Source organism: Kosakonia radicincitans DSM 16656 (genome assembly GCF_000280495.2).
Lineage (GTDB): Bacteria > Pseudomonadota > Gammaproteobacteria > Enterobacterales > Enterobacteriaceae > Kosakonia > Kosakonia radicincitans.
The window spans coordinates 2,009,521-2,065,667 of the sequence record NZ_CP018016.1 but is presented as its reverse complement, the minus strand read 5'-3'; the positions used below and the strand labels follow the sequence as shown (position 1 = coordinate 2,065,667).

Genomic DNA, 56,147 nt, shown 5'->3' with positions numbered 1-56,147 from the left:
ACGGTCAGAGACGACCAGATCGTAAAAAATCCAGGCCGGATTATCAGTCCATGCCCATTTAAAGGTACCGGACCACGTACCAGTATAGGCGCGCGTTTCCGGGTTGTAATTGTCCGGCACGCGGATCACGCGGCCGCGGGGCTCGCAGGAAATCTGCGGAATAGAGCCGTTGAACTGGCTCGAGTCAAATTCGATATAGAGCAGCGCAGTGTTGGGATAGCGCAGTTTGGCGTCGATAACTTCCGTGTAGCTCTGGAGCGTCATCGTGTCGCCGATTTTGGCGCTGTTGGCATCAGCGGTAATTTTCCTTACCCGCACCGTCCAGGATGCGGCACCGGAAGGCAGATCGATACGGTGACTGCGCTCGTAGCCTGATGTGGTTTTCCCGCTGACGGCGGTGTTTATTTTCGTGACAAAGGCCCCTCCATCCACCTGCAGATCAATCGCGTACTGAACCTGGTTACCCACCAGATCGCCGTCATCTTCTTGTTTAAAGAGCGACGCCCATTTCAGGCGCAGGCGTACCGCAGAAAGCTGAGAGTTGGTAAAGGTGTGTGTCCAGGCCACTGAGCTTTTAATCTCGATACCGGCGCTAATCTCGTTCTCCGTACCCGGAATGCCCTGGATATAACTTTGCGCCTGGTCGCCCGGGCGAAACTCCCAGGTCACCCCACTGAAATTCGACGAGCCGTTGGCATTCAGCAGCGGCGTGCCGTCGAGAAAAATACTCTGCCCGGTAAGTTGCCCGGAAAACTCGCCCTCACCCAGCGCGACAAGGATCTTCGCCTTCGCGACAGACTGGAGATCGTCAGGCTGTTCTGTGGGCGTGCGGGAACTGGAGCTGCCGCCTTTGCGCCCCTGAATTTTCTTGTTTGCCATATTACGCCCATAAAAAAACCGCCATATGACGGTCATTGAATCGGTAGACTTAATCCCAGGATTCGTTACTTGCACATTCATCAAGAGTTGAAGCGATTATCTTCTTTTGCTCCGGTGTGAACGTTTTCCAAATTAGCTGCAATGCCTCTGATGCGTAGTTGTGCCAGTTGTGAACTTTCCCTCCGGAAGCCCATTCTGGGTTTTCCCAGTCAAGGCAAGAGGCATCATTCATGGCAAAATCAATAGCTGTCTGTGCCACCTGTTCAGCATCGTCCTTGCCACTAGATTTGGTGGTGACCGAGTCACATATGACATAACCATTTAGTAATTTCATTGCAATACATCCTCGCTGACGCGGTTTAAGCAAAGGCTTACCATCTCATTTCCACAATAAAAAAACCGCCCGGCAGCGGTGATTAAGCGGAGAGGATTTTATTGCTGGTCTTCGACGTAAATACCGGCGGAGATAATCGCACCGCCGATACGGCGTTTACCGTAAAGAAGCGGTACCGGGTAACCCTGGGCAGAGGTATTTGTCACACCGCCGAATGCGTAAGACGCCCTATTATCGGCATCCTGTTTGCTGGCCAGTCCGGCGGTCTGCGGAGAAAGCATCTGTACAACCCCGCCCAACATCATTACCGCACCCATTTTGGCCATACCGTAACCTACGGCTGACAGCGTGCCACCAGAAAAATAACCAATGACAACGCCAACAACCACCAGCACTGCCCCGAGAATGGTTTGCAGCGCACCGGCTTTTTTACTTCCCATTGCCACCGGAACAATGCGTATCACCTCACCAGTCACGGGAAAGCCCAGATCATCAACGCCAATATTTTTTTTGCCGCGAAAGACAGCATAAGTCAGCCCGCGCCGCTTACTGGATATCATGAACTGCTCAAAGCCTTCTACCGTTGCAGCCAGCGCGCGGGTTGCTTCATGAGTGGTTGAAATTAAGCGGTGATGAACTTTCCCAAATGTTTTTCCCAGAATTCCACCTAGTTCAATTCTGGCCATTATTTCCTGCATCACTTTCTCCTGAAATAAAAAACCCGCCGAAGCGGGTTTAGAATTATTGAACGTGAGGTGCTCGCCCGAATAGATAGTTTGCAGTTATGTCATAAAGTACACCGTTTGAAAATATAAAAGCATACTGATGATTCCCCGTGTAGCCACCATAGCTATTTTTCGCATTCACAAGAACCGGGACGACATAACCAAATCTGACTCCACCTCCAGATTCTGCAAGCGCACCATCCTGAGAATAGCCTTTATATGGGGGCATAAATGTATAACGTGCGGATTCAGGATCTTTCAATACAACATTGAAGTGATCTTTAATCAAGTCTTGATAATTTCCCGGCAGAGAACCGTAATTGGCGGTGCTTATCTCAACTGCCGAAGGAGGTTTAGGGGCGCATCCGGTTAGGAATGCAACACCAAGTGCAATGCAAAACACCAATCCCAGTTTTTTCATTTTTAGTCCTCATTGTTAGTGATAGGATTAATCCTATCAGGTATGAGACCAGCGACAAATATGTCTATTGTACTCAATAACCTTGCATCGTGGCCCCCTCTCGATAGGGCTGTAGCGGACCACTTTCATTGTCCTTTCTTTCCAGTACCCGCCCCACGGCTCACGATTACTCAGTCGTCCGTACAGATGGTGCAGCATCATGTTGCCTTCGAGCAGTATCGCGGCATGGTTCCATTTGCTGGCCTGAACCTGCATGATCAACATATCGCCGGGTTGCGGTTCGCCGATTACCTCCCTGAATCCGCATTCGTACCAGTTGTCCTGGTATAAATTATCGGGATACTGATCTTCCCACCACGGATAATCGACCCGGTAATCAGGCAGCTCAATGCCGTGCGTTTGCCGGAACCAGCTCATTACGAGCCCCCAGCAGTCATAAACGCCGAGCACAAACGGGCGCTCGAGCAGCGGCAGTTCGCCGCGCGGCAGGATGGTACGAAAGTCGCCTTCCGGCAAGCTCACTATATGCCAGGGCAGCGCACTCAGATCGCATTGCGCTTTGTCGGCCTCACTGGGCTGGGTGGTGGCGTCGGGGTGGCTGTGGACGATAGCAATTACCGTGCCCCGGTCTTCTGCCGCAGCATAGTCCTCCGGGCAGAGGACAAAATTGTCCTCCGGTTTTTCGGCAATATTGCGGCACGGAAAATAGCGCGCCACCCGGCTTTTCTGCACCACCAGACCGCAGCACTCGCGCGGATATTCGGCGGCCGCATGCGCCATAATGGCATCAATTATTTTCTGGTGCATATCAGCTCCGGATCAGCGATGTGCCAGGAAATCCACCAAACGACAGTTCATTATTTTCCCCGAAACGCAGTTTGCACCCTGTCAGCGTGCCGTTGCATTCATCCAGCGACGGGTCGCTTACCGGGTTATTGTGCTTATCGAAATAGCGCGTCCCGGCGTAATCACAGCCGTTACCGGAACGGTACTGCCCGCGAATGCACCAGGTACAAAGCGAATGCAGCTGACGCGTCGGGATCATCAGTCCCTGCAAATCCATCGGGCTGGAAAGTGTGAACTCCACAACCTCATTTGTCTCGCTGCTTTTCGCATCGATGTACCAGACCTGCAACTTTTCCTGCAACGGGTCGGCAGTCGGGTTTCCCTCCGCAAAATTCCGCGCATCAAGGTACTGCGCCAGCGTGTCGTGGATGGTGACTTTCGCCTGCAGCATGTCATCGTAGGCAAGGCACAGCGCAGTGATCGACGCATCGAGGTTAGCAACAGACAGTTTCGGTGATGCGCTGCTGCCGCTGGTTGATACTTCAATCCCGTCCAGCTCATACGGCCAGGCTCTGTACTCGTTACCCTGCCACCAGATGGACTTCGCTGGCAGCAATGATTCATCGCCACCCGCAGCGATAATTTCCGCTTCCGTGTGAGGGATGTTGTGACTGTGAAAACGAAGAATATCGCCCACACCGAACGCGGATCCGTCAACATCCAGGAGCCGGACCGCGTTGCCCGGTTCCAGTTTTTGATAGTCGCTGTGTAAACTCATGGTGCAAATGCCTGCTCGAAGGTTGCAGTGATGGACATAACGTTCTGGCTTTTGACAACCTGCTGGAGGCTGTCAGCCTCAACACGCCAGAGCGCCAGCGCCCCGAAAGGCGGTTTAAAAGAAAAGGATTTGGTCTTATGCCTGCGCAGAAATGCATAAATTTCCAGCGCAGTTTCCGTACGCCCGTTGAAGGAAAAATCAAACGTCAGCGATTCAGGATTGAGGCCATCGCCACTCACCTGGGCATAACCATCGCCGAACTGGGCTTTTCTGACGTTGTCTTTACTTTTTATTGTGGGCTGCCCGGCTGACTGAATCGGCCAGGTAAAGACCTCAATGATCATCATTACCTCCGGTTTACTGCACTCCAGATAATTCCGCCGGGACGGACTTCGCGTTGAATACCCTCGGTGACAGACTGCTCGACAACCTGCTGATAGGCTTTCCCAATCTTCTCACCGGACGACGGCTGCTGGCCGCTGTTGTCCCCTGACGATGTCACTGAAACCGGCGCGTAAACATTCACGCCCATCGGGGAAGAAGCGATCGGTGAGGCGCTCCCGACGTATCCGCCGTTCGCATATCCCCGCATCAGGCGGTAAAGGTTACCCACACCGATTCGGCTCGTGGCTTCCTGGGTAAAAACGAACTCACCACGATGGACGATACCTGCGGGATCGTATTTACCACCCGGCCCCGTAAATCCGCCGCCCGCAAAGCCCAGGAGCGAACCAAAGGCGGTTCCGCCCAGGGTGGATTTAACAGTGTTCAGCACCAACATCTGGCTGATCATCTGCGCAATCCCTTTAAGAATGGTGGTGAGAAAATCTTTGAAGTTTGATTTACCTGTCACCAGAAAATCAGCCAGCTGCGAGGACATCCCGGTAAAGGCGCCCTGTGAAATCTGCTGTACCTGCGAGTAGACATTCGTCGCCGTATCGGCAAATTCTGCAAAACCTTTTTTGGCCCCGGCCTGCCAGTCGCCACGTAACTTATCCTCCTCTGCGTAATAATTACGCAGCGCCACCAGCTCCTTCTGGTAATCGGCATCCGTCAGCCTGCCGCCGGAATTCAGCCAGCCACTTTCAAGCTGGGCGAATGAGGATTGTCTTGTCGCATCCTGATCGCTCAGCGTTGCTGAATTTCTCAGCGCTGCCTGTTTCGCGGACATCTGCGTGGCATATTTGCTCGCCGTGTCCATACGCTTATTCAGTTGCTCCTGAGCAACAATCTGATCGCCCAGCAACGCTTTCTGCTGTGCCAGTGCCAGAACCTGCTCCTTGCTGGCCAGCAGTGACTGTTCCTGCTTCGTCAACCGGCGCCTGCCTGCGGCGTCTTCCAGTACCGTAAATTGCGCCTCTGTGGCCCACAGGTCTTTACGTTGCTGGCTGATGACATCGTTAATACCCTGGTGTTGTTGCAAAACCTTAAGCTGAGCCTGAAGCGCCAGCAGCTCGGCCGTGGATTTATCCTCCGCCCGATCACCGGCAGGAACGGCAGTCTTCGGCGCTTTCGGGTCTTTGTACTTCTCGTTAACGGCGGCGGTAAGTTTGTTAAATTTATCCTGCGAGATGAGTCCCTGATCCAGCTGGCGCTGATACTTCGCCTGCAGGTCATTACGGATTTGTGCGTTGGTGCGGGCGTTTTCGAGAAACTTATCCGCCTCAGTATTCGCAGCAATCTGCTCTTTATTAAATTCCCGCGCCTCTGCCCCGATTTGCTGCACAAATCCCAGGAGAGTGTTCGCGCTTTTATTAATATTCAGCCAGTTATTTTGCGTCTGCTGCGACTGGTCATTCATCTGCTGGTTGATGGTGTCAAACACCGCAGAGCCGGTTCCGAACTGAAATGCAGGCAGTTTTGCAGTGGTTGCATTATCTGCGACATGATCGGACCAGAATTTATAATCCTTAATCTTGTTAATCAGCCCCTGCCAGTAATCCGAAAGCGTATCGATATCGCCCTTGGCATTATCAGTAAACTGCGCCTGGCTGCCGCTGAGTGAATCAATAATGAGTTTTGTTGCGCCCGCTTTATCGCCCAAATCAACCATATGCTTCACCTGCTCATACAGCGCAAGGTTGGCAAAATTATACTGGCTGTTGATGTCGATAAAGGCTTTCAGCGGATCCTGCGGAATTTTCCCGAGCTGGTTGACCAGATCCTCAACACTCTGGCCGGTGTTTTTCGACATAGTGAGCGCTGTCTGGCTCACCAGACGTATCTGCTCAATGGACAGGCCGATGCCCGTCGCCTGCGCGACCGCCGCAGCAACAGCAGATTTACTGGCGTCAGTACTTCTGGCAATCGACGACGACAGGCGGGTAAGACTGTCACTGGTCTGCCCGCTGATATTCCCGGTGCGGGCCAGCGCCTGATTATAGGCGGTGGACTGCTGGCTGCTCCGGTACAGATCCAGTGCCAGCAATCCGACGCCGGTAGCCAGCGCGCCAATACCGAGCGTGACGGGGTTGATCAGGCCGACCAGTGTGCGAAGGTAATCGCCGACGCCCGTCAGCGCCCCGCGCACGGAACCAAACTGGTCTTTGATCTGCCCGCCCTGCTGTAAAAGGATCAGAAAGGGCGACTGCCCGCCAGCGAGCTGCGTTGCAATGTCCGTAAACTGCGCCGGCAGGCTCCTCATGGCGGCATTATACTGCCCCACGGATACCCCGGCTTTCCTGGCTGAAATTTCCTGCCGACTGAATGCCTGCTGAACCTGCAACGCCGCATCATTAGCTGCATCGCCCGTCCCTTTTAGCTGACGGCGGGTGTAATTCACCTGCTCGGTAAATTTCGCATTATCAATATCAAGACTGACAACGAGATCACCCACTGGCTGGGCCATAGCGTTTTCCTCCGGATATCCCCTCCGCAAGATGCATCATTGTTTCGTCATCCTGTTCAGGGACAGATTTTAGGGGGTTAAGAAGACTGAAATCAGCAGGGGTAAGACCGTGGTCTTTGCACATCATGTCGACGACAAGATGGCTCAGGCAGGCGAAGTGGTTATCGAGCAGATCATTACTGAAAAGCTGAACGCGGTAAAAATCCCCCCACTCTGCCAGTTCAGTGGAAGACATTGCAGAAAGCATCGCGCGCCAGTCCGGCCTGCCAAACTCGCGCGCCAGCTTCATCACGAAATTCAGCTCACTGGCGTGGACTTTTCCGGTGTGGCGCTTTCTTCCCCGACGGACTTATCCTCATCCGCGGCTTCCTTTGCAGGGGGAAGCATCTGCGACATCTCCAGCACAACAAATTCTGCCTGGCTGATTGCCGGAAGCGGCCATGTGGACATCACCTGCTGCTGCAGCTCATCAACCGACGGGCCAGTGATATTGGCCTGCCAGCGTGACATGGCCACCAGCCTGGACGCGACTTTTACGCCGACAATGGAAGCCATCTGTGTGCGGAGGGCTTCATCACCATCAACCGGGATCTCTTTTGAGACGGTGGCAAGATAGCCAATATACTCAATGCGCTGAAGTGCGGAGAGCTCATAGAGAACGGTCTCCTCGCCGTTGAACTCAAATGTTACAGTTTTCAAAAACATGGATTACTCCGTGGGCGGGGCGTATGCCCCGGTGATCAGGAAACAACAATCTCGAGTTGCGCGACAAGCTGGCCGTCGTTGGTCATCACGATGATGTCCGCCGTACCGGCAGATTCGCCTTTATAAGTGAGTGTGGAGCCATCTGCGGTAACCGTCACGATGGCCGGATTACTGGAGGCGACACGGAAGGATTTATCCGTGGCGCCAGCCGGTGCGACAGTGACCGTCGCGGTGCTGCTATCCCCCACATTAATGGCATCAGTGGTTTTATCCATCGTCACGCCGGTGACGGCGACAACAGGATCACGCTGGTCTTCCGCCAGAGACGGTTTACCGTTGTTGGTAATTTTCGCCGTGCGGGTAATGACTTCGTTGGAGGGAATAGCTTTGCCAAGGCTGCTGGCCCACCCTTTGAACACATCAACAGTCCCGTTGGGATACTTAATTTTGTACGCGCGCTCTTCACCGTTGTTAAACCAGTTAACCAGATCCTGTTGTCCGGATTCTCCCGGCTTCCAGGCCAGCGTAAAACTGGTATCACCGGCTGATTTTGTTCCCTGCGCCGTGGACGACCAGTCGGCATCCTCATCATCGAGGTAACTGTCGTCGTAGGACTCTGCCGTCATATCGCCCGGCGTCAGCTCTTTAATTTTCGCCAGCCGGGTCCAGTCGATATCGGACAGCGGATTGGTGTAGGGGTCGCCGATCCCGTTATAGATCCACAGCGTTGTACCGGCACCCTTAACCGGTTCAGTAGGCGATTTCGCCATAATTCAGTCCTCACATTTGGTAGGTAATTGAATATCTGAGATCAACCGATCCCCAGGTCGTGGCTTCATCATCACGCTGATAGTCATAGCCGACCGGCGATAACGTTTCGGTAAGCGAGTCAAGCGCCGGAATATCAGCCATCACAGGATGAATGCGGCTTTCAACCCAGGTGTCCAGCGCGGTGTCGGGCTCTGTTGCCTTAAGAAATACCTCGATATGCAGCTCCGCACTCCACATCTCGCCATCCAGCTGCGACTCTGAGCACTCGGCACCGGAGATATACACAGCGATCGCAGGTAAATCAGTGGCGTCAATAAAGGCGGGCCGCCCGTCAAAAAACGTCGTGCCGGGTGGTGCCACCTCCCTGAGAGCGGTAATGACCGAGGACCTGATTTCGGTATGAATCATTTGAGAATGAGCCTCAGCTGGTTTTTGAGTGCGGCGGCCATCTCCTTCGGCAGATCCGATTCATGCAGCGCACGGACCTCCCTGCCAAAGGCATCCGTCAGTGGAGCCGCCAGGGGGATGCTGACCACCTCTATCGGGTAACGGTTTTTCGTTGTACGCCTCAGCACATGCCAGCGACCGTTAGCGAGTTGCTGGATAAAGGCACCCGGAAACAAATATTTCCCGATCCGGAGAATGCTGCTGGCCCCCCGGGCATCCTTTTTACTGCGGGACAAACGCACGCTGGCGGTACCCAGTTTGATGGCGGGCAAATTGCCACGGTTGACGCGGATGGTCGCCACGGGCTTCCGGACGGTGGCTTTTTTGACACGGGCGCGTTGTTTGATCAGCTTCTGGGGAAGCTTCTCAGCGGCGGCCACGGTCCTGACACTTCGGGATACAGCCCGTGAAGCAATACGGTTAACCGCCTGGGCAGATGCACGCGGAACGGCAGTTTTGCTGATGCTCTCCAGATTTTGTATCGCCTGCTCAAGCCCTCTGATGGACATTTGCGCCTCCTACTCAATCCAGATTTGCGGCTTGTTATTGAAGGCCTGGTGACGGGTAACGCGGTATTGCTCTCCTCTCCAGGTAACAACATCGTCGCGCCGGGGCTGATACTGGTCGCTGAACACAACCAGTGAAAGCCCCTCGCCCAGCACCGGCCCCATCTCCGCCATAAACTGGCTTTCAACCGCATCATAATCGTTGCCGTTGATGGTGACAGTCCGGCCCATTTGCCGGGTGGTCGCCGCATCCATGCGCGCCACCATCTGATCAAAGGGATTAGACATTAATGCTGACCAGTACGGTCGTGCTGCCGGTCCCGGCGGGCTCCCATGCCTTACCGGCCGGTACTGCACTGGCTTCATCCAGCTGGATCTGGCCGTCTTTCAGGTAAACCGCTGTGCCCTGGGCGATATCGTCAGCCGCCAGTTTCGGCAACGCCATCACCCCCTTTGCACAGCCATCCCCCGTGTCGCCAGGTTTGATCGTGGTGATGGCCACGGCAACCATGTCACCAACGGCAACCGGCGCGCCACTGAGAATGGCATCCGTCCCACTGTTGGTTATCGAAATGGTGTGTCCATCCTGAATATGATTTTTCATAAAGGTTCTCCACGGCTCCGGGTGGAGCCGTATTGCAGGCATAAAAAAAGCCCTGACGGGCCGGGGAGTTTTAAACGTGGTTATTTACCGGAAGACTTCACCAGGCCGCGATAATCCAGCGGCGCCACACCGGCATCGATGCGAACCTTGTTGACGATACCGTCAGAGGTGAAGCCCTCCATCTGGTCAAGGTACGGCGTGTCCACACCATTGAGATACGCCACTTCGATGGTGTCTGTCCCCTGCGCAGATGCCAGATACCACGCAGCTTTATCCGCATCATCAAGACGGGGTTCGCCAACGATGTCGGCGAAATTCTGCAACGGGTTGTTTACCCCGGAGTTGGCATCGGCACCTTTAACGCTGGACGATCGAATCGTCTGGCTGGCGAGCGTTTCCAGAGCCGTCGGCACAAGCAGGAATGCCGGGCGGATATTCAGGGAATGTTTCGACTCGCTGTCTTTCTGGGTACGCATCAACTGGCGGGCCGCATCAAGGCTCGCGATACTGATAGCGCCTGTGCTCAGGTTATTGTGGTCGGCGTGGAACAGCGCAACGCCATCCGAAAGTTTCGGGTTCGACGTCAGTACCTTATAAACCAGATCACCGATGGTGGATTTCGCCGCGCGCCCCATTTTTTCCGGAATGCCCGTGAGCTGGTTCAGATCGTCATTGATAATCGCCTGGCGGGTAATGGAGAAAAGCTTGCCATAGGTCGCCAGCGCAATCGGCTCGCCCCGGTCGCTGGTCGTGCCATATTTATATTCAGCACCTTCGCGAACCTGCGGTAGCGCAGAAATATCATTGAGGCCGACGCGGTGAGATACCTTGAAGTCGGACAAGTCCCCCTTTTTCGTCCAGAGCTGGAAGGTTTCTTCGGACGCAGCCCATCCCGCCAGCAGCGACTTGTGCGCGACATCCAGCAGGATGTTACCAAAATCAGAAGTGCTGTGAGTAAAGGCCATCCCCACCATCTGCATCGGATTCAGGGACGAAACACCCACACCACGCTCAGTCAGCGACATGCGCGCCAGCTCACGCAGTGTCATGCCGTTGAACACATTTTCATTATCACGTTTTTCGTATCCGGCGCGTACCATCAGCGCCTGACGCACGCCGTCACCCACAAAATTGCCGTTCCCGGCATAGATATGTGCGGGTGCCGTTTTGTTGGAGGGGGTGGCGGTTTTTCCCAGCTCGGCCAGCAGCAGGTCTTTGGCCTGCTCGACGGAACATTCAGGATCCGCAACACATCTGGCCTGAAGCTCCTGGTGTTTACCGCCAAACATCGCGAAAAGATCGCCGATACCGTTAACACGGGCTTTCTGCTCCGCGAGCACCTGCGCACGAATGGCCGTTTCGTCAGCGACCGCAGGGGCTGACGGGGTGTTTTGCGGTGCAGGATTTTCGCGCTGAGCGCTGTTGCGCGGCGGCGAGATCATATTACGAATGCTGCTTGGCATCTTTTCAAATTCCTCAATACGTTTGGAATGGATACAGGCCATCGCCTGCAATGACGGGGTTACCTGATCGGCGAAACCGAGGGCAAGGCACTCCGTACCATCCATCCAGGTTTCATCTTCCAGTAAGGCGGCGATCTCCTCACTGGATTTGCCAGTTTTCTGTGCATAAGCCGGAATAAGCACGGATTCGACCTTATCAAGCAGGTCCGCGTAATCGCGCATATCGTTGGCATCACCCCCTGCAAAGCCCCAGGGCTTATGAACCATCATCATGGTGTTTTCCGGCATAATGACCGGATTGCCGACCATCGCAATGACGGAAGCCATCGATGCAGCCAGACCATCAATGTGAACAGTGATGGACGCACCGTGATGTTTCAGCGCATTAAAAATGGCGATACCGTCAAAGACATCGCCACCCGGTGAATTGATGTGAAGATTAATGAGGCTGACGTCGCCGAGCGCCTTTAAATCGCTGACAAACTGTTTTGCCGTTACCCCCCAGTAGCCAATTTCGTCGTAAATAAAAATATCAGCTGTGCTGTTCCCACTGGCCTGCATACGGAACCAGGAGTTACTTCTTGCGCTGGCTTTCGGACGGTGGGGCGCCCGGTTCTTTGACTTCGGCACTGGTGCCTCCTTTATCGTTGGAAGGGTCTGTATCAAACACCAGCCCCAGTTCTTTGTTTTCATCGATTTCAGCTTTCCGGCGCGCTTTGACATCGTCCGGATTGCGCCCGCTGGCACGCACCCAGTCAGATTCCGTCGCCGCGCCACCCCTGATTTGTGTTTTCCAGGCATTCGCCTCTTTGACCGGGTCAATCCACGGCATCACCGGACCGGAATAAACCGCGTTATAAAGCGTGTCCATGTCCGTGCCACGCGGTACCGTGATTTCGCCGGAGGCCACAGCCATTTTCAGCCAGGCCCGGTACATGGGGCGGGTTATCGCGCCAATAAACCAGTTCTGCAGGATGAGATAGCCGTCGGTGGACTCCACCAGCTCCTGCCGCTGCGCACTGTAGGTGCCGTTGTAGTTTCGTGCGGCACTCGAAAAGCTGAGGCGGGTTCCGGCGGCGACGGCACGCAGCTGCCCGTTGCGGAATGTTTCCAGGTTCGGATTGGGACGGTCTGATTTAATCATTCCAATCTCTTCACCCGGTTGCAGGTCGTCATACAGCATGCCCGGCTGGATCATCAGCTCGCGGTCATCCTTTCCGGCGCTGTCTTCTTCGTAACTCTGCCCGTCCCCTTTTTTGATATACATCCCCAGCGCGGCGGCAATCCGGGCGGCAATCAGCTCCGAATCCTCATACTCTTTCAGTGCGCTGAGCCGCATCAGCACGCCGGAGAGCAACGAATTGCCACGGGTCTGGTGTAGACGGCGGGTATACTTCAGGTGCAGCATGTTTTCTGCATCAACGTTCTTCGTATCGAGTTGCTTCCCGGTAACGGGCAGGATTTTATAAACCTGGTACGCTTTCGGGCGTCCCCAGTCATCCAGAAAAACGCCCTGGCTCAGTTTCCGGGATTCGTCGCTGGTCATCGGGACAAAATCCGCCTCAAGCGCCTCGAGCCAGAACGGGATCCGCGCAGAGGGAACAAGGCTGTTGCCGGTACCGCTGACCATCTGGGCAAATACTTCACCGTCCCGCAGCCAGCTGCGGAGCATGAGGCGCTCCAGCATGGGGCGGGTAAACTGGCCGGTGACCTCAGGCTTAACAGACCATTCGGCAAATTTTTTACGGATATCCACCACCAGCTTTTTGGCAATCTTCCCGTTGCTCATTTTCGGGTGAGGCTCAACAACGATCCCGTTGGCACCCACCACCCGCTCTTCGAGCTTGTCGAAAATGCCGATCACCAGATCGTTATTGTTATCCAGCCAGCGGGCCTGCTCACGCAGAGAGGCCGCCCCCATCTGGCTCAGCTGGTTAGCCGAGCGATTTTCCCGGCGGGCCTTGTGTGTCCGTGACGGCCGAGCCGCCTCGTATGCCTGAATAACGGCCCTGGCCCGCAGCCGTGATGCTTTCCATGCCGGAGAAAATATGCCGATTGCATCGTCCAGAATGGTCATCCGAACCTCGCCAGTTTGTAGCCCGGATTGCCCCGGCGTTTGTTACTGATGGCGGCCAGACGACGCTCCCACTCCTGCCGCCCCTTGCGGATCTCGGCAAGATTTTCAAAGCTCATCTGTTGCCCGTTAAAGGTGATGGACTTACCGCCCAGCACCGCCATTTCTGCGTCGGTATAACGCTGGATCATGGCCTCAATATCACTCTGGTTCACAGCCAGCCTCCTGACGTAGCCCACGGATTGTTTTCTGTTTCAGATTGCGGCTTCTTGCGCCGGGGTTTGGCTACCGGATTGGGTTGCTCAGGCGCCGTGGGTGTCGCTTCGCCAGTTTCCGGCGGCGCGTCCTCCAGCCACGTTTCCCGCCGTGCCCAGTCTGGCGCACCCGGCCATTTAATCTTTTCGTAGCCGTGAAGGATCGCCAGTGCATCGGCGTAGACCAGCAGGTCAAAGGCTTCGTTCGCGCCTCGTCCGGGTTTGCTCCATTTGCCATCAGCAGAACGCTCCTCATAAGTCAGTTCGTCGTAAAACCACGCTCCCAGCCATTCAGGAAAATGGACATAACCCGGCCCCGGCGAATCCCGCCACAGGGCGTTATTCACACGATCCTTAAGGGAGTCGGTCTGGAGCAGATAAAGCGGAACATCACCGGCGGCTTTAGCCCGGCGCGCGGTCCTTCCGGTGTTATCCGGAAAAGTCCGGGTGATCAATTTAGCCCGGCGCTGGCTGTCCCCTTTGAACAGAAACACCCGTTTGCCAAGGCCTTCCCGGCGGCACTTACGCCAGAATTTGTACGCGTTGTCGGTAACACCATCCTCCCCGCCGGAGTCAACGGCCATTGCCATAAGCCGCATGCGTTTTGTCGGGTCACTGGCAAGCGGCCAGGATTTTTCAAACACATCGCTCAGAAGCAAATCCCAGTCCTCCGGGTAACCCGACGGGTCAACCTGATAACTTTCCCCGTCACCGTTAATGCGCAGTGACTGGCGGATGTTGTAGCGATCAACAATCCAGCGCTCACCCTGCGCACCGTAGCCCGTGACCTGAACCACGAAACGGCGGTTTTTCCCGGCCTGCACATCGACGGTTGCCACAATAAAACACACGCCATCCGGGACGGACCGTTTCGGTACAACCTCCGCCCGCTGCTCCAGCAGTTCGCTTTTACGCTGCTCCATGCTGGCGCGCGGGAGATAGGGCCGCCCGAAGTCGGTGTTTACCACCGTTTTTAACGTCTCTTCGCTCTGTGTCGCTTCATACTCCTGCTCTGCTGTCAGGAATTTGTAAATCATCTGCGCCCATGTCTGGTAAGCCGCTGCCGGTCCCTCCATCCAGAAGGAAGCAATACGTGAGCGACGCGGTTCGCCATACCGGTTACCGTCCCGGTCTATTTTTTCCCCGTCGCGAAGCCAGACATGCCGGATGTTCAGTTCGCGCTTCATCTCCGGTGTAATTTTTCCCTGGCATGCCGGGCACTGGAGATAAGCGGCTTCACTTGCCAGAACGGGATCAGGCGATTCCCTGTAGCCGGTCATATTGGCAATTTCAGGCTGAAAATATTCGTGGCAATGCGGGCACTGCCAGTACAGGCGACGGCGATCGCCACGGTTGAAGAGGGACAGGATGCCGGTCGTTGGCGGCGCTTCATGTGCGGTAGCAGGCCGCCATTTTGTGTCGCGAATGTCGCGGCCGGGTGAACTTTCCACGAGCGTCATGCCGCCGGACATAAACGTGGTCGTACGCTTTGAACCGAGGGAAAATGCATCGCCCTCCCCGTCGATGTCTTCGGGAAAGCGGTCATAGTCGGTTAAGGCCACGCTTTTATAATCCGACGATGACATGATATTGACCGAGGGCCAGCCGAGTTTCAGGTAGTTACCTGCCCGGAATGTCCGGTCGTGGACATTATTGTCATTGCGGCGCGGACTCAGCCGTGATTTAACTTCCGGGCTGCAGCGGAAGGTGCGGTCGAGGCGTTTCTTGGAGTGCTCCCGCGCTTTCTCCTCTGAAACCTGTATCACCAGCATATCCGCCGGATCGCAGACGATGTTATATACAATCCAGCCATCAATCAGGCCGATGGTTTTGCCGGTTCGTGCAGGCCCGACGAACACCACCGCATCGTATTCCCTGGACGCAAGGCAATTCATCGGCTCGATGATGTAGGGAGCAAGATTAGGATCCCACGGAACGGAGTTACCCGCGCCCATCGGCACGCGCATGTATGAACTGACCGCATCAGCCACCTTCATACGACGTGGGGCACGTAAAATGCCGGAGACATCGCGGCGGATCCCCCTGGCAGATGCCCGTTTGGCCATCAGTCCTCCTCTGGCTCTTCCTCCTCTGGTTCGGCGTCCATCACTTTTTGTGCCACCTGGTCGCGCAGATCATCAATCACGCTCTGCACGCGGGAGACCGCAACCGGCGTCAGCGCGCAGTCGCGTTCAAGGATGTCCGGGAGTGTTTCAAGCACCATAACGACGGCTTTCGCCATTAATGAAAACTCACGGGCAACATCTTCAGCCGGTATGAGCTGCTTTGTATCAACCTCGAATTTCAGCCGCTCGTTTTCAGCTTTCCAGTGTGCAAGCCGATCGCCTGGCGGCATATCCTCAAGACTGGCGGATACCGTCGGGATCATCAGTTCGCACAGGATATCGGTGACGAGGTAGAGTTTTAGTTTGCTGTTACTGCCGGGGGCCGGGCTGACATTTTTCAGCCGCGCGGCGACTGTCTGGCGGTGCACGCCGGTGATACCTGCGAGCTGGTTGATGTTGAGCTTTAACGCTGCAATTTCCTGGTCCATGATGGTGAACACTTTTTGAACAATTCGACATCATTGAAAATCGGGCAGATTAAAAATCAATAACCTGCGCACATGATGATGATGACCATGGATCACGAAAACCAGCCGCTTTCCGCGACCTCGCCGCCCCGTGGCCTGGACCCCCTCCGGGAGTACCTAAATGATAATCATTCGCATTAATGGTGAAATTTGACATAAATCGCGCCACTTTGGACGTTTAGACGGCCAAACACACAGAGCCGAGTGTAATACAGACATTCAGATGGAAAAAGCAGCGCTTTTCCTGTTGAATCGCCAAAGCCAGGCAGAGCCGCAGTTATTTCCTTTCAGATGTGAACCTGTCGCATGGGACAACCGCCCGAGAAAACAGCTTTCTCCAGACTCACGACTGAAAGACTCTCGATTATTTAGCGCATGCGAAGCGCAATAAAAAAGCCACCAGCAGATGTCTGTGTTTGATATTAGGTTGTAGCTATCACTGCATTCGATACGGTATCGAACTGCTGTCCTTCTTGACTGGCGTATTTATCCAAGAATTTCATTCGTTCAACCTGTAGCTTTTCAAACAATCGTCCCGGTTACTATTTCCTTGATCTAACCTTAATCATTCCAGCCAGTCTTACTACAGACTCATAGAAACCTTTTTTTATTAACGTATAGTTAACATTCTTTTCATTTAAAATGGAAATAAAACTCTCAGACGGCTTAGGATCAACAATTATCAATTCAGCGCTAGAAGACAAAACAGAATCCCAAACATGAGAGTCATGTGGGACATAATTGACACCAACAATAAAAATAAAATTCGATTGCATGATTGCCGTTACATAACTTTTCTTTAATGTTTCGATCATCATTGCATTCATCACTGCTTTCTTTTCCATGTTAAATAAGCACATTATTGGACTAAACAACTGTCCATAATGACTTTCAGACCATGACTTAAGTTCAAAATAGTTATTTAAAATCCTAGGATTATGTGTCTCAACGAATGACTCACAATCCTTTGCAACAATCTTCCCAATTTTAATACTAGGATTAATATCAGGAACAAAATTACATGAACCATGAACTTTCAGGACTGACACACTATCTTTTAGAAGACCATATTCGACTTTTTTATCACCACACATGAACAAGGATTGCTCTATAAGTAGATCATAGTTCAAAGTTAAAATATATATTTTCTTTCTTAGCTCACCTAACATTTTAAATAATTTAACATAGGCGCTATCTAGTGTAGGTCTGTACTGGGCTAAAAACAAAGCCAGCTCAATCTGAAGGGGGTTAATAACTTCACTATCATTTGGTATTAAACGCATTCCAGCCTCAAAGCCATTCAATTCAAACTCTTTTTTTTGCGCCTCCGAAAGCTTTGAGAAACTTCCTCCGAGTTTATTTAGCTCATCAAAAAGATGTATACCTAACGGTGGCGATGGCTGGTTTTCCTCAGAACCCCAGCTTGCTCCAGCCCCAAAAAGAATTGATATCATTCCGAATCCTCTTCATTCTTCGCATTTCACTAAAATACACTTTGTAAAATATAATTAAATCTCTTTTTAAAATACATGGATAATTGAAGAAGTTTTGGGGGAGTTCGTCACGTTACGTTCTCTACCTTGCTGGACTAACTCTCTCTATTTCTATTTGTCGAATTCCAGCTAGCTGGTTATTAGCTTTGTCAATGGCTGCCAGCAGCGGATTAATCCATAGAACAGCTTGGCAGTAAGTTATGCGGCGGGCGGCAGTGGGGGTAAGACTGGCTGCGTCAGTGCCGCCGGAATCGGAGTGCATTGCGCTGGAACGTAAACGGTTTGCGTACGAGAGCAGCCCGTCAGCGATATGAGCAGGAACAGGCAGATCACAGGTTTTCTCACGGCGAAGAATCTCCCGGTATTCAATTACGGTGTTTTCGGCATCGCTGGCGACGTCGGCATTAGCTCTGGCTGCTAACTGTGCCACCTGATTAAACCGGTTCACATTGAATGCCTGTGTGGCTATCACCTGTCCTTGCAACGCGTTATCTGACTTCAGCACACGCTTTTCGCTCTCCGATACGCTGAGATCCGTCCTCGTTTTCATCAGTAGTAAAGCCAGCACAGCCACCAGCGCTATTACCGACAACTGGAGCCAGTAGCGCTTTAACAGCGCTGCAATCACGACATAAACAGAGCGAACTCTGCCTCGCGGCGACGGGTCAGCCCGGCAAGCTCCTTACCACCCGCCTTATTCCAGCGCGGAAACTCATCCGCTGCGCCGTCATAATCACCGGCATTCAGCTTTTTCAGGAGCGTGGACGTGGAAAGCGCGCGCGTTCCGAGGTTGTAGGCAAACGACACCAGCGCATCAAACTGCCCCTGAGTCAGCTTCACCTTCACCAGTTTGGACACATCACTTTCGTAACTTACCAGGCCAGTTTTAAGCAGGCGCTCGGCAGTTTCCTGCTTGATGACCATGCCCTTAGTGATAGGTTTGCCATCCACCGGTTGCGTCCAGCCATAACCAATCGTCCACACACCAACGCTGTCCTGATAAGCATCAAGCCGCAGACCTTCAAACTGCTTGATTAAGGCGATCCCTTTATTGCTGATTTGCATCATCTACCCCTGCTTTTCTGGCGGCGAAGCGTTTGATGAAGCCGCCGATAAAATCCGTACCTACGTAGCCAATAAACACACTGGCGATATACGACAGGTTTTTAGCCAGGCCGAAGAAATCCAGCAGGTCACGGGCAAACCAGGCGATCATCGCGCACATGGTGGCATCGATAAGCGTTTTCATGATTGGGCCGCCGTTATAGCGTCCCCGGAGATACGCCATTGCAAACGCCAGCATTGCGCCAATACCCTGCTCTTTTGCAGCCAGTAGAGCAGCAATGAAATCTTGTTTGTAAGGCATTTTCATAGTCTCTCACCTCCGATTAGACGGGGTGCTGTGTGCGTGAAAGGGATTCAGGCCTTCGGGCTGCATTTAACAACGAGCCATCTGATGTTGATTCCCGAGGCCTGAAAATAGAAAAACCCGCTGTCGCGGGTTTATGTTCGTTATTTAGCATCCCTGCTAACCTGCTCGTTTATTTCTTTAACTGTCTGATTGAACTGCTCTGTTTCGAGTTCAACACCAACAGCTGCGCGCCCCAGTTTCACCGCTTCTTTAATCGCTGATCCTGACCCCATGAAAAAATCGGCAACGAGATCACCGGGCCTGCTGCTGGCGTTGATAATGTCCCTCAACATGTCCGCTGGCTTTTCGCACGGGTGTTTTCCGGGGTAAAACTGCACAGGCTTGTAAGTCCAGACATCCGTATATGGAACCACGGAGGTAACAGCAAAATACCGACGGAGAGATTTGTATTCTTCCACCAGCTCGCAGTATTTACGGTTAAGCGAATGGTACGTGGCCACGAGTTGGTGGTGGGGTTGAACCAGCTCGCTCCGCTGGTGCTTCTCTGTGGCTATTCGGGTGAATAGCGCCTGTAACTTTTGGTAATCAGCCTCGCCCGGCAGTTGCCACTGGCTGGCTCCGAACCAGTGCGAGACCATGTTTTTCTTACCCGTGGCGGCGGCAATTTCTTTCGATGCCACACCAAGCGAAGCGCGGGCATTCTGAAAATACTCAATCAGGGGTGCCATCAGGCTTTGCTTCAACTCAGTACCCTTCCGCTCGTAGCCATCGTCTTTCGGCCTGTACGGCCCCAGATAATGCTCTGCAAAGAGAACGCGCTCGGTCGCCGGGAAGTAAGACCGCAGGCTTTCTTTGTTACAGCCGTTCCAGCGGCCCGAGGGTTTTGCCCAGATGATGTGATTCAGCACACTGAAACGGCGGCGCATCATCAACTCGATATCGGCTGCAAGGCGATGACCACAAAACAGGTAGATGCTACCCGAGGGTTTGAGGACTCGCCAGAATTGTGCCAGACAGCCGTCGAGCCACTTTAAGTAATCCTCGTCCCCTTTCCACTGATTATCCCAGCCGTTCGGCTTTACCTTGAAGTAAGGCGGATCGGTAACAATCAGGTCAATGGAATTATCAGGAAGTGATTGTATGTAATGCAGGCAATCAGCGTTAATTAACTCAATACTGGATATTTTTACAGTGTTTTTCATAGATCAGTAAGCGGGACTCTGGTAGGCTCACTATGCTTTTGCGCTAAAGCAGTGGGCCTTGGTTCGCTTGTGATCTCAGACATGAGCGAATGGCTGGCCGGGTGCTACAACACCCACCAGCCGCCCATTCCACAAAAAGAAAAACCCCGCCGAAGCGAGGTTATAAATTTGTTTAAGTTCGTGTCTAAATGACCACCCTTAACACGATATACTAAAAAGTGCGGACCGCATTAACTTATTTACAGGGAAATCTGAATATTCTTTTCATGGCTTTAACTTGAGAGGTATGACTAGATGGTTGAATGGATTTATAACCGAAATGGCAGGCCAACCGTATTATTTGACGATGATTGTCTAAGAAATAATCGCGGTGTAGTTATTGCGTGGATACATGGCAATAACATTTATTCACTTAGAGGAATGCATATAGGATGGTTTGAAGGTCGGGTGCTCTATGATAGTCATAACAAAGCGTTAGGATTTCTAAGAAATCCTAACGGACGTTTACCAAGCATACCAGGATTAGCTGGAGCCCCAGGAGTCCCAGGTTTAGCAGGAAAACCCGGCAGGCCAGGACTAGCAGGAGTACCAGGAAGGCCGGGGTTTGGCGGTTGGTCACAAACTATTTTAGAAGATTACTTTTAATATTTTGGCAGGCCGTCAGCTTTCGACGACCTGCCTTATAGTTACTGAATCCATTTCTAGTTTAATGTCCAGCATTGATAGACAGCCATCAATAAACCCTTCGGCCAGCATCATTTCTATTCGGATTTGCTTTTCGCTCTTCTTCCTTTTTTTTGCCATCTGACGCTTAGAAACCCTGTAGACGTAGTGTCCCACCAGCAGATGATAATCATAGGGCCGTTTCTTCATCAACCGCACCATGCAACCTTCGATAATTAATCCGTCATTGTCTGAGCACATAATTCTGGTCTTCCCTGTCTGCGGCAGAAGTCCTTTGAACCCGGCGGCTATCGGCGAAAAATCGACATTACATGAGTCACTCGCTGCCCATGATCCCCACAAATCCAGTACCTTTTGAATATCACGCATCAGTTATCTCCACTCTTACGCCAGCACGCCGAGAACGAGCGCCCGGTCCAGCAATTTGATGATTAACTCCGGCTGTGTGCCGTATTTACGTTCGAACGCAGCCACTCCGGCGTTGCCGTGCAGTTCATCGTGATGTTGTCTACAGAGCGGGATGGTGAACGCATCATGTGCTTTAGTGCCAGTTCCGCCCTGCCCCCAGCCAATAAGATGATGTGGATCGTCGGCAGGGTTGCCGCAGCATGCGCAGGGTTGAGTTTTTACCCATGCAAGGAATTTCGGATTTTCCCATCGACTGCGCTTGGGAAGTCTGAAAAGCGTTTTCGGAGCCACAGGATCAACAATCAGAGACACCACGGGCTTTTCGCGTACTGGTTCAAATCTGGCATCCAAAAGCTCAGTAACACCGGGGGCAGATGCATGTTCGGCAAGAATGCTTGTGGCCGGAACTGATGGGACAATGTCACTTTCACGCATAACATCTGGCGTGCTCAGTGCCGGAAGTTGTAACGCCTTCCGAGCCATATCCCCCGGAACCGCTGACAACACATCCCGACAAAACGCCCACCAGCAAAGCTCTGGCAGCGTTAATTCATGATCGTCCCTGAAATGAAGAAAGCCACGCGCGGCGCGGATAACATATTCGGCGGCATTTTTACTGGCTATGGCAGAAAGTTGATCGAGAGACTGCTCGCGCAGCTGGTTATCGCAACTCCAGCAAAGCCGAACCGCTGCTGGTGAGTAGCGCAACGTTACCATCTCAGAGTGGTGATAGTCGGAGTGCGGCCACTGGCAACCGGCACGCATTCCGCGTAACCAGTATTCAACACCATCTACCCCGCCAGCAGCAGCAATAACTTTTTCGTTGGAAAAAAAAGGCGCCAGCGCAGGATCTGCAATCAAAGGCTGGTGTGCTGGTGGAACTTCGCCGCTGGGTAAGTGGGCCATATTGGCTGGCTCCATCTCCACCAGCACGCGCCCGGATGCAAAGAGCGACATCAGATGTTTGCCGGGTTTCAGCAATACGATGCCCATTTCCCTTGATATGGCAGGTTTCAGGAGAACACGCATAAAGCATCCTCCTCAATAATAATCTGGCCAGATTCACCCCATAATTTTGTTACCCGTGAATCCCAAATGTGCGCATCGTTTTCGAACAAAGCATCAAGGAGCGCTTTTTCAAGGTTGTCTTTGTCAGGTTTCACCTGGTGCGGCTTCCCGTTCATCTCAGCACGCTTCTTTTTGCTCCAGCTCGCAGGCATCGGCAGAATAAAAGTGACGTACGCCCCGGCAACGGGCAAAACGACGCCACAGATCCGAACCTCATCGCAAAACGCACGGTAGCGCATCACCTCCGGTCTTTTTTTCCATTTGTCAGAGCGGGTCATACGGGGTTTGCCCATCGGCACAATAGGATAAATCATGAGCGCCCCCGGAATTTTGAGTCACAGCGACGGGGCGCTTTACCTTCGGGCAATAATGCGCTGACGATCCATGAGAGATAGTCAGGCGATAGCGATTTCTCCGTTTCAACGCCTCTGGCTGTATATCGAGCAACAAGCTCTTTAGCCTGGCTTTCTGTCAGGTCGGTGTGATGAAACCAGCCTTTTTTCATGCAGCCTCCCGATGGAGACAGCAGAAATCACTGGCGCTGATTAACGTCAGTTTAATGATGCAATTTTGTGGGGTTTTCTGCGCCACGGTTTTCCCTCCGGGCGCAGCAGGTTGCCAGTTGTTCAGGCTGGCGGAGGCAATATATCAGAGTTTGGGGAAACACGGTAACCAGCACGTTCGAGCATCTGAATAAACAGGTTTGGAGTGCCAACAATTTCTGAAGGAGACATGGGCCTGAAGCTATATGTCTCCCCCTGCCTGTACAAAAGCGCCTTAAAATTTGCAGGCATATCAAACGTAAACACCACAACCCCATCATCCCGACGTACCAGATCGTAACTGGTCAAAACATCACTTTCCACCAATCCCCCTTATGCGCCTAGCGGCGCGTACATTCTTTTTCTGGCTCAGCACCAGCCGCTAAACCACACCGGGGAGTTTAACCAACGCGATAAAGCAACCCCTTAAATACTGTTAATATATACAGTATTTAAAAGACTGCCACATTTCAACACAAATTAACCCAATGATAAGTAAGCACATTCTAGAGATTACAAAAGTACACTCGCTGCCAAGCATATTATGCGAATGCTATTAACTAATTGAACTTAAAAGTAATTCACCCAAGATAGACTTTCATCCGTTACATGCCAAAACAGTGCTTTAGCATCGAACTCCGCTAGACACAGCATCCGGTAGCTAGTTGAAGAAGTATGGAAATTAGACAAAAAAAAAGCCCCTCAAGGGGGCTTTTAGGAACAAAGGTAAGATCAGAGAGGTTTCACGACGGTAGCTCCAGCCTTCTCTGCCTTAATTTTAGCAGTCAGAAAACGCTGCAACATTTCGGCCTTACGCGCGTGAACCGCATCATAGTCGATCTTACCCTCTTTCTGGGTAGTGTTGCGTTCTAATTGCATAGTATGCTCCTTGGGTCTTGTATGAGAACCCCATCTTTTCGGCGAACCGCTTAACGTATCTATCATAGACACACTTAAGTCGTGCATTGTCAGCACCGAAGAAGATTAGTCCCACCTGTTCAGTGTCTGCGACACGGAAAATAATCTCAACTATCGTTCGATACAGATAGTTTAGCTCATGCACCAGAAGATTAAACTGATCTTTTGGTTTTGCGAAAAAATCCCCATTTTCAGGAGGAGATTCATCAAAGCGACGATCATAGAAACTTACAACTTGAACTGAGAGTTTCTTAGCAAGATCTTCGCCTATCATGCCATACATCGTTTCTGCTGCAGCTGGGTCATCAGAAGGAGGCATGAACAATAATCTGATGACAAGATGTCGAGCGTCATCACCAGATAGAAAAAATTCAATATCTACATACGCACCATCATCAATGTTCGCACCTAATCCTACTAAACTCTGTGCAACATGTTTGTGTATTTGTGCTTCCTGCATGCTCTCGTCCATTACAGGTAAGCCTGGTACATAGGTGGTGTAGATTCAGTGATGGCTATAATACACACACTAAAAAAAAAGTAATACACTTTTTTCTCCGATTTCAAGTACCTCAACAACTAGAAGAATTAGTGTTTATCGGTAGTAATAGTATCGTCATAATGCTAACAAAACTTTAGGACTTTACCTAAAGATTATCCGCACATTATTGAACAGAGACACTGTTCGACGCGTGTATTACCAGCTACAGAACTAGCACAACAACATCCAATCGAAGTACCGACATCAATCGAGCTACTGGGCGGAGAATACCGCGCCCCCCTGAGTGCACACAAACTTAGGTAGCTTGCTCCTTCTCTACACAAAAATCGGGTAAGCTAGCTCTCACCAGAACCACAGCGGTCCAACTGCTTATCTTTCGCGTATTTCTTGCCAGTACAGCCCTAAACGATGATATACCAGCCCGGGGATCCCTGCGTACGATATAGCTCCATCGGTTGCAGCATGCGCACACAAATGTCGACGATTAGATAAAACATGGAATCCGCAGCCGTCAATGTTGCATCACGGATGTAACCACGCAAATCCCTTTTGCAACAGACCGGGCTAAATTTTGAGCCGCACATATCGCGGAAACGAACATCCCCGCAGCGGATGAACCTAGCCATTATTGTTTTGCTCATGCTGCACCACCTTTAACGCGTTTGAATTCGATCAACCGCATCCACGGGTTGGCCTGCCAATCATCTTGACCGAGAGAGCACCACAGCTCATGGAAGGCCAGTTAAACCTCAAATGGGCCAGAGGCGGCGATTCTCCCCTCGGCTCTAGCATCTTGCTCACTTATTGCGTGCAACCGCTCAACGTACACATCGGTAATCTCCAGCGTTAACCTCGCCAACCAGCTCATTGCCGGATAACGCTCAGTCTAGGTTTTTATCGATAAAGGGAGGCTTGATAATCCGCCGGGCCTGCGTTTTCCGTCCGTCGAGAATGGCACACACCATTTCGCCGTTAAAAAACATTCCTCGCTCGTTCACTGACCTTCTCCTGCGATTGGTTTAATAGTCTCCATCAGCAAGCGACGGCGCATGTTTGGAGCACCCCAGCGATAACCAGTCTTTTTGTGGTAAACCTCACTTTTGCCAACCACCCACGAGGCGGCGGTTTCGTGTATCTTCATCCGCTTTTTCCCGTCGCGCGTAATAACGATGCCGGTATGTGTTTTTTGGACGCTCACAATTGCACCTCCCCAGCTTTCACCAGCTTTCACCAGCTTTCAACCAGCTTTCAACCAGCTTTCAACCAGCTTTCAACCAGCTTTCAACCAGCTTTCAACCAGCTCAAACTCCCGGACGATAGCGCTGTAATCAATTGATGATGCTTTCAGTGCCGTATTCTCCAACGTCAGTTGCTGCACACGGACTATCTGCACATCCAGGGCACTCGCCAGATTGCTGACCATTTTCGCGATCTCAATGAGAGGGGTTTCGGCTGCGATTGCCGCTGCAAATGCATGACCCGCCTTTACTAACTCTTACCCTTGTAACTGGTATTCATGCCCGCGCACTCCCGAAGATTTTGTGTACCTGATAACCATGCCAGTTATCCCGGCAAATATCCGCTACGGACCGCGGCGCCACAGGGCATTCAGTCGTTTTAACCTTTGCCCGCCAGCACCTCGCAAGCCGGTACTCAGGATGGCGTGGCTTACCGATGTTTTTCAGGATGCCAGCCATGCGCAGGCGTTTGAGGCGGTCGTATGCTTCGCGGATATCGCACGCCAGCAACGTTCTAATCTGGCGTGGTGTGGCGACCTTGTGAGCCTCGATGAATTCCACGATGGCTTTCTGTTTAGGTTTCAACATGCTGATACTCTCCGGCTTTGAGCTTTCCGAAAGCAGTTATCGCGAAGCTTCGAAAGAAACGCGATTTCGTGAGAATTGCGGGCCAGTCCCATCATGTCGGCGTATTTTGTTGCAGCACGATTCCAGCACCCGCGTTCCTCAAGCGCTTTCGCCTCATCGAGTTGCGCACCCATGATTTTCGGATCCGCTTTTTCACTCACGAAACCCAGGTCGATGTCTGGAATATCCGCGCCGGGAATTGCGGCATAGGTGTACTGAGTACCGTTATGCTCACGGCTTAAAAGATTGCGCGTCACCAGCTTCCTGAGTTGATGCCCTGTGGTTCCTGCCGGAGTGTCGAAAGCTTCACAGATGTCACCCAGTACACACCCAGGGTTCTGCGCTACGAAAACTGCTACGCGATCAATTTGGGTTACTCGTTTTTGTCTGGTCATTGGTCAAAACTCGTCTTAGTTATTTAACAAGCCGCAAATGAGTCACATTTTTGCGGTAACTCCCCCAGGTAAAATTCACCCAGATGCCGTTATCCATGGTCAAACGGTCCATTGCCCGTTCACCCAAGATTTTCGATAACTCGTCAAAATTCAGGTTGGTCAGCACCCCCACAGGTTTCATTGCCGCCAGGCGGCGATCGATAATTTGATTCAGCAATACCCACTCGTTGCGGGTGTCGCGCTGTACACCGACCTCATCCAGCACCAGCAAATCAACCTTGCACAGGTCATCCAGCAATGCCGATTCAGATTGCCCTTCGTCGTAACATTTGCGAGCGCGCAGCATCAGGTCAGGAACGGTCACCACCAGCACCGTGTGATCACGCTGCAGCAGGTAATTACCGACGGCAGCAGCCAGATGATTTTTCCCTGTACCGCAGCCACCGCTGAAAACGAAGCTGGCGAAACCGCTGCCGAAGTTATGGGCATAACTTTTTGCCAGCGTCAGCGCGTGTTTTTGCCCGTCGTTGCTCACCTGGTAATTTGCGAAGGTGCAATTCCGGTGCAAATCGCAGATGCCAGACCGTCCAAAAATTTTCTCTGAACGTGCACGCTGATTCGCTTTTTCCAGCTCTGCTGCTCGCTTGCGCCCCTCCTCCTGCTGCCAGGCCATTAACTCAGCGGCGCTGGTAAACTTAGGCTGAATGCCTGCTGGAATCAGTCGCTGCAGACGACCAAGAATGTCACTCGTCGATTTCATCGTTACCCCCTGAATCCCGGCGGGATCGCCGTGTCGGGTGTCGAAACGCCAAAGGCTGGCTGACGGCGCGGGGTTTGCGCCTGTGCGGCAGTTTTGGCACGTGATGCTTTCAGGCTGGTTGCGAAAGTCTGTTCCCACTGAATGTGGTGCTTAACCTTCCCTTCGCATTTCCAGTAATCGCGGAATTGCTGCAACTCAACAGCGGTATATCCGGGTTGCTCACCGAGGTTTATTCCCCACAGTGCCGCCTGACCTACAAATTCAGCACCCGGTAACCAGTCATCAGTGATCGGAAATTTCCCGAATGGTGGCAAAAATTCTTGTTGCGCGCCCTCCCTCTCTCTCTCTGGGTTTTCTTTTAGATCTGTATCTATATCTGGATCTTTATTAGTTACATTCTCGTTAGTCTCCTGTTCTAACGGCGATTCAACAGCCGTTGAACGCTCGTTAGTTTCTCGTTCACCTCCCGTTTGTTTTTTGGCTTTTCTCGCTCTTGCTGATGCTTTTCCTGCCTCGGACTTTTGGCTGATAGAGGACCGAACCGTTTCAAGATCACGCTCAATACGTTCATGAACCCACTCGGAACCGTTATCTGAAAAAAATTCTTTTAACGATGGTTCAACGGCAGCCCAACGGTCGTTACTTAAGCGGGCAATTTTCTCCAGGCGGTTTTTGGGTATGGCCCGCCCCGTTTGCCAGTAATTGAACATGAGAAGCAAATACGCGCCATGCTCCTCAGTGGACAGATGCATGGTGTCCGCCAGGTAATCAGCAATGTAAAGTTGCATGTAAGGCAGCGCGGCCATGGTTACTCCTGATGCCCGGTTTCCCGGACGTGATGGTCATTGGTCAAAACTCGAATCAAAAACATTGCGGCGCCAGAGTGCTGAGCAGCGCCAGAGCTGGCTCGGAGATTTCTCGAGGCAACATTGCATACAGGGATGTAGCGGCTTCCCATATCTCTTTTTCCAGTCGATGCACTGGTGCGCCGAGTAGCTTTGCCTGGTGCGCTTCCCCACATTCTTTAATAGCGCTGGCCACCAGCTCCGCTTCGGTTTTACCGGATCGGAGACCAAACTTTCGGGCAATTTCGATTGGCATTGCGGCTGCAATAGCGGGCAGAAGATGCATTACGTAGCGGTTATATTTTTCAGAGCCACCATCGTTACGGAGATACCGGAACAGGTTCTGCTTGTTGACCGTGATCCCCCGCCCACCGATGCGCTGCCATTCCTCAGCCACCAGCCGGGCGATAGTTTCCTGAGCCTGTCCCGGTAGGGTTTTCTCCCACACGCGGACAGCATCAAATACGCTCAAGCGTTTCATATTGTCGCGGCGCCGCGGTTCAATCTGATTTTTAGATTTCAGGGAGCCAGCCGCACTTCGCATACGATTTGTAACTATTGCGGTTTGCATGCTGCGGTCTCCGGCAGTTGGGGGATCCCATCAGTAGGGTTCGGATAAAGGTCAGGTCTAAGTTCGTGAGGTGTAACCCCGGTTACGGAAAAAACCTTCAAAACTCGTGACGCCGGAACAACACCGTTATTTTTTTTCCATTGGCTGATGGCCATTCCGCTGACGCCAATGGCAGTTGCCAACCTATTGGCAGAACCTGCCGTTCGAATTGCGTGATCAAGAGCTGTCATGCTTCATCTCCTCGTTAAGGTAGAGACAATAAAGCATAGGTTTATATAAAGATCAATATTTACGTTATTGCGGGCATAAACCAAACATTTACAATGAATCCATGAAATCAAAAGATGAATTCGACACTCAGCAGATAGCGCGCTTAGTTGAACTGACCGAAAGAGGCATCAGCAAAGCAGATATGGCTCGCATAGCTGGTGTAACACCTCAGGCTGTCAATGGCTGGTTTAAAAGAGGCGCGATAAGTAAAAAATCTGCTGTAGCAATAGCGGAAGCTGCTGGTGTGTCAGTAGCATGGCTCTTGGGTGAGGAAGTTGAAGAAGACTCTGGTTTAAAGCCAAACGAGAGCAAAATGCTTAAATTATTTAGGCAACTCCCTGAGTCAGAACAAGAAAGGATGGTTGATCTCTTTCAGATTCGTTTGAAAGAAATTGATGACTACGTGGAGAAATATCTACGCGGTCGCTTTAAGCAAGAAACCAAGTAATTTTATCCATGAAATCCCATAAAACCGGCTAAAGCCGGTTTTTTTGTACCCGAAAAATCCCTCCAAAATCGTTATCAACCACGGAAAGCAAAAGTTTATTTTTTTATAAGTTCATAGTTGACATAATTTATAAACCAATGCTTTAATCGTGTTAAGCAATAGCTATCAAGGCAGGACGCCCACGTAGTAGCTGCCGGCGGCATATGAAACACCGGATAAGATGGCTTTTTTACTAACACGCGCAGCAGGTAGTACACGTTCCGCTAGCCAGCGTTACCGGCAGAAAAAAAGCGCCCATAGGGCGCTTAGCTCTTTAAAAATCTGGATGTCCCAATCGCAACTACCAAGCACCTCGATCGTTGAAGTGATTTGCAATTGTTCTTTTTTGGGGATTCTTCGCCGCCGGTGTTTTATCCATTTTAAATTCTGCATGACAGGATGGACAAAAATGTACCCAGAAAGAAGCTTTCGCTGCTTTATCAATGCCCGGCTGAAGCATAGATATTTTCTTTTGCTTAAAACAATGTGGGCATGCATTCACAGTTATTTGCGAATTACCCACAACAAGCTGCTTCGAGTACACCAAAGAACCAGCCTCCGTTTGGTGAAGTGCATAACCTTCAGACTCGGATTGAAAGTCTTCAAATTCTGTAATTTTTGCTTTGAGAAGCATCACGTCTTCGTCACGAGAGCGGATCGCATCGCCAAGAGCAAAACATTCCGACTGAAGAGTTAGAAGCTTGCTTTGAAGTTCAATTGTTGCAGCTTTAACTTCGGCATCAGTTTTAGCGTCACTGATTAATTTGACGAGACTCGCAGTCTCCTTGATAGCGGCCATAGCCGCCGAAAGTTCAGCGATCACGTTGAATACTCTTCTTGTCGTTGGGGATATCCAGATTAACCGAATCCTTGTCGTTGGGGAATGACCAGGAGCCACTGAGCCTGATGTGGTGAAAAGACAGGCACAACTAAACAGGAGATAACGATGATCGACTATGCACGCAGGAAAATTAGCTGTCAGGCAGTCCGGCTAAATCTGGCTGAAGTATTCATCCGGAAGCTGTGCTATTTCCTGGCGCAGAAAGGTAACCCGGAGATAAAAGCGTGAACACTCTTTTTTATTTGGTGATCTCTGTCTGCTCCATTACAGGCGAATGCTTTGATGCGCCTTTAGGGCTTTATCCATCGGAAGCTGATTGTCGTAGCGCAGCTGCGGAACAGGCAGTTCAGGGGGAATGTCTTCCTTATCGCAAAATGGCTGACGACCAACAGCCAGCAGTGAAGATGTAAGCGAGTTTTGATCAGCGTCTAACCGGAGTGAATTATGGAATTTGGACTTAAACGAGTAATTGCCGCAGTCCGTGTGGTTACAGCCTTTAAGCGCATTTACAGCGGTGAACCAGTCACTATCACCACTCTCAGTTTAGAGGTGAAATTGTCCGTTTCATACCTCGAACAGATTTTCGCTAAACTTCGCGCCGCAGGCATTGTCACCAGCCAGCGCGGACCAGGTGGCGGCTATTTTCTGGCACATCCCGATGAGGATATCAGCGTTGCGGCGGTGATCCGCGCCGTAACCAACATCCCCGAAGACAGTGATTTCCAGCCTGTACTGGAAACCCTCGAAGATATCTCCGTAACACGACTTGCTGCCCGGCAAAGAAAACGCCTGGCCGCATAAAGCACAAAACCCGCGCAAGGCGGGTTAAGTACCCGGTCAGCCGACCAAAGCTTTCCGGAAACGAGTTTTGACCAATGACCAACCGCAGGCGGCTGACATCAGCTGCCGGGTATCTTACAACCCAAAGGAACCCGAACGCAATGAACACCTATGCATTCCTTATCAAAGCTAAAGCAAAATCTGACGCGAAAAATCTGTTCTGCTGGCTATCTGCCAAAACCGACGCACGTGCGGATCGTGAAATACTCAATATCCTGGAAGATGCTGGCATAGAAGTTGGCCGGGGACACAACCACCAGTTACCTGTGCGAACAAACTGGTTTGTCGTTGACGACCTGCCGGAGGAAGGTGCTCTGGATGAAACCTGGTGTGATCGTTATGAGCTTGGCGACGACGGTCTTTCATGGCAGAAAATCGTCAATATAGCAGCACCAGCACCAGCACCAGCACCAGCACCAGCACCAGCACCAGAAAATTTGAATCCGGATGTGGGCGAAACACAACCAGGAACGCTATATGAATCAGCGCAGCCCCCGGTTGCCGGTGATTCTGATATTACTCCTGACGATGACGCAAACACTGAATACCCGGTCTCTCGCTTGCGCCTTCCTCAGCGCATTATCGCGCAGTATCTTAGTGACAAATTCCGCCACCACGTCACCATGTCACAGCGGGTTGAGATTGGTGCGATGGAACTGGACAGCGACAATAGTCATGTTCAGAACCTGCTCCTTGCAACACGAAACATCCCCGGCATTGAGAATCTGACAACACACGAACTATGGAAGTTAACCAGCGCCATCAAGTCAGTATTCCCGGAAGAAAAACGCCATGAACTTGCTGTTATGGTTCAGTTCGTTCAGGCATGGTCTGACACCCATCATATTGATCGTGGGCTGCTTGTGAAAGAGTGGGCTGCCGGCAAGCGCATATCCGCTATTCAGCGAACAGACAGTGGCACTAACGCAGGCGGCGGGAACTCTACCGACCGTAATGCCAGCTATGTCCATAGGCTGGATACCCTCGACGCTGAGATTGCAGCCGCCACCCTGCCGATGGATTTCGATATCTACAATATCCCGTTATCTATCCACCGCCGCGCCAAAGACATTGTCGCGGGCAAAGAAAGCCCATTCAAAGAATGGTCGGCAGTGCTGCGCAACACTCCAGGGGTGTTGGACTATTCCCGCGCGGCTATTTTTGCTGTTGTACGTTCCGCTCCTGAAAATATCACCCACTCACCGGAAAAGCTTCGCTTATTCATCAATACGTATCTCACGGAGAGCGACCACGAAAAACCAACGGAAGAAATGCTTACGGCGGCGCGCCATATAGACAGCGTTGCTGTCGTCGCCGACGTGATTCAGGGAACCGAACCGATTGAAAGCCTCGATAAACTTTCTACTGAATTCTCTGTGGTTGGAAAACAAGTGGCAGAGAAAATCATCACGCAGCAGGAATCCACATCACCAGTGGCAAACCTGGGTAACGGTATTTTTTCAGTTGAATCACTCGTCAGAGAAACTCAGCCAGCGGAGAAACCAGCAGATGTGCAGATGGAAAAAACTGTCAGTGATGAAACCCCGGTTGGTGCTGAAATTCAGGAAAGCCAAACAGCAAATGTGCCAAATGAAAGCGATGTTGCAGATGGTAAACCCACAACTCCGTTAAATATGGATGCCGTTCATCAAAATGCTGAGTTTTTTTTCACCCATCTGATGGTAGATATAGAAGCGATGGGATCAGGCTCTAATTCCCCAATCGTGGCGATTGCCGCCATATTCTTCGATCCAGCCACCAGCAGAATGGGAGCCGAGTTTTTTCAGGCCGTCAGTCTGGCTTCCTCCATGTCGTTCGGCGCGCAGCCGGATGCCGACACTATTATCTGGTGGCTTAAGCAATCTTCCGAAGCCCGATCTGCGATTACTACTGATGACGCGTCAGGGTTGCTTGAGTCGCTCGAATTGCTGGCAGACTTTATCGCAGAGAACTCAGCAAATGGCAGCGATACAGTCCAGATATGGGGCAATGGCGCCACATACGATAACGTGATTTTGCGCCGGGCATTTGCGTTGACCGATACCCCCTTTCCCACACCGTTCCGGAATGATCGGGACGTCAGGACAATTGTTGAACTTGGAAAGGCTGTCGGTATAAACCCTCGCTACACCATCCCCTTCGAAGGGGAGCAGCACAACGCTCTAGCCGATGCCCGCCACCAGGTTAAATACGTTTCCGCCATCTGGCAGCGCCTGACAGCAAACTGATTTTCGAAAATCACTATTAAACCAACCGGCCAGTTAATATTTTCTGGCCGGTCATTAAGAGAGATGACCGATGCATGAACTTACGCTGTCGCCTGAGGAAATTGCAGAAATCACTGGCTACTCGCGCTATACGCATCAACAACGTCAGTTACGCTGCCACGGCATTCCATTCACCACTGATGGGCGTAACCGTCCGATCGTTTTGCGCCGGAACTTAGCTCCTGGTCTTACTGAATTACCGAAGGTTGATGAATATGTTGCAACAGAACCTGACTACGACGCAATCAATGGGCCGACCACGAAAAGATCCAAAAGACAGGCACCTGCCTCCACGGGTAACAAAAAACAAATATAGCTATGTATGGAAGCCAAAAGGGACAACGCTGAGTATAACTTTGGGGAAGATCCGAGAAACGAGCATGTCCAGGCTGTGGGAAAATTACGAGAAAGCTAAAGCCGAGCGCCACGACGTAATGACATTCGAAAGGCTCTGGAGTTTATTTATTTCCAGCCCATCATTTTGCGAACTGGCTCCACGCACGCAGCTGGACTACCGGCAGTACCATAAAAATCTGATCCCTGTTTTCGGAAAAATGAGAGCCGATGACATCAAAATAGAAATGGTCCGTATTTATATGGATCGTCGCGGCCAGCGCAGTATAAATCAGGCCAATCAGGAACTGGGAGGAATGTCTCGTGTTTTTGGGTGGGGATTCGAGCGGGGTTATGTGAAAGGAAACCCATGCAAAGGGGTGAGAAAATTTACCCTTAAAGCGCGTGAGGTTTACATTACCGATGAAGAATATCAGACAATTTATGATGAAGCGGTAACGGCAATGAAGGCTGCTATGGAAATTGCTTACCTGTGCGCCGCGCGTTCTTCTGACGTTCGCGCTCTTACCCTGGGTCAGTTGTCAGACGAGGGCATTTATATTCAGCAAGGAAAGACAGGGACAAAACAGATTAAAGCCTGGACGGAACGCCTGCGTAATGCCGTCGATCTGGCAAGAACGCTGGGAGGGGAAAAATATCTCATTTGTAGTTCCAAAAAAGAGATGTATTCCAAAAGTGGTTTTTCAGATCTCTGGGAAGATGCCCGCGCGCGTGCAGGTGAAAAGCTCGGGCGAAAACTGATCTGCACATTCCATGATCTGAAAGCAAAAGGGATTTCAGATTATGAAGGTTCCAGCCGGGAAAAACAGATATTCTCCGGCCACAAAACGGAGAGTCAGGTCGTCGTTTATGATCGCAAAGTTAAAGTATCACCTACACTGGACTTGCCGACGCTCAATCATTCAGAGGAGAATGGCAGATGAAATATACCAACCGAATATACCAACATCATACCAAGTGTGACACGGGTCGTTGAATGGTTTTGCTGTAAGTGCTTGAATAATGGCGGAGAGAGGGGGATTTGAACCCCCGGTAGAGTTGCCCCTACTCCGGTTTTCGAGACCGGTCCGTTCAGCCGCTCCGGCATCTCTCCGTTCAGATGGTTGCCATGATGCCAGGTAATTTGGCATTTTAACAGACCCTGTCCCGTTAATTTGGTTCAAGTGGCGAGTTTGCGAGCAAAACGATGATTAAGTGGCCCTGGAAAACAAAAGACTCCGCTGATGAGGCGACGTTCCCGTGGGAAGAAGCACTAAACGCCCCGGTATTAGCAAATTTATCGCCTGATGAGCAGGTTAAACTTGTTCAGCTTGCGGATCGCTTTTTACAACAAAAGCGGCTGGTTCCATTACAAGGATTCGATTTAGACGCCTTAAAGAGCGCGCGTATTAGTCTGCTCTTTTGTCTGCCCGTGCTGGAGTTGGGCCTCGAATGGCTGGATGGTTTTCACGAAGTGTTGATTTACCCGGCTCCGTTCGTGGTGGATGATGAGTGGGAAGATGATATTGGCCTCGTGCATAACCAGCGCATGGTGCAATCCGGTCAGAGCTGGCAACAGGGGCCGATTATCCTTAACTGGCTCGACATTCAGGATTCGTTTGATGCTTCCGGCTTCAATCTGATTATCCACGAAGTTGCGCATAAGCTGGATACGCGTAATGGCGACAGAGCCAGCGGCATCCCGCTGATCCCACTGCGTGAAGTGGCTGGCTGGGAGCATGATTTGCGCGCCGCCATGGATAATATTCAGGATGAAATCGATCTGGTGGGAGAAAGCGCAGCCAGCATTGATGCCTATGCAGCAACCGATCCCGCAGAGTGTTTCGCCGTGCTGTCGGAGTATTTCTTCAGCGCTCCCGAACTCTTCGCCCCGCGTTTCCCGGCATTGTGGCAGCGCTTCTGCCACTTCTACCAGCAGGATCCGCTCAACCGCCTGCGCGGCCAGACCGGCGGTTACCACGAAGGGATAAACCAGGTACATTAAAACAGCACGTTGTGCTTTAATTAGCCAATTGAATCAGCGGGTTAAATTTAGTATTGACACACCAGTACGGGGCCAGTACTATGCGCCCCGTTCACACGATTCCTCTGTAGTTCAGTCGGTAGAACGGCGGACTGTTAATCCGTATGTCACTGGTTCGAGTCCAGTCAGAGGAGCCAATTTCCTGCTTTCATGCATCCTTGCGAATCTTTATCTGATGTTGATTCAACAGGTTAGCGTGAAACCCCTTTCCCGATGTCTTTTCTGTTTTTCCTCCGCATCGGGAAATGTTAGTGGTCTGCTTCAGCTCAACTATAGAGTGACCAGCAACACTGCGTAACGGCACCAGAATCCACAGTCTTAAACCTTCCCGTAACCTTATAAAGTCTCTGATTCACACGGTCTGCACCTGTATGCCAATCCAGGCGGCTCACATCTTTGACATCTCAAATATCATATTCTTGTCCGCTGGTTTCATTGAGGGACTGAGTCACATTATCAGGGTTCAGCCGATCAGCGATTGAAAACTGAATGCACTAATCTGCGGGGCTCCTGGACTCAATAAGCAGCACTTCCCCTATATCAATTCATTTCCTTCGCCCGTGAACTACCGCTGCTAATAGATACGCAGGCAATCCTTAAGCCCTAATCATTTGAATAAAATCATAACGCGTAATCTTTTCCTTATAACGAGGAAAAATGGCAGTAATTATGCAAAAACAATAAGTAAATTCACTATATTTTCACAAAACCGCCCCACTCTCCCCATAAGAAGGTTGACAAGTGCAGATGAATTAGTATGATCATACTAAGCCATCCGTCAATAAGCTTTCCGTTGAAGATTTTATAAAATAAAATGGCTAAGACCAGGAAAAGAAAAGATTAACACACCTTTCACCCTCAAAATGATTAATAATAACAATGAAAAAATCAAAAGCTAAAAATTGTTTATTAATATGCTTCTCAATTCTCTTTTTTAGCATGTTAATAATGTTATCTTCGTTCTATTTTTCACGTCTGACCGAGTATGTGTTATTCAATTACTTGTTTAGATACAGTATTGTTGGTGTAGTTATAGGATTGGCTATCATACACATTACATGTATATTGCTCACAGGTTATCTTATTTACCTTTTATTTAGAAAGTAAAAAATTCAGGCAGTCGCATTTTAAATAAAATTTATTTTTAAGTAATAGTCACAAAAAAGAAGTAAAAAGTCCTGTTGTTCCTGCGTAAAAATGTTGTTATATCTAATATCCCCAGAGCCCATATTCGAACGATGATACGTATCTAACATAGAAGTACCTCTGATTTCCTTTCCCCTAATACAACCAGTAGTCGTCTTAGTTAAAAAATATTTTTCACCTGAGGTGAAGAATTGAGATTGTTCTCTGATTTCATCTGTCACCTCAAGCTGAATAGATAAAAGTTAAATGACGGCAATTGGCCGTCATTTCTTGATTCAGGTGCTATGCTTTCCAGCCGCCACCGAGAACTTTATAAAGAGTAACCTGCTGTGTTATTTCACTTAAACGAGTCGAAATTTCAGTTTTCCTTGCCTGAAATAAAGATCGTTCAGCAACAAGCACATTGAGATACCCATCCACACCTTCCTGATATCGGCTATTCGCAAGAGTGTAGTAACGTTGATTTGCCGCGGTGTCTTGTACCCGAGCAGCCAGTTCATGTTTATAGGTCGCCTGACCCGCCAGAGCATCCGAAACCTCCTTAAATGCCTGCTGTATAGCTTTTTCATAATTTGCTATTTCAATTCTTTTGGAAATTTCCGCAACGTCAAGATTGGCTTTGTTTTTTCCCCCATCAAATATTGGTACGCTTATGCTGGGAACGAATGACCAGGCAGCCGTGCCCCCTTCAAGCAAATGTCCAAGACTATCTGAAGCCGATCCTCCGGAAGCAGTAAGGCTGATGGTAGGAAAGAAAGCGGCTCTGGCCGCGCCAATATTCGCATTAGCTGCCTTAAGGGTATGTTCGGCAGCAATAATATCCGGCCTGTTTGTCAGGACTTCTGATGATATTCCGTCAGGCAACGCCGGGAAATTCCATGCTTTAAGTAAAGTCGCATTTTCTACAATATTGGCCGGTATGTTCGTACCCAGTAATAGCTGTAAAGCATTTGTATCCTGTTTAACCTGACGGGTGTATTGGTAAACTTCAGCCTCAGCGCTTCTTAATGACGTTTCCGCCTGAACAACATCCTGTTCGTTTGCGATGTCCATCGCATACCGTTGTTTAGTCAGATCATACGTTTTACGCTGACTTTTAGCGGTATCTGTCGCCACATTAAGTAAATCCTTATCCGCGCAAAGGGTCAAATAGCCCGATACGACCTCTGATACAAGACTAATTTGTGTGGCGTGAGCAGTAGCCTCAGTCGAAAGATAATTTTCAAGCGCCTGTGCTTTCAAACTTCTAAGCCTGCCAAAGAAGTCAATTTCCCAGGATGTTACACCAAGATTCGCTTCATATTGCTGGTATGACACAGGCCCGGAAGTCTGGGTAGAATAGAGATTGCCAGGCAGATGAGCCGAAGTCTGGCTACCATTAGCCTCGATGGTTGGTAATAAAGCGGCTCTTTCAATCCTGTACTGTGCTCTGGCTGACTCTATATTTAAAGCAGCAACTCTGAGATCTCTATTATTTTTAAGGGATAATCCTATCAGGAGTTTTAACGTGTCATCATCGAAAAACTTTTGCCATGCAAGATCTGAAGTTTTATTCCTGTACGCATTACTCTCCCATTTCCCGGAAACAGGTACCGATGGGCGTTCATACTTCGGCTGTAAGTTGCAGGCCGTCAGAGTTAAGAGTACCGGTATAACAATAAATAGATGTTTCTTCATAACCTATCCTTCTGAGGATAATCATATTGCAATGTCTGAATTCTAAGCCCGGTGACTATCTTAGAAGTGCACCTGACTGTTTGAAACGGTCGCTTTATACACGCATTACATAAATCTGCCTGAAACAGATTTATGTAATACATCAGCACATGGCACTAAATAGCTACAAGTTATAAAACTTGAATGTAATGAATGTTTCTTCGACCCAGGAAGAAAATAACGCTCTATATCATTACCCTTTCTTCTTGTGATATCTAATCTGGGCAAATGATAACGGTTCACGTCCATGATAAATTGCTGAAACCCGGCTTTTGTACCCGAATAATTAAATTGTGCATAATGACCTTCAGGTATTATTATTTTTTGTACTTTACTCTTCATAGAATATAAATTCTGATAATCTGTTGCTGTAAAGTACTTGATAACAACGCCTGAATTTACTGCGATATTGGGTTCAAAATGGCTGATACCATAGACGTAAGAAGGTAGCTCCTGGTAGTCCCTGAGATACCTGTTAAAAAAATTCATCCGCACATCTATATTGAACTTACAGAGATCTTCAAAAGCACAAGGGAAAGAGTGTTCTATGCCGAGAAAAATTTGTTCTGGTAATGAAATAATGTCCGGTTTGGGTACCGGATGAATTATCCTCTGGTATGGCGGGTAGAGCTGTGAACAATCCCATTCAGTGTTATTTCTGTACCTTGCAGGAGTCTGATGAAAGTAACTTTTGAATGAACGGGTGAAAGCCTGCTGCGTAGTAAAACCATATTTCAAAGAGATATCGAGAATATGTGTTTTAGTTATCTGTAATTCAGCAGCCGCGGCGGATAATTTTCTTAGCCGAATATACCTGCTTAGAGTAACTCCCGTTAACGCATGATAAACCCGCTGTAAATACCATTTCGAATATCCTGACTTAGCCGCCACAATATCCAGGGATAATTTTGATGCGAGTTGAGATTCTATCCATTCTGTAAGATCATAAATAAAATCATTTTTCATTACACACCGCCTTATTCCCAATAGCCATATCAAAAGCAAAATCCAGCGCTGATTGAGAGTAACGATAAAGCAAAGTATCGTTTGGCATCATAACTATCGACCTGAGCGCTCCCATAAAAACATAGAAAATCATCGAGCTGAGTATTGTTGTCGAAATATCAGCATGAATCCTTCCATTTTTTTGGGCTTCGGATAAAACAGAATCTATCATGACGAATAATTTATCCATCTTATTCCCCACCAGAATATCATGGTCATTTACTTCGTCAGGATATTCACAGCGGAAGACAGTCATCTCGATAACATTTTGAAGATGTTTGTTTCTCTTAACGTATTCAATTTCCCTTAATAAACAGTGGCGTAACGCTATAACAGATTCGGCACGCATTACAAGATCTTCAACTTCCGTAAAAAGTAAGAGAGGTGTGCGCTCAATAACCTGTTTAAAAAGATCGTTCTTTTCCCTGAAATGCCAATAAATAGCGCCTCGCGTACAGCCCGCTTTTATTGCTATCATCTGTAACGTTGTGCGATAAATACCTGAATCCCGAAAGCATTGCTCAGCCGCATCCAGAATATGCTCGCGGGTTTCTTCAGCATCTTGCTTGGTTCGTCTGGCCATTTTCAAGCCTCCAGAATAAATTAAAATTTATCGTATCTACATTACTGCTCAGATTGAGGATTTTAGTATTGGTATCCCTGATGGATACCAATACCCCACATACGGCTATTTTTCTTCAGCTATGGTTAATGCTTCTTTTTTGTTTTTGTTCCTGGTAAAAAAACCAGCGACAAGAACATAAAACAGCGGGATATAAAAAATAGCTAATACGGTCGCGGTAAGCATCCCACCAACAACGCCAGTACCAATGGCATGCTTGCTTCCGGAACTTGCTCCTGAAGCAATAGCGAGAGGAATAACACCAACAATAAATGCCAGTGATGTCATAATAATGGGTCGTAAACGGACTCTGGCTGCCTCAATGGCTGCCTGCGAAAATGACATTCCACTTTTTTCATGAAGATCGCGCGCAAATTCAACAATTAATATCGCATTCTTTGCAGAGAGACCAATCGTCGTTAATAAGCCAACCTGGAAGAAAACATCGTTCCCCAATCCACGTAAAAGCGTCGCACTGACAGCGCCAATAACACCCAGCGGTATGACTAACATTACTGAGAAAGGAATACTCCAGCTTTCATAAAGCCCTGCCAGACAGAGGAAGACGATTATTAGCGACAGAGCATAAAGCGCCGGCGCTTGCGAACCTGAAAGACGCTCTTCAAATGAAAGACCTGTCCAGGCAACATTTAAACCTGGTGGCAATTTTGCCGCGATCTCCTCTACCGCCTTCATGGCATCCCCGGAGCTATAACCCGGAGCAGGTTCGCCAAGAAGTTCAACTGCCGGTAAACCGTTATAACGCTCCAGTTTCGGGGAACCATAAGTCCATTTCCCACTGGCGAACGATGAGAATGAGACCATCTCTCCGTCACTATTACGTACGTACCATTTATCGAAATCCTCCGGAGAAATACGTGAACTGGCTTCCCCCTGGATATAAACCTTTTTAACACGCCCACGATCATTGAAGTCATTAACATACGTTGACCCCCAGGCGGCGGACATCGTGTTATTTACATCAGAGAGACTGAGTTTCAGAGCCTGCACTTTCTCGTCATCAATCAGAATTTGATATTGTGGCTCATCATTCATACCGTTGGGTCGAACCATTTGCAGTGCGGGGTTTCGGGCAGCCATCCCAAGAAACATATTCCGTGCCTGCATGAGTTTTTCATGGCCGCCGCCAGTTGTATCCTGAATAAACAGGTTAAAACCAGTGGCATTCCCCAATTCCATCACCGCCGGTGGAGCGAAAGAAATAACCGTTCCCTCTTTTATTGTGCTGAAATATCCCATTGACCTGGCAGCCAGTTCAAATACCGAACCTTTCCTTTCATTCCATGGTTTAAGTCCCACAAACACCATAGCGGAACTCTGACCACGCCCTGCAAAGTTAAATCCATTGACCAGCATTGTCGTGGCAACCATGTCTTTTTCCTGGGTCAGAAAATACGCCGATATTTTGGTTAATACTTTCTGGGTCTGCTCCGCACTACTGTTTGGTGGCAGTTGTACTTGCACAAAGAGATTTCCCTGATCTTCATCAGGCAGGAATGACGTTGGTATCCGTGGGAATAGCGCAATAAGTAAAGCGATGATTGCCAGAAAGAAAAGCATCGCTCGTTTTCTGGCCCTCAAAGTACGTTCGACGCCATTGCGATAAAGCGAAGTGCCGCGTTCAAATTTACGGTTAAACCAGCCGAAAAATCCCTTTTTAGCCTGTGCGTCATGATGCGTTTGTTTCAGGATCGTTGCGCATAATGCCGGAGTAAAAATTAGCGCAACGAGCACCGACAACGCCATTGCAGAAACAATAGTGATAGAGAACTGGCGATAAATTACACCTGTTGAACCGCCGAAAAACGCCATCGGAAGAAATACAGCGGAAAGAACCAGACCAATACCAACCAGAGCGCCCGAAATCTGCTCCATCGATTTTCGGGTCGCTTCAAGCGGCGGAAGCTTTTCTTCTTCCATCAGTCGCTCGACGTTCTCCACAACAACAATGGCATCGTCGACGAGAAGCCCGATAGCCAGTACCAGGCCAAACATGGTTAATATATTAATTGTAAAGCCAAATGCGGCCATAATGCCGAATGTGCCCAGCAAAACGACCGGAATAGCGAGTGTAGGAATAAGTGTTGCTCTCCAGTTTTGCAAAAAAAGCAGCATCACGACAAAAACGAGGACTATCGCTTCAATAAGGGTATGCACCACTCCTTCTATTGAGGCACTTATGACAGGAGACGTATCGTAAGGATAAATAATCTCCACGCCTTCCGGTAAACCAGGCTTAAGCTCGTCCAGCTTTGCTTTGACAGCTTTAATGGTGTCCAGCGCATTAGCACCGGTTGCCAGGCGTAACGCAATAGCTGTACTCGGAAGATCTTTGCCATATTTTGATTGTATTGAGAAACTCTCGGATCCCAGTTTTACTTTGGCCACATCCTTAAGTAACACGCGGGATCCATCGGGCTGAACCTTCAGGAGTATATTTTCAAATTGTTCAGGCGTTGTGAATCTGGTCTTGCCAATGACAGTTGCACTCAGTTCAATATTTTCATTGGTTGGTAAACCGCCTAACTGGCCCGCAGATACCTGTACGTTTTGCGCCTGAATAGCAGAGCTGACATCCAACGGGGTAAGTTTATATCCATTCAGCTTATTCGGATCCATCCAGATACGCATCGCATACTGGGATCCCAGCATAGTGAAATCACCCACACCGGTAATACGAGTTAAAGGATCCTGTATGTGAGAAACCAGATAATCACCGAGGTCAAAGCTGCTCATACGACCATCAGTGGAAACAAGTCCGGCAAGAATTAAAAAGTTAATCTGATATTTAGCAACCCGGATCCCCTGATTCTGAACTTCATCCGGTATTAAAGGCGTTGCCAGCGATAGCTTATTTTGTACCTGAACCTGAGCAATATCCGGATCTGTCCCTTGATTAAAGGTGACGGTAATTGTGAATGAGCCATCCGAATTACTCTCAGACTTTAGATAGCGCAAATTATCAAGGCCATTCAGTTGCTGTTCGATAACCTGCACCACAGTATCCTGAACGGTATCTGCCGATGCTCCAGGATAAGATCCAGTCACAGCAATCGCAGGAGCAGCAATATTAGGATACTGGTTGATGGGTAACTTGATTATAGAAAGCACGCCAGCCAGCATAATAATGATGGCTACAACCCATGCAAGTACGGGGCGGTCAATAAAAAAACGTGACATTACGGCTCCTTACTCAGGCTGATTAGCGACTTCAGGCGAAGGGGGAGTAGCCTGGGCAATCCTGACTTCACTGCCGGGCTGGGCTTTTTGTGTCCCATCCACAACGACCCGATCGCCACTTTGCAATCCGTCCCGTATTAGCCACTGATTGCCTACAACGCGATCGGTTACCACCGCTTTGCGGATCACTTTGCTATCTTTGCCAACGACAAGCGCCGAGGCCTGTCCAGTCGGATCACGGGTGATTGCTCTTTGTGGAACAAGCAGGGCATTCTCGTTCACCCCTTCCTGTAATTTGGCGCGGACGAACATACCTGGCAGCAACCGTCCATCGGGATTAGGAAACTCGGCGCGTATAATTACAGAGTCCGTACTTTCATCTACTGTTACTTCTGAAAGTTTTATTCGGCCCGGATGCGAATATTCAGTGCCATTGTCGAGGATCAGTTTGACTTCAGCCTGTTGGTCGCCATTTCGTTTCAGGCGGCCTGCCGCAAATTCATCCTGCAATTTAAGAAGAGCCGTTGAAGATTGCGGAATATCGACATAGATAGGATCAAGCTGCTGGATGGTTGCAAGATCAGTGGTCTGATTAGCGGTCAGCAACGCTCCCTGAGTAACGGAAGATCGCCCGATGCGTCCCGATATTGGCGCGGTGATCGTTGTATAGCCTAAATCAATGCGAGCAGAGTCAACATCAGCCTGCGCCTGTAGCCAGGTTGAACGTGCATCATCCCGATCCTGCTGGCTTACCGCTCCTGTTTTTACTAGTCGTTCATACCGGTGGGCTAAAAGTTTCGATGATTCCAGGCTCGCTTCCGCTTTAGCAAGTGTCGCCCGATAAGGAGCAGGATCAATCTGATACAATGCCTGTCCGGCTTTCACGAGGGCACCTTCATCGAATAATCTTTTTTGAAGTATGCCGCCAACCTGAGGACGCACTTCAGCAGTCCTGAAAGACGAGGTTCGGCCAGGGAGTTCCGTCGTCAACGTCACATTTGCTGCGTTTACCGTCACAACTCCCACTTCAGGAATCGAATTTTGAACTGGCCGCTGTGGCTGATCACATCCGAGAAGTGTAAGTGACAAGAGAACTGACAGCGCCGGATATGCAGGACGAAAAAGCACAGACATCATGAGCGATCTCTCTGTAGTTTGAATATTCATTCTAGTATATTCATACTAAAATATGACTTGCAAGAGATATTAAAGAGGCTAATAAATGAGCAACGTACAGGACGAAGAAATTGGCGTGAAAAGCAAAGACAGGAGAAAGCAAGTACTCGATGCGGCGGCCAAATGTTTCCGTGACCTGGGGTTTCATGGATGCAGTATTGCTAAAATTTCGAAAGAGGCCGGCATGAGCCCCGGGCACATTTATTATCATTTTGCTAACAAAGAAGCCATCGTGGAAGCCCTGGTCGCGCAGCAGGAAAGCACTATTTTTGAACTGATCAATGATATTGCGACATCTCCAGCCGATGAGAAATTAGCCGTGACACTTAAAAGGCAAACGGCACGTATGGTTGAGCTTCATACCTCTCCAGAGTTTATTAGTTTATGGCTTGAAATTGCTGCCGAAGCGGTGCGAAACCCTAACGTTTCGCAAGTACTCCAGGTGTCGCATAACGCCATTAGCAACAGGTTCAATGCGCAATTACTTAAAAGAACTAAAAAAAATGATGAGAATGAAATTAAGCAACTGCACGCAAAGATGGATATCATTGCATCCATCTTTGCGGGATTATCGCAGCGCACTGCATTACAATCTATTGATGCGGAAGGAGATAAAGAAATGCTTATTGAAATGATAAATAACGTTATCGATCTTTTTTTTAAAGAATATTAGCCCTTACTCATCCATCCAGCGATATTGAATAAAATACCCTGCCCTCGCTCCAGAGGGCAAAGCGTAACTCCTTAATACTATTCAAGAATACCCCAACCAAACCATAAAAAAACCCCGCCATTAAAAAATAACAATGGCGGGATGATCAGTGAGAGAATGAAGAATTTGCTCGCCATCAGCATAACGCAGTTGCGAATTATGCTGATGAATATTTTGTGCTCTCGCAATGCGAGTAATAAGTTATGAGTCAGGGAACACCATTTCAGAGAATTAAAGCGCTAACGAATGGCCGCTAAATATATTTCTCTCAGCCGCTATAAGCGGCGATTTTCTGACACTCCCTGGCCTGACGGAAATAGCCGTTAATCGTTCGGGCGAGTTGTTCAGCAAAATTAACGTCCTGTGGGGACAACACACCGCTCCGCGTGATTATGGTAACAGGATTCATTATTCACTCCGCTGGCCAGATGACACGTTACCGGCAAGTGGATTCCAGTAATAATTACGAATAACACTTACAATTCCGGGCATCAAATGCTGGTCTTCCCCGGCGATCATTACCGATCTAAACCGATGTTCGAAAACACGGTCAGCAAAGCTACTGCATCCCACTGGTCAGGCGTTGGCCCTGCCTTTTTTTTCCTTCATCGCCGGATAAACTTCTGCGCCGTCAGCTTCCCTGAGTTAAATTCCCCTTTCCTGCATCCTGCTTTCCAAAAAGGTTTTCACCTGGCGATGGGCGCTGTAGTCTCATTAGCGGCTTTTACTTTGCTGCATGCGATGTGAGTAACCTTTTCCCTATACAAAAAACTAGAAAAATTTGGAAACTTGAGGAACGGACAGGACAATTATGGATTCCACGCTCATTACAACCCGCCCCGATGAGGAAGCCCCTTCTCTCAACCGTGCCCGTCGTGCTGCCTGGGGTAGCTTTGCCGGTGCGGTCGTCGACTGGTATGACTTTTTACTCTATGGCATTACTGCGGCGCTGGTGTTTAACAAAGAGTTTTTCCCCCAGATCGATCCGGCAATGGGCACGCTTGCCGCCTTCGCGACCTTCGGCGTCGGCTTTTTATTCCGCCCGCTGGGTGGCATCATTTTCGGCCATTTTGGCGATCGTCTGGGCCGTAAACGCATGCTGATGATGACCGTCTGGATGATGGGCATCGCCACGGCGTGCATTGGTATTTTGCCTTCGTTCGCCACCATTGGCTGGTGGGCACCCGCGTTACTGGTTACCCTGCGCGCACTCCAGGGCTTTGCTGTTGGCGGCGAATGGGGCGGCGCGGCGTTGCTCGCCGTTGAGAGTGCACCCGCAGGCAAAAAAGCGTTTTACAGCAGTGGCGTGCAGGTGGGATATGGCGTTGGTTTACTGCTCTCCACCGGGCTGGTGTCGCTGATCAGCAGCATGACCAGCAATGCACAATTCCTCAGTTGGGGCTGGCGTCTGCCTTTCCTGTTCAGCATTGTGCTGGTGCTCGGCGCATTGTGGGTGCGTAACGGCATGGAGGAGTCCAGAGAATTTGAACAGGCTCAGGCTCAATCCGCAAAACAGCAGAAAAAACGGCTGCCGGTATTTGAAGCGCTGGTTCGTCATCCGGGCGCGTTTTTGAAGATTATCGCCCTGCGCCTGTGCGAGCTGCTGACCATGTATATCGTGACCGCTTTCGCACTGAACTACTCCACGCAAAACCTCGGTCTGCCGCGCGAGCTGTTTTTAAATATCGGTCTGCTGGTCGGCGGAATCAGTTGTCTGACAATCCCACTGTTCGCGTTGCTGGCGGATCGTTACGGGCGTCGCCGCATCTATATTACCGGCGCGTTACTCGGCGCACTGAGCGCGTTCCCGTTCTTTATGGCGCTGGAAGCACGTTCGATTTTCGGCGTAGTGTTCTTTTCACTGATGCTGGCGAATATCGCCCACGATATGGTGGTTTGCGTACAGCAGCCAATGTTCACTGAAATGTTCGGTGCAGGATACCGCTACAGCGGCGCGGGAGTGGGCTATCAGGTTGCAAGCGTGGTGGGCGGCGGCTTTACGCCATTTATCGCGGCCGCGCTGGTAACATTCTCCGGCGGCGAGTGGCATTCGGTGGCGATATACCTGACGGCAGGTTGCCTGCTTTCGGCGCTAACCGCGATGTTAATGAAAGCATCATTGTCGGAGCATCAGCCCTAAAGTCCTCCATCTTTCACCAGAATAATGCCAGCCCCTACTGGCATTATTCTCCCTGATGTAATCAGGGGGCTGGATCATCATTAAATATATTCAACTCCCGTACAAGATCGTCAATCAGTTTAGTTAAAGGTTGCAACCGGATTGCCGGATTACGAAAACTGAATTGCCCTAGCAGTAATTGCTTAATTTGTTCCATAGATAGAGTAATTCCGTAAGTAGTGTGCAATACGGATATCCATTCAGGGGAATAAATTCGTTTAAGCTGAGCCAAGTAATCCACAACAGCCGTCATGTTTTCATAACGATCGTCAAGTGCAAACCTCTTATTGAGTTCGGTTAAATGGTCGCCTTTCCCCGGAAGCGCACGCTGCTTAATTTTTATATTTTCTGTTTGATAATTTACCAAAGCTTCATATTTATCCTTATCCGATAGAAAGAACTGAAAAACTGAGTTCAAATTATCACTGGCCGGATTAAAATGATGTAATTTGGCTTTACTCTTCTTTCTATTGCAAACGCCACACACCGGCATAAAATTATATATATTCAGTGCATAATAACTATGTGTAGACTTATCCAGATAATGATCGAGTTCACCGTAAAACTGCTTTCCCACATCCAGAAATGCTTTATCACAATAAGGACATACCGCAGTATTTAAGGACATGGCAAAACGTGGGGCAGATACCGACTTGCGAAACCGAGTGTAATTATCCTCCATCCATTTATCAAAACTATTCCTTTGCCCAGCAGTAAGATTACGTAATGCGTTTGCGAAAAGAACGCTTTGTGCGTTTAATCTGTTCCTTTGCCAGGGGGTGCTGATAAATGCAGCTTTAACGAGGGCAGATACTGGCTTATTCAAAACAAGACGTAACTTATCAATTTTTGTGAGTGCCGCTACGCTAGTGTTCAACGAAGAGATTTCAGTATTAAACTGATTATAATCGCTCGCTCTTCCGCCAAAAAAAATAGAAATAATAGCTGCACGTAAATCTCTGTCACTACCTGGAGAAATGTTAAATTTGTTGAAATAATGTACTCTTACACACCATTCAAAAAAAGCGGTATCATTCCTCATTGAGTTTCCCCTTCAGCACTTCGCGCTGCTCTTCCGTTAATTGAGCAACAAACTGCTCAATATCACGATTTGCGATCCGGTTGGCATCTCCGAGCCTTCGTTGTAGGGCCCGAACTAACAAAGGTTCCCCCGCCTCAGCAATTAAAAAACGTAGCGTTTTTTCATCAATCCCATCGTCTTTTAGCGCCGATCGTATTTTATTGCTGGCAAATTCCCCAGCCGATCGCTCAACAAAAAATCGGTGTTTATACAGATCATAAATATTACTGCCAAAGGTTTTTCCTAAGACGGAAGAGGAAGGATCAACCGGGATTACGCTAGCAGAAGGCAAATCGGAAACTACAATTGGATTATGACTGGAGATAATTAACTGAAAACGGCATTTCGAGGAATCGGAGAGTAGATTAAGTATCGTATTAATCAAGCGTGTTTGTAGATCCGGATGTAAATCTGAATCTGGTTCGTCCAACAATAATTGTACGTGGTTATCTTTGGTTTTCGCCTCATTAGCTTTTCGCTGTAACGTGGCATAAAGATCAATAAGTTTCCATTCACCCGTACTAAACGGCGGATCAATAGTGAAACGACTTTCACTGGCATTCTCTTTTATTCTAGACATCGCAGATAAGATGCGACTTAGAAAAAAATGATTATCTTCCTCTTGAGGGAATTGGTAGTAGACCGTTCCATAGTTATTGATGTTTTTTCGTTGTATTTCTACTAAAGAAGATACAAATCCCTCTGGAGTAACTGAGAAAAAATATTCACATAAAGGCCTAAACTCGTTAAAAAGTTGCATCGCACTACTTTCTGAATGAACATTTCCAATAGCCTCCAACATCCCTTTGTAATTAGGGATCATGTGGTTAATATCTGGATATTCTTTATTCATCATTCGCCAGAAAAATGCGTTTTTCTCATACGACCGTATAATTGCCCACAATACCCGTAGCGAAACAAGGATCGCCACGTATCTTCTATTTTTTCTTAATTCATTATTGGAGGGTAACGCCAGTTCAATGTCACCAAACTTTTGATACCATGATTTTTGCACACGCCACGTATACACGCGTGCTGTTATCCAGTCTTTCAGGTCAAGATGCTTCATAGCATGCCAGCAATAAAAAACCTCCTCCGGCCCTGCATGGCTTTTATTGCGCCGCCGGTATGCAATAGATAAATCATGTCGCGAAAGTTTGCTGCCCGAAAAACTCAACTGGAGATTATTTGAAGCGTAATACCAAGTATTTACAATTGAAGTTCTGTTTATTGGCACACAATTCAATTGTGTGCTCTCATTATCATTTATGTTTTGGCTTGCCTGCCATAACCCCGTAATAAAGCCACGAAGAACTTTTACCACATACAAGTAAGACGATCTTTTGAATATATAAATATATGCATTTTTGACGGCGTCAAGCCCATCATCCACCTTCAACCCTGGTTCTAGTACCATACCGGACAAATTAAGAATTCCCATTACACCAGACTTCCCACTGCCATTTTTTCCCGTCAGGCACACTATCTCAGTATTTGGCGAAAAAAATTCTTCAGGTACAGCATCATCACGTGGTTCAACGTCAATCACTGCGTCATTTTCATTAAAACGGTAGCGATGTTGCAACGAGAAGTCATAAGTTTGTTCAGTAATGTTACGCCAGCGTTCGATGGTGAGGGAAAGAGCACTCATTTGCGTTTCCTTACGAAAAAGTTCGATATGGGAAGAATCGATTCGATAATTGAGGGAAATTCAGAAATATATTACCCCAAAAAGCAATACTTAGTTAATTTTTGCAAGGAAATACATCGATAATATCAATGGCTATCACCCGATCAAGACGAATTGCATCGAATATTATTTTGGTGAGAGCAGATAACGGAGAAGACGAATGTGTCTCTTTGGAGGCTGGGCAGCCCGATAAGACTGCCCAAAAAAGTAAAATGTTAAATCTGGTAATCAATCACCGCTTCATCCGGCTCCATTACCTGACGTTTAATATCGTCTACGGATAACCCGGCATTACACAGTTCGATAAACCGCCACACGTAATTGCGCTGTAGCTGACCGCGTTTCAGCCCCAGCCACACGGTGTTGGCGTCAAACAGATGCTGCGTATCCAGCCGCACCAGCTTGCCCTCTTCGTTCTCGCCGCTCGATTGTTCTGCCACCAGCCCGACACCCAGCCCCAGTTCAACATAGGTTTTAATCACGTCCGAGTCCTGCGCGCTGAGCACCACATCAGGGATTAACCCCTTGCGGCCAAACGCTTCATCGATACGTGAACGCCCGGTGATCCCCTGCCGGTAGGTAATCAACGGCCAGCGGCTGATATCTTCCAGCGTCAGCGGTGAGCACTGCACCAACGGGTGATCCTGCGGAACCAGTAAGCTGTGATGCCAGCGGAACCACGGGAAAGCCGCCAGCGAACTGTCGTTGCTTAAGCGTTCACTGGCGATACCGATATCCGCTCCGCCGTTATGCAACAGCGACTCGATTTCCTGCGGCGTTCCCTGAATCAACTCCAGGCGGACTTCCGGGAATAGCGCGCGGAACGCTTTGATCACCGACGGCAAGCTGTAACGCGCCTGCGTATGCGTGGTGGCGATAGTTAACACGCCGGAAGTGTCATTGGTGAAGAGATCGGCGAGCCGACGAACGTTGCTCGCCTCATTGAGGATGCGCTCGGCAATCACCAGCAGTGCTTTACCCGGTTCAGTCATTCCCAGCAGCCGTTTGCCACGGCGGATGAAAATCTCAATCCCCAGCTCTTCTTCAAGCTCGCGGATATGACGGCTGACACCTGACTGCGAAGTGTAAAGCATGTTGGCGACTTCGGTCAGGTTGTAATCCCGCCGCGCCGCCTCGCGGATTATTTTTAATTGCTGGAAATTCACCCTTTCCTCCAGGCCAATCAGACATGATGCTATTGTTAAAGTCTGTGGCCTGGCAGAACAAATAATAAAAACCAGCATCTTATTCCATTAAGGAATAATCACTAGCTCACCAACTGCAACTCATGGCTTTCCATGGCCGGGCGGCTGACTAAAGACATTAAAATATCTTTTACCGCCTGTGCTTGTGGTGACAACGAACCGCGAGCTGAAACATTCAGCGACAGCGGCAGGTTCATAGATGGTGTGGTAATACGCGCCATCCAGCCGTTAGTTGCGCTGCACAGCGAACGCGCGGCTGATTCCGGCAATACAGTAACACCCATTCCGCTGGCGATTGCTGCGGTCAGCGTGGCAATGGATTCGATTTCACCAATGATTTTTGCCGTCAGGCGACGCAGAGAGAACGCTTCGTCCACACGCAGACGTACAGCGCTATAGTCACGCGGGAGGAACAGATTCATTTCAGCGACCGCAGTTAAATCCACGCTCTGCCCCGGACAATCACGAGTACCAACCAGATAGAGGTCTTCTTTCAGCAGCGGCAGGCTATTGATTCCCGCCCCCGGTGCGCGCTCATACAGCACCGCCATATCCAGTTGACCACTCAGTAGTTTATCATTCAGCACCGCGCCGCTATTTTCATGCAGATAGACCGCCACTTCAGGCAGCTCGGTACGCACCGCCTGTAATAATGGCATGGTGACTGAAGACGCTGCCGTGCCCGGCGCAAGACCGATAGACACCTGGCCGCGCAAACACTGGCCGACGTTGTTCACCGCCAGTTGAGCCTGTTCGCACTGACGCAAAATCATGCGCGCATGGGTATAGAGAATCTTGCCTGCTTCCGTCGGCGTTACGCCTCGTTTAGTACGGATCAACAACTGCTGATCCAGCTCACCTTCCAGAGTGGCGACTTGCTGACTCAGCGCGGGCTGCGCAATATGCAATACTTCGGCTGCCTGAGTCAGGCTTCCAATATCGACGATTTTTACGAAGTATTTCAGTCGTCTTAAGTTCATTTTGCCTCCTGTAAGGGATACCAATGCCAACGCCGGTTGTTATGATGTCGGAGGAGTTGCAATATGCTTGCCAGTTTTAGTTAAGGAATTAATTAACGCTTAACAGGCTGGATAATAAGAGTTTCTAATTACAACGCAGGGTATTATCACTGAAACAACAGTTTGAGATCTGCCCCATTAGGGGTATTTTGCACCATTATAGTGCAAATGCTGGCTTATTGAGCTGGCGCACGCGCAGGTTGCCGAAATTGTCAGCAAACGATCGCGCTCAGGCGATCCACCCTTTGACAAGCCCGGGCGTGACCGATAATATGCGCCCCGTTCACACGATTCCTCTGTAGTTCAGTCGGTAGAACGGCGGACTGTTAATCCGTATGTCACTGGTTCGAGTCCAGTCAGAGGAGCCATCTTTCAGTTCTCATGCATCTTCGCGAATCGCTATCTTAAATGCAGATTCAAAAAGCCAGCGTGAAAACTCTCCCCGATGCATTTTGATTTTACCCTCTGCATCGGAAAAATTTGGTGGTCTGTTCTGGGTCATTTCAGTTCGATTATGGAGTGACCGCCAAATGCCCCCTTAACGACACGAAAATCCGCACCCTCAAACCCTCTCGTAAACCTTGTAAAGCCTCTGATTGGTCTGTATCTGCGTGTCCAGCCAGACAGTTCACGTCTTTCCGTATCAACGGTAAAGCATCCCGTCCTGGCTTAGGTGCTTACCCTGTTGTGTCGCTGGCTGATGCCCGACAGCAACGCATTTTCAGCCACGGAATAACTACGTTCAATTATCTGGCGAACAGCCTCTTCCTTAATTCAGGAGTAAAACGCGGTGTGCCCATAGACTTCTTCAGTGCTCAAACTACAGGGCAGATTGGTCTACGGGCTCGGGGCGCTCCAGTCTTGTCCATTTCTCAAATGCCAAAATTTTTGGTTATTAAGTAGCGAAACGTTTACTCACGTCGGGCGCAGAGAGGTGTTAACGTCGCACCATATTGATTTGCTGCGTCACGAATGCGCTGCGGAAATACTCGCGCAGCGCCGCCATCGCCGGGGTGAAGTGGGCGTCATGACGCCATGCCAGGCCGACGCTCATCGGGTGCACATGGTTCACCAGCGAACGGGTCTCAATGCGCCGCCCTTCCAGCGACCACGGGCGATAAACCAGGTCCGATAAGATAGCAATCCCCGAACCATTCGCCACCATGCTGCGCACCGCCTCGACCGAACTGGTGCGCAGGATAACGCTCGGGCTGGCTCCGGCTTCTTCCCAGTAGCGCATGGCACTGTCTGCAGCTTCATCCACCGTGAGCATAATGAAAGGTTCCCCGGCCACATCCTCCAGCGTCACGTGCGATTTTTCACATAACGGATGCCGTGATGGCAACCACAAGCGGCGCGTAGAATTAAACAGGGTTTCGGCATAAATCGACTGATGGCGTAAATTGCCAGTCAGCACCAGTGCCATATCCAGCGTCTGGTCAACCAATCCTTGTTCAATATCCTGTCGCTCATACTCAAACAACTGGATATCAATGTGCGGGTAATCCTGCGCCAGCCGTTGCAGATGGAACGGCAGAAAATAGCCTATCACCGTGTAACTTGCCGCCAGGCGTAGCGTGCCTCGCACACCCGTGTCATTAACCGGCATACTACGCACGGCATTATCCACGGTCTGTAACACGGTATAGGCATGGTTAAGAAAATGGTTCCCGTAGTCGGTCAGCATCATGCCGTGCACCGAGCGGGTAAACAGCTTTTTGCCCAATAGCTGCTCCAGTTCCTGAATCGCCCCGGTGACCGCCGACTGCGAAATATTGAGATGCACGGCCGCCAGCGAGATCTGCCCCATTTCGGCGGTGGCAACAAAATAACGAACCTGGCGTAATGTCAGCATCTCTGTCTCTCTTTTTATTTAAGGTTTGCCGATGAGCGTTCTGTTTTTCTGATATCAGACTATCTAAAAATAATACTTTTCGGATACAAATAAATCTTCATATAGTGAATTAACACCCCCAAGCGTAAATAAGAAATTATTATGATGAAAACGGTCGATATCAACTCCGATATAGGAGAAAGTTTTGGCTCATGGATAATTGGCGATAATGTTGATAATGAGCTTATGACGATAATAAGCTCCGCCAATATTGCCACCGGGTTTCACGCTGGCGATCCAAATATTATGCGAAAAACCGTCGAGTCGGCCAGAAAAAATGGTGTGGCCATTGGCGCACATCCGGGATTTAATGATTTACAAGGATTTGGTCGCCGCCATTTATCTATTCCGATGGACGAACTGGTTAACGACATTATTTACCAACTGGGTGCATTGCGGGAATTCGCACGTTTATACTCCTTGCCATTGCAGCATATTAAACCGCACGGCGCGTTATATATGCACCTGGCGCGGGATGAAACGGCAGCGCAATGTTTTGTTGCCACCCTGCATCAACTCGACGCCAGCCTCTATCTTTACTGCATGGCGGGTTCCGCCGTCTGGCAGGCAGCACAGCGGCTGGAGCATCCGGTCGTCACCGAGTTTTACGCCGACAGAGAGTATGACGATCAAGGGCTTATTGTCTTCACCCGCACTACCGGGCGTCTTAATGTGCAGGCGATCACCGAGAAAGTGTTAATGGCCTGTCTGGAGGGGAAAGTCAAAACCGTTACCGGCAATACCATCCCGATTCGTTTCGATTCTATTTGTATCCACAGTGATACGCCCGGCGCACTGGAAATTATCAGCTCGGTAAAAATGGCGCTCATTAATGCAGGTATAAACGTCTGCTCACCGGGTATGGTTTAATCATTCCCGCTTATCTGGAGAGAAATACGATGTCTGATATTGAAATTATTTCGCCATTGCCAGGTATTTTTTACCGGCAACCCTCACCGGAGGCTGCACCTTTTGTTAAGGATGGCGATAAAGTCGAACCCGATACCATTATTGGTTTAATTGAAGTGATGAAGCAGTTCAGCGAAATATTCGCCGAGACTCGCGGCATAATAAGCGCCATCACCATACAAAATGGTGATGCCGTCGAACCCGGACAAGTGATCGCCATAATAAAAACCGATAACGAATAATCACTACGGAGGATTTATGACGGGGAAAATAAAAAAATTATTGGTCGCTAACCGTGGGGAAATAGCGGTGCGTATTATTCGTGCTGCGCAAACACTGGGGATCCCAACGGTGGCGGCATGCAGCGAGGCGGACAGTGAAAGCCTCGCGGCAAAACTGGCCGATGAGGTGTGCATTATCGGCCCGGCACCAGCCGCGCGCAGTTATCTCAACATTAATGCCTTACTGGATGCCGCCGCGCAAACCGGTGCAAATGCGATCCACCCTGGCTACGGTTTTCTGTCGGAAAATGCCCAGTTCGCCGAGCGGGTTGAACAGGCCGGGTATATTTTCGTCGGCCCCGACGCGCAAACCATTCGCGTGATGGGCGATAAAGCCGCAGCCCGCCGCACAGCAGCAGAAGCCGGTGTGCCAGTCGTTCCCGGCTCCCGGGTGCTGGAAACGGTACAGGCAGCGC

General features: G+C 49.7%; 64 protein-coding genes, 3 tRNA genes and 3 pseudogenes (2 of these 70 only partly in view). 19 read left to right on the top strand and 51 right to left on the bottom strand.

The features are described from left to right. The 25 genes from Y71_RS10085 to Y71_RS09965 all read right to left on the bottom strand — a co-directional run. Positions 1-879: the 5' portion of a TipJ family phage tail tip protein gene (locus Y71_RS10085; protein ID WP_007371446.1), read on the bottom strand. The gene continues 2,307 nt to the left of window position 1, outside the view; the window shows 879 of its 3,186 coding nt (coding positions 1-879); its start codon is at positions 877-879; the stop codon falls past the left edge of the window. Positions 880-928: 49 nt separating this feature from the next. Next, complete coding sequence (locus tag Y71_RS30680) at positions 929-1,213, bottom strand: hypothetical protein (protein ID WP_007371445.1); 285 nt, start codon at positions 1,211-1,213, stop codon at positions 929-931. A gap of 98 nt (positions 1,214-1,311) precedes the next feature. Then, positions 1,312-1,911: a tail assembly protein gene (locus Y71_RS10075; RefSeq protein ID WP_007371444.1), complete on the bottom strand. Its 600-nt coding sequence runs from the start codon at positions 1,909-1,911 to the stop codon at positions 1,312-1,314. A gap of 43 nt (positions 1,912-1,954) precedes the next feature. Next, entirely contained in the window at positions 1,955-2,359 is a 405-nt protein-coding gene (locus tag Y71_RS10070; protein WP_071531994.1) for a hypothetical protein, read from the bottom strand. Between the two features lie 36 nt (positions 2,360-2,395). After that, positions 2,396-3,166, bottom strand: coding sequence for a C40 family peptidase (locus Y71_RS10065; RefSeq protein WP_007371443.1), 771 nt, complete (start codon positions 3,164-3,166; stop codon positions 2,396-2,398). Position 3,167: 1 nt separating this feature from the next. Then, entirely contained in the window at positions 3,168-3,923 is a 756-nt protein-coding gene (locus Y71_RS10060; RefSeq protein ID WP_007371442.1) for a phage minor tail protein L, read from the bottom strand. Then, on the bottom strand, positions 3,920-4,267 hold the full coding sequence (locus tag Y71_RS10055; RefSeq protein WP_007371441.1) for a phage tail protein: 348 nt from the start codon (positions 4,265-4,267) through the stop codon (positions 3,920-3,922). Before Y71_RS10055 ends, Y71_RS10060 begins: the two co-directional genes overlap by 4 nt. 2 nt (positions 4,268-4,269) lie before the next feature. Next, positions 4,270-6,771: a phage tail tape measure protein gene (locus tag Y71_RS10050; protein WP_007371440.1), complete on the bottom strand. Its 2,502-nt coding sequence runs from the start codon at positions 6,769-6,771 to the stop codon at positions 4,270-4,272. Then, on the bottom strand, positions 6,752-7,060 hold the full coding sequence (locus Y71_RS10045; RefSeq protein ID WP_007371439.1) for a phage tail assembly protein T: 309 nt from the start codon (positions 7,058-7,060) through the stop codon (positions 6,752-6,754). The genes Y71_RS10050 and Y71_RS10045 overlap by 20 nt, the downstream gene beginning before the upstream one ends. 8 nt (positions 7,061-7,068) lie before the next feature. Further along, complete coding sequence (gene gpG, locus Y71_RS10040; RefSeq protein ID WP_007371438.1) at positions 7,069-7,476, bottom strand: phage tail assembly chaperone G; 408 nt, start codon at positions 7,474-7,476, stop codon at positions 7,069-7,071. 35 nt (positions 7,477-7,511) lie between these two features. Next, positions 7,512-8,249, bottom strand: a complete 738-nt coding sequence (locus tag Y71_RS10035) for a phage tail protein (protein WP_435526111.1) — start codon at positions 8,247-8,249, stop codon at positions 7,512-7,514. 7 nt (positions 8,250-8,256) lie between these two features. Then, a complete protein-coding gene (gene gpU / locus Y71_RS10030; protein ID WP_035942221.1) occupies positions 8,257-8,655 on the bottom strand; it encodes a phage tail terminator protein in 399 nt (132 codons plus the stop codon). After that, positions 8,652-9,203, bottom strand: coding sequence for a phage tail protein (locus Y71_RS10025; RefSeq protein WP_007371435.1), 552 nt, complete (start codon positions 9,201-9,203; stop codon positions 8,652-8,654). The genes gpU and Y71_RS10025 overlap by 4 nt, the downstream gene beginning before the upstream one ends. Before the next feature lie 9 nt (positions 9,204-9,212). Further along, positions 9,213-9,488, bottom strand: coding sequence for a DNA breaking-rejoining protein (locus tag Y71_RS10020; protein ID WP_007371434.1), 276 nt, complete (start codon positions 9,486-9,488; stop codon positions 9,213-9,215). Further along, positions 9,481-9,804 (bottom strand): DUF2190 family protein, encoded by a 324-nt coding sequence (locus Y71_RS10015; protein WP_007371433.1) that lies wholly within the window; start codon positions 9,802-9,804, stop codon positions 9,481-9,483. Before Y71_RS10015 ends, Y71_RS10020 begins: the two co-directional genes overlap by 8 nt. 80 nt (positions 9,805-9,884) lie before the next feature. After that, entirely contained in the window at positions 9,885-11,897 is a 2,013-nt protein-coding gene (locus tag Y71_RS10010) for a ClpP-like prohead protease/major capsid protein fusion protein (protein ID WP_035942219.1), read from the bottom strand. Further along, complete coding sequence (locus Y71_RS10005; protein WP_035942216.1) at positions 11,842-13,344, bottom strand: phage portal protein; 1,503 nt, start codon at positions 13,342-13,344, stop codon at positions 11,842-11,844. Before Y71_RS10005 ends, Y71_RS10010 begins: the two co-directional genes overlap by 56 nt. Continuing rightward, entirely contained in the window at positions 13,341-13,556 is a 216-nt protein-coding gene (locus tag Y71_RS10000) for a DUF6148 family protein (protein WP_007371430.1), read from the bottom strand. The genes Y71_RS10005 and Y71_RS10000 overlap by 4 nt, the downstream gene beginning before the upstream one ends. Beyond that, positions 13,553-15,661, bottom strand: coding sequence for a phage terminase large subunit family protein (locus Y71_RS09995; protein WP_007371429.1), 2,109 nt, complete (start codon positions 15,659-15,661; stop codon positions 13,553-13,555). The genes Y71_RS10000 and Y71_RS09995 overlap by 4 nt, the downstream gene beginning before the upstream one ends. Next, entirely contained in the window at positions 15,661-16,149 is a 489-nt protein-coding gene (locus tag Y71_RS09990) for a DUF1441 family protein (RefSeq protein ID WP_007371428.1), read from the bottom strand. The genes Y71_RS09995 and Y71_RS09990 overlap by 1 nt, the downstream gene beginning before the upstream one ends. A 581-nt stretch (positions 16,150-16,730) precedes the next feature. Beyond that, positions 16,731-17,642, bottom strand: a complete 912-nt coding sequence (locus tag Y71_RS09985; RefSeq protein ID WP_081120734.1) for a hypothetical protein — start codon at positions 17,640-17,642, stop codon at positions 16,731-16,733. Between the two features lie 121 nt (positions 17,643-17,763). After that, positions 17,764-18,309 carry a hypothetical protein gene (locus tag Y71_RS09980; RefSeq protein WP_007371426.1) on the bottom strand — a complete coding sequence of 182 codons (546 nt, stop codon included), beginning with the start codon at positions 18,307-18,309 and terminating at the stop codon, positions 17,764-17,766. Then, entirely contained in the window at positions 18,306-18,749 is a 444-nt protein-coding gene (locus Y71_RS09975) for a lysozyme (RefSeq protein ID WP_145954133.1), read from the bottom strand. Before Y71_RS09975 ends, Y71_RS09980 begins: the two co-directional genes overlap by 4 nt. Then, on the bottom strand, positions 18,730-19,053 hold the full coding sequence (locus tag Y71_RS09970; RefSeq protein WP_007371424.1) for a phage holin, lambda family: 324 nt from the start codon (positions 19,051-19,053) through the stop codon (positions 18,730-18,732). The genes Y71_RS09975 and Y71_RS09970 overlap by 20 nt, the downstream gene beginning before the upstream one ends. Positions 19,054-19,193: 140 nt before the next feature. Then, positions 19,194-20,255 carry a DNA-methyltransferase gene (locus Y71_RS09965; RefSeq protein WP_007371423.1) on the bottom strand — a complete coding sequence of 354 codons (1,062 nt, stop codon included), beginning with the start codon at positions 20,253-20,255 and terminating at the stop codon, positions 19,194-19,196. A gap of 294 nt (positions 20,256-20,549) precedes the next feature. Between Y71_RS09965 and Y71_RS29970 the strand changes: the two genes are divergently transcribed. Beyond that, complete coding sequence (locus Y71_RS29970; protein ID WP_145954132.1) at positions 20,550-20,900, top strand: collagen-like triple helix repeat-containing protein; 351 nt, start codon at positions 20,550-20,552, stop codon at positions 20,898-20,900. A gap of 15 nt (positions 20,901-20,915) precedes the next feature. Here the strand turns inward: Y71_RS29970 and Y71_RS09960 are convergent, their stop codons facing one another. From Y71_RS09960 to Y71_RS09890, 14 genes and pseudogenes are all read right to left on the bottom strand, one after another. Next, on the bottom strand, positions 20,916-21,308 hold the full coding sequence (locus Y71_RS09960; RefSeq protein ID WP_035942215.1) for an antiterminator Q family protein: 393 nt from the start codon (positions 21,306-21,308) through the stop codon (positions 20,916-20,918). Positions 21,309-21,323: 15 nt separating this feature from the next. Further along, positions 21,324-22,376 (bottom strand): DUF968 domain-containing protein, encoded by a 1,053-nt coding sequence (locus tag Y71_RS09955; RefSeq protein ID WP_007371421.1) that lies wholly within the window; start codon positions 22,374-22,376, stop codon positions 21,324-21,326. Then, entirely contained in the window at positions 22,361-22,729 is a 369-nt protein-coding gene (locus Y71_RS09950) for a RusA family crossover junction endodeoxyribonuclease (RefSeq protein WP_007371420.1), read from the bottom strand. Before Y71_RS09950 ends, Y71_RS09955 begins: the two co-directional genes overlap by 16 nt. Then, entirely contained in the window at positions 22,726-22,920 is a 195-nt protein-coding gene (locus Y71_RS09945; RefSeq protein ID WP_007371419.1) for a hypothetical protein, read from the bottom strand. Before Y71_RS09945 ends, Y71_RS09950 begins: the two co-directional genes overlap by 4 nt. 878 nt (positions 22,921-23,798) lie before the next feature. After that, positions 23,799-24,335: a hypothetical protein gene (locus Y71_RS09935; RefSeq protein ID WP_145954131.1), complete on the bottom strand. Its 537-nt coding sequence runs from the start codon at positions 24,333-24,335 to the stop codon at positions 23,799-23,801. A gap of 679 nt (positions 24,336-25,014) precedes the next feature. Further along, positions 25,015-25,239, bottom strand: a pseudogene (locus tag Y71_RS31080) (hypothetical protein); the annotation flags it as partial. A gap of 132 nt (positions 25,240-25,371) precedes the next feature. Further along, entirely contained in the window at positions 25,372-25,575 is a 204-nt protein-coding gene (locus Y71_RS09920; protein WP_007371416.1) for a hypothetical protein, read from the bottom strand. 72 nt (positions 25,576-25,647) lie between these two features. Next, a complete protein-coding gene (locus Y71_RS30360; protein ID WP_172745714.1) occupies positions 25,648-25,800 on the bottom strand; it encodes a hypothetical protein in 153 nt (50 codons plus the stop codon). A 91-nt stretch (positions 25,801-25,891) separates the two neighbouring features. Further along, positions 25,892-26,203, bottom strand: coding sequence for a hypothetical protein (locus Y71_RS09915; protein WP_050998890.1), 312 nt, complete (start codon positions 26,201-26,203; stop codon positions 25,892-25,894). Then, entirely contained in the window at positions 26,197-26,637 is a 441-nt protein-coding gene (locus Y71_RS09910; protein WP_035942209.1) for a PerC family transcriptional regulator, read from the bottom strand. The genes Y71_RS09915 and Y71_RS09910 overlap by 7 nt, the downstream gene beginning before the upstream one ends. A 19-nt stretch (positions 26,638-26,656) precedes the next feature. Further along, on the bottom strand, positions 26,657-27,397 hold the full coding sequence (locus tag Y71_RS09905) for an ATP-binding protein (protein ID WP_007371413.1): 741 nt from the start codon (positions 27,395-27,397) through the stop codon (positions 26,657-26,659). Between the two features lie 2 nt (positions 27,398-27,399). Further along, a complete protein-coding gene (locus tag Y71_RS09900) occupies positions 27,400-28,203 on the bottom strand; it encodes a DUF1376 domain-containing protein (RefSeq protein ID WP_007371412.1) in 804 nt (267 codons plus the stop codon). Positions 28,204-28,258: 55 nt separating this feature from the next. Continuing rightward, positions 28,259-28,813, bottom strand: coding sequence for a toxin YdaT family protein (locus tag Y71_RS09895; RefSeq protein ID WP_007371411.1), 555 nt, complete (start codon positions 28,811-28,813; stop codon positions 28,259-28,261). Continuing rightward, complete coding sequence (locus Y71_RS09890) at positions 28,798-29,043, bottom strand: transcriptional regulator (protein ID WP_035942207.1); 246 nt, start codon at positions 29,041-29,043, stop codon at positions 28,798-28,800. Before Y71_RS09890 ends, Y71_RS09895 begins: the two co-directional genes overlap by 16 nt. 101 nt (positions 29,044-29,144) lie before the next feature. Between Y71_RS09890 and Y71_RS09885 the strand changes: the two genes are divergently transcribed. Next, entirely contained in the window at positions 29,145-29,531 is a 387-nt protein-coding gene (locus tag Y71_RS09885; RefSeq protein WP_035942205.1) for a helix-turn-helix domain-containing protein, read from the top strand. A gap of 340 nt (positions 29,532-29,871) precedes the next feature. Here Y71_RS09885 and Y71_RS09880 read toward each other — a convergent pair whose 3' ends face one another. Continuing rightward, entirely contained in the window at positions 29,872-30,393 is a 522-nt protein-coding gene (locus Y71_RS09880; RefSeq protein WP_035942203.1) for a hypothetical protein, read from the bottom strand. A 123-nt stretch (positions 30,394-30,516) separates the two neighbouring features. On the opposite strand from Y71_RS09880, the gene Y71_RS30920 reads away from it, so the two are divergent. The 6 genes from Y71_RS30920 to Y71_RS09855 all read left to right on the top strand — a co-directional run bounded on the left by Y71_RS30920 (position 30,517) and on the right by Y71_RS09855 (position 34,795). Continuing rightward, positions 30,517-30,639, top strand: a complete 123-nt coding sequence (locus Y71_RS30920; protein ID WP_007371409.1) for a hypothetical protein — start codon at positions 30,517-30,519, stop codon at positions 30,637-30,639. Further along, positions 30,636-30,821, top strand: coding sequence for a DUF1482 family protein (locus Y71_RS09875; protein WP_007371408.1), 186 nt, complete (start codon positions 30,636-30,638; stop codon positions 30,819-30,821). Before Y71_RS30920 ends, Y71_RS09875 begins: the two co-directional genes overlap by 4 nt. 34 nt (positions 30,822-30,855) lie before the next feature. Then, positions 30,856-31,212: an RrF2 family transcriptional regulator gene (locus Y71_RS09870; RefSeq protein WP_007371407.1), complete on the top strand. Its 357-nt coding sequence runs from the start codon at positions 30,856-30,858 to the stop codon at positions 31,210-31,212. A gap of 140 nt (positions 31,213-31,352) precedes the next feature. Continuing rightward, positions 31,353-33,479 carry a 3'-5' exonuclease gene (locus tag Y71_RS09865; RefSeq protein ID WP_007371406.1) on the top strand — a complete coding sequence of 709 codons (2,127 nt, stop codon included), beginning with the start codon at positions 31,353-31,355 and terminating at the stop codon, positions 33,477-33,479. A gap of 70 nt (positions 33,480-33,549) precedes the next feature. Next, on the top strand, positions 33,550-33,834 hold the full coding sequence (locus Y71_RS09860) for a DUF4224 domain-containing protein (RefSeq protein WP_007371405.1): 285 nt from the start codon (positions 33,550-33,552) through the stop codon (positions 33,832-33,834). Next, positions 33,767-34,795, top strand: a complete 1,029-nt coding sequence (locus tag Y71_RS09855) for a tyrosine-type recombinase/integrase (RefSeq protein WP_071531992.1) — start codon at positions 33,767-33,769, stop codon at positions 34,793-34,795. The genes Y71_RS09860 and Y71_RS09855 overlap by 68 nt, the downstream gene beginning before the upstream one ends. Before the next feature lie 80 nt (positions 34,796-34,875). Here the strand turns inward: Y71_RS09855 and Y71_RS09850 are convergent. Continuing rightward, positions 34,876-34,965 (bottom strand) — tRNA-Ser (locus Y71_RS09850). A 93-nt stretch (positions 34,966-35,058) separates the two neighbouring features. Between Y71_RS09850 and mtfA the strand changes: the two genes are divergently transcribed. The 3 genes and pseudogenes from mtfA to Y71_RS30665 form a co-directional block, all read left to right on the top strand. Further along, a complete protein-coding gene (gene mtfA, locus Y71_RS09845) occupies positions 35,059-35,856 on the top strand; it encodes a DgsA anti-repressor MtfA (protein ID WP_007371403.1) in 798 nt (265 codons plus the stop codon). A 100-nt stretch (positions 35,857-35,956) separates the two neighbouring features. Then, positions 35,957-36,032 (top strand) — tRNA-Asn (locus tag Y71_RS09840). A 153-nt stretch (positions 36,033-36,185) separates the two neighbouring features. Further along, a pseudogene (locus Y71_RS30665) lies at positions 36,186-36,292 on the top strand (Arm DNA-binding domain-containing protein); the annotation flags it as partial. Positions 36,293-37,323: 1,031 nt separating this feature from the next. Here Y71_RS30665 and Y71_RS09835 read toward each other — a convergent pair. The 5 genes from Y71_RS09835 to Y71_RS09815 form a co-directional block, all read right to left on the bottom strand. Next, the gene (locus tag Y71_RS09835; protein WP_007371401.1) at positions 37,324-38,718 is read right to left on the bottom strand and encodes an efflux transporter outer membrane subunit; all 1,395 of its coding nucleotides are present in this window, start codon (positions 38,716-38,718) and stop codon (positions 37,324-37,326) included. A 105-nt stretch (positions 38,719-38,823) separates the two neighbouring features. Then, the gene (locus Y71_RS09830; RefSeq protein ID WP_051644087.1) at positions 38,824-39,723 is read right to left on the bottom strand and encodes a helix-turn-helix domain-containing protein; all 900 of its coding nucleotides are present in this window, start codon (positions 39,721-39,723) and stop codon (positions 38,824-38,826) included. Further along, on the bottom strand, positions 39,713-40,345 hold the full coding sequence (locus Y71_RS09825) for a TetR family transcriptional regulator (protein ID WP_007371399.1): 633 nt from the start codon (positions 40,343-40,345) through the stop codon (positions 39,713-39,715). The genes Y71_RS09830 and Y71_RS09825 overlap by 11 nt, the downstream gene beginning before the upstream one ends. 105 nt (positions 40,346-40,450) lie before the next feature. Then, positions 40,451-43,585, bottom strand: a complete 3,135-nt coding sequence (locus tag Y71_RS09820) for an efflux RND transporter permease subunit (protein ID WP_007371398.1) — start codon at positions 43,583-43,585, stop codon at positions 40,451-40,453. A 9-nt stretch (positions 43,586-43,594) separates the two neighbouring features. Next, on the bottom strand, positions 43,595-44,752 hold the full coding sequence (locus Y71_RS09815; RefSeq protein WP_007371397.1) for an efflux RND transporter periplasmic adaptor subunit: 1,158 nt from the start codon (positions 44,750-44,752) through the stop codon (positions 43,595-43,597). Positions 44,753-44,807: 55 nt separating this feature from the next. On the opposite strand from Y71_RS09815, the gene Y71_RS09810 reads away from it, so the two are divergent. The 4 genes and pseudogenes from Y71_RS09810 (at position 44,808) to shiA (ending at position 47,613) form a co-directional block, all read left to right on the top strand. Beyond that, positions 44,808-45,434: a TetR/AcrR family transcriptional regulator gene (locus Y71_RS09810; RefSeq protein ID WP_007371396.1), complete on the top strand. Its 627-nt coding sequence runs from the start codon at positions 44,808-44,810 to the stop codon at positions 45,432-45,434. Between the two features lie 285 nt (positions 45,435-45,719). Continuing rightward, positions 45,720-45,867: pseudogene (locus tag Y71_RS29965) on the top strand (P-type DNA transfer ATPase VirB11); the annotation flags it as partial. A 101-nt stretch (positions 45,868-45,968) separates the two neighbouring features. Further along, on the top strand, positions 45,969-46,220 hold the full coding sequence (locus Y71_RS29960; RefSeq protein WP_007371394.1) for a hypothetical protein: 252 nt from the start codon (positions 45,969-45,971) through the stop codon (positions 46,218-46,220). A 64-nt stretch (positions 46,221-46,284) separates the two neighbouring features. Next, positions 46,285-47,613: a shikimate transporter gene (shiA, locus tag Y71_RS09805; RefSeq protein ID WP_007371393.1), complete on the top strand. Its 1,329-nt coding sequence runs from the start codon at positions 46,285-46,287 to the stop codon at positions 47,611-47,613. A 61-nt stretch (positions 47,614-47,674) separates the two neighbouring features. Here shiA and Y71_RS09800 read toward each other — a convergent pair whose 3' ends face one another. From Y71_RS09800 to nac, 4 genes are all read right to left on the bottom strand, one after another. Then, the gene (locus tag Y71_RS09800) at positions 47,675-48,694 is read right to left on the bottom strand and encodes a hypothetical protein (protein WP_081120733.1); all 1,020 of its coding nucleotides are present in this window, start codon (positions 48,692-48,694) and stop codon (positions 47,675-47,677) included. Continuing rightward, a complete protein-coding gene (locus Y71_RS09795) occupies positions 48,684-50,384 on the bottom strand; it encodes an AAA family ATPase (protein WP_007371391.1) in 1,701 nt (566 codons plus the stop codon). Before Y71_RS09795 ends, Y71_RS09800 begins: the two co-directional genes overlap by 11 nt. A 254-nt stretch (positions 50,385-50,638) precedes the next feature. Continuing rightward, positions 50,639-51,589 carry an HTH-type transcriptional regulator Cbl gene (gene cbl / locus Y71_RS09790; protein ID WP_007371390.1) on the bottom strand — a complete coding sequence of 317 codons (951 nt, stop codon included), beginning with the start codon at positions 51,587-51,589 and terminating at the stop codon, positions 50,639-50,641. A 101-nt stretch (positions 51,590-51,690) separates the two neighbouring features. Further along, positions 51,691-52,608, bottom strand: a complete 918-nt coding sequence (gene nac / locus Y71_RS09785) for a nitrogen assimilation transcriptional regulator NAC (RefSeq protein WP_007371389.1) — start codon at positions 52,606-52,608, stop codon at positions 51,691-51,693. Between the two features lie 331 nt (positions 52,609-52,939). Between nac and Y71_RS09780 the strand changes: the two genes are divergently transcribed. Beyond that, a tRNA-Asn gene (locus Y71_RS09780) sits at positions 52,940-53,015 on the top strand. Positions 53,016-53,584: 569 nt separating this feature from the next. On the opposite strand, the gene Y71_RS09775 is transcribed toward Y71_RS09780, so the two are convergent. Continuing rightward, the gene (locus Y71_RS09775; protein WP_007371388.1) at positions 53,585-54,502 is read right to left on the bottom strand and encodes a LysR family transcriptional regulator; all 918 of its coding nucleotides are present in this window, start codon (positions 54,500-54,502) and stop codon (positions 53,585-53,587) included. A gap of 141 nt (positions 54,503-54,643) precedes the next feature. Between Y71_RS09775 and Y71_RS09770 the strand changes: the two genes are divergently transcribed. The 3 genes in view from Y71_RS09770 to Y71_RS09760 are tightly spaced (at most 29 nt apart) and all read left to right on the top strand, a layout consistent with a single transcriptional unit that may run on beyond the window. Beyond that, positions 54,644-55,411, top strand: a complete 768-nt coding sequence (locus Y71_RS09770; protein WP_199887163.1) for a 5-oxoprolinase subunit PxpA — start codon at positions 54,644-54,646, stop codon at positions 55,409-55,411. Between the two features lie 29 nt (positions 55,412-55,440). Then, complete coding sequence (locus Y71_RS09765; RefSeq protein WP_007371386.1) at positions 55,441-55,692, top strand: acetyl-CoA carboxylase; 252 nt, start codon at positions 55,441-55,443, stop codon at positions 55,690-55,692. 16 nt (positions 55,693-55,708) lie between these two features. Beyond that, a protein-coding gene (locus Y71_RS09760) for an acetyl-CoA carboxylase biotin carboxylase subunit (protein ID WP_007371385.1) crosses the window boundary here: on the top strand, positions 55,709-56,147 show its beginning. 962 nt of this gene lie beyond the right edge of the window; 439 of the gene's 1,401 nt are visible here — the first part of the coding sequence; its start codon is at positions 55,709-55,711; the stop codon falls past the right edge of the window.

Bases quoted from the DNA above. Each gene is read 5' to 3' on its own strand.
- Y71_RS30680 (WP_007371445.1), bottom strand. From the start codon at position 1,213: ATGAAATTACTAAATGGTTATGTCATATGTGACTCGGTCACCACCAAA.
- Y71_RS10075 (WP_007371444.1), bottom strand. From the start codon at position 1,911: ATGCAGGAAATAATGGCCAGAATTGAACTAGGTGGAATTCTGGGAAAA.
- Y71_RS10070 (WP_071531994.1), bottom strand. From the start codon at position 2,359: ATGAAAAAACTGGGATTGGTGTTTTGCATTGCACTTGGTGTTGCATTC.
- Y71_RS10065 (WP_007371443.1), bottom strand. From the start codon at position 3,166: ATGCACCAGAAAATAATTGATGCCATTATGGCGCATGCGGCCGCCGAA.
- Y71_RS10060 (WP_007371442.1), bottom strand. From the start codon at position 3,923: ATGAGTTTACACAGCGACTATCAAAAACTGGAACCGGGCAACGCGGTC.
- Y71_RS10055 (WP_007371441.1), bottom strand. From the start codon at position 4,267: ATGATCATTGAGGTCTTTACCTGGCCGATTCAGTCAGCCGGGCAGCCC.
- Y71_RS10050 (WP_007371440.1), bottom strand. From the start codon at position 6,771: ATGGCCCAGCCAGTGGGTGATCTCGTTGTCAGTCTTGATATTGATAAT.
- Y71_RS10045 (WP_007371439.1), bottom strand. From the start codon at position 7,060: ATGAAGCTGGCGCGCGAGTTTGGCAGGCCGGACTGGCGCGCGATGCTT.
- gpG (WP_007371438.1), bottom strand. From the start codon at position 7,476: ATGTTTTTGAAAACTGTAACATTTGAGTTCAACGGCGAGGAGACCGTT.
- gpU (WP_035942221.1), bottom strand. From the start codon at position 8,655: ATGATTCATACCGAAATCAGGTCCTCGGTCATTACCGCTCTCAGGGAG.
- Y71_RS10025 (WP_007371435.1), bottom strand. From the start codon at position 9,203: ATGTCCATCAGAGGGCTTGAGCAGGCGATACAAAATCTGGAGAGCATC.
- Y71_RS10020 (WP_007371434.1), bottom strand. From the start codon at position 9,488: ATGTCTAATCCCTTTGATCAGATGGTGGCGCGCATGGATGCGGCGACC.
- Y71_RS10015 (WP_007371433.1), bottom strand. From the start codon at position 9,804: ATGAAAAATCATATTCAGGATGGACACACCATTTCGATAACCAACAGT.
- Y71_RS10005 (WP_035942216.1), bottom strand. From the start codon at position 13,344: ATGACCATTCTGGACGATGCAATCGGCATATTTTCTCCGGCATGGAAA.
- Y71_RS09995 (WP_007371429.1), bottom strand. From the start codon at position 15,661: ATGGCCAAACGGGCATCTGCCAGGGGGATCCGCCGCGATGTCTCCGGC.
- Y71_RS09990 (WP_007371428.1), bottom strand. From the start codon at position 16,149: ATGGACCAGGAAATTGCAGCGTTAAAGCTCAACATCAACCAGCTCGCA.
- Y71_RS09985 (WP_081120734.1), bottom strand. From the start codon at position 17,642: ATGATATCAATTCTTTTTGGGGCTGGAGCAAGCTGGGGTTCTGAGGAA.
- Y71_RS09975 (WP_145954133.1), bottom strand. From the start codon at position 18,749: ATGATGCAAATCAGCAATAAAGGGATCGCCTTAATCAAGCAGTTTGAA.
- Y71_RS09970 (WP_007371424.1), bottom strand. From the start codon at position 19,053: ATGAAAATGCCTTACAAACAAGATTTCATTGCTGCTCTACTGGCTGCA.
- Y71_RS09965 (WP_007371423.1), bottom strand. From the start codon at position 20,255: ATGAAAAACACTGTAAAAATATCCAGTATTGAGTTAATTAACGCTGAT.
- Y71_RS29970 (WP_145954132.1), top strand. From the start codon at position 20,550: ATGGTTGAATGGATTTATAACCGAAATGGCAGGCCAACCGTATTATTT.
- Y71_RS09960 (WP_035942215.1), bottom strand. From the start codon at position 21,308: ATGCGTGATATTCAAAAGGTACTGGATTTGTGGGGATCATGGGCAGCG.
- Y71_RS09955 (WP_007371421.1), bottom strand. From the start codon at position 22,376: ATGCGTGTTCTCCTGAAACCTGCCATATCAAGGGAAATGGGCATCGTA.
- Y71_RS09950 (WP_007371420.1), bottom strand. From the start codon at position 22,729: ATGATTTATCCTATTGTGCCGATGGGCAAACCCCGTATGACCCGCTCT.
- Y71_RS09945 (WP_007371419.1), bottom strand. From the start codon at position 22,920: ATGAAAAAAGGCTGGTTTCATCACACCGACCTGACAGAAAGCCAGGCT.
- Y71_RS09935 (WP_145954131.1), bottom strand. From the start codon at position 24,335: ATGCAGGAAGCACAAATACACAAACATGTTGCACAGAGTTTAGTAGGA.
- Y71_RS30360 (WP_172745714.1), bottom strand. From the start codon at position 25,800: ATGGTCAGCAATCTGGCGAGTGCCCTGGATGTGCAGATAGTCCGTGTG.
- Y71_RS09915 (WP_050998890.1), bottom strand. From the start codon at position 26,203: ATGTTGAAACCTAAACAGAAAGCCATCGTGGAATTCATCGAGGCTCAC.
- Y71_RS09910 (WP_035942209.1), bottom strand. From the start codon at position 26,637: ATGACCAGACAAAAACGAGTAACCCAAATTGATCGCGTAGCAGTTTTC.
- Y71_RS09905 (WP_007371413.1), bottom strand. From the start codon at position 27,397: ATGAAATCGACGAGTGACATTCTTGGTCGTCTGCAGCGACTGATTCCA.
- Y71_RS09900 (WP_007371412.1), bottom strand. From the start codon at position 28,203: ATGGCCGCGCTGCCTTACATGCAACTTTACATTGCTGATTACCTGGCG.
- Y71_RS09895 (WP_007371411.1), bottom strand. From the start codon at position 28,813: ATGCAAACCGCAATAGTTACAAATCGTATGCGAAGTGCGGCTGGCTCC.
- Y71_RS09890 (WP_035942207.1), bottom strand. From the start codon at position 29,043: ATGACAGCTCTTGATCACGCAATTCGAACGGCAGGTTCTGCCAATAGG.
- Y71_RS09885 (WP_035942205.1), top strand. From the start codon at position 29,145: ATGAAATCAAAAGATGAATTCGACACTCAGCAGATAGCGCGCTTAGTT.
- Y71_RS30920 (WP_007371409.1), top strand. From the start codon at position 30,517: ATGATCGACTATGCACGCAGGAAAATTAGCTGTCAGGCAGTCCGGCTA.
- Y71_RS09870 (WP_007371407.1), top strand. From the start codon at position 30,856: ATGGAATTTGGACTTAAACGAGTAATTGCCGCAGTCCGTGTGGTTACA.
- Y71_RS09865 (WP_007371406.1), top strand. From the start codon at position 31,353: ATGAACACCTATGCATTCCTTATCAAAGCTAAAGCAAAATCTGACGCG.
- Y71_RS09860 (WP_007371405.1), top strand. From the start codon at position 33,550: ATGCATGAACTTACGCTGTCGCCTGAGGAAATTGCAGAAATCACTGGC.
- Y71_RS09855 (WP_071531992.1), top strand. From the start codon at position 33,767: ATGGGCCGACCACGAAAAGATCCAAAAGACAGGCACCTGCCTCCACGG.
- mtfA (WP_007371403.1), top strand. From the start codon at position 35,059: ATGATTAAGTGGCCCTGGAAAACAAAAGACTCCGCTGATGAGGCGACG.
- Y71_RS09835 (WP_007371401.1), bottom strand. From the start codon at position 38,718: ATGAAGAAACATCTATTTATTGTTATACCGGTACTCTTAACTCTGACG.
- Y71_RS09830 (WP_051644087.1), bottom strand. From the start codon at position 39,723: ATGAAAAATGATTTTATTTATGATCTTACAGAATGGATAGAATCTCAA.
- Y71_RS09825 (WP_007371399.1), bottom strand. From the start codon at position 40,345: ATGGCCAGACGAACCAAGCAAGATGCTGAAGAAACCCGCGAGCATATT.
- Y71_RS09820 (WP_007371398.1), bottom strand. From the start codon at position 43,585: ATGTCACGTTTTTTTATTGACCGCCCCGTACTTGCATGGGTTGTAGCC.
- Y71_RS09815 (WP_007371397.1), bottom strand. From the start codon at position 44,752: ATGAATATTCAAACTACAGAGAGATCGCTCATGATGTCTGTGCTTTTT.
- Y71_RS09810 (WP_007371396.1), top strand. From the start codon at position 44,808: ATGAGCAACGTACAGGACGAAGAAATTGGCGTGAAAAGCAAAGACAGG.
- Y71_RS29960 (WP_007371394.1), top strand. From the start codon at position 45,969: ATGCTGGTCTTCCCCGGCGATCATTACCGATCTAAACCGATGTTCGAA.
- shiA (WP_007371393.1), top strand. From the start codon at position 46,285: ATGGATTCCACGCTCATTACAACCCGCCCCGATGAGGAAGCCCCTTCT.
- Y71_RS09800 (WP_081120733.1), bottom strand. From the start codon at position 48,694: ATGAGGAATGATACCGCTTTTTTTGAATGGTGTGTAAGAGTACATTAT.
- Y71_RS09795 (WP_007371391.1), bottom strand. From the start codon at position 50,384: ATGAGTGCTCTTTCCCTCACCATCGAACGCTGGCGTAACATTACTGAA.
- nac (WP_007371389.1), bottom strand. From the start codon at position 52,608: ATGAACTTAAGACGACTGAAATACTTCGTAAAAATCGTCGATATTGGA.
- Y71_RS09775 (WP_007371388.1), bottom strand. From the start codon at position 54,502: ATGCTGACATTACGCCAGGTTCGTTATTTTGTTGCCACCGCCGAAATG.
- Y71_RS09770 (WP_199887163.1), top strand. From the start codon at position 54,644: ATGATGAAAACGGTCGATATCAACTCCGATATAGGAGAAAGTTTTGGC.
- Y71_RS09765 (WP_007371386.1), top strand. From the start codon at position 55,441: ATGTCTGATATTGAAATTATTTCGCCATTGCCAGGTATTTTTTACCGG.